The organism is Streptomyces sp. NPDC014656, assembly GCF_043084305.1.
Lineage (GTDB): Bacteria > Actinomycetota > Actinomycetes > Streptomycetales > Streptomycetaceae > Streptomyces.
The window spans coordinates 1-49,158 of record NZ_JBIBZN010000028.1; the positions used below are offsets into that span (position 1 = coordinate 1).

Sequence of the window (49,158 nt, forward strand, 5' to 3'; positions counted from 1 at the left end):
GTGGAGTGGCTGATCTTGGTGACCGCGTGGGCGTCGCCGGCGGCGGTGAGGGCGCCGAAGCCGGGGGCGAAGAGGGCGCCGAGGACGAGGGCGACCGCGGTGAGGACGGAGCGGATTCTCATGGGGGTTCTCCTGCGTGACGGTGGGATGGAGCGGTCCCTCCGTGCTCATGCCGGGCACGGAGGGCGGACAAGGGGACCGGCGTGCTCGGAAGTCCTGTGAGGACTCAGGCGCCGAGGCGACGGTGTGAGGCGTTCGTTCCCGCCTCGACGTGCACGCGCGGCACGTGCGCCGATCCGGGTGACGGTCTCGTACGCGACGGTGTCGGCGGCCTCCGCCCGGTCCCGGGCCGTCGGCTCGCCGTGCTCGCCGGAGCCGAGGAGGACGGCCTCGGTGCCGGGCGCGGGCCGGTCGGCGGGCTGGCGGCGCCCCGAGGCCGATCTCGGCGCGGGCTGGGTCGGGCGGCGGTGTCTCGGTCATCGCCGGTTCCCGGGGGCCCCGTCAGTAGGTGCAGCCTGAGTCCGGGAGGGTCCACGGAGAGGGAGGGACGAGGCCGTCGTAGAGGGCGAGCAGCATCCGCTGGGGGCAGACGGAGTCGCCCTGACGGAAGACGCCGAAGTGGAGGTGCGGACCCGTGGAGTTGCCGGTGTTCCCGGTCCGTGCGATCAACTGGCCCGGCGCCACGCGGGCTCCGTCGCCCACACTGCGGCTGTCGAGGTGGCAGTACTGGTAGCGGACGCCGTCGTCGCCGTCGATCGCGACGCCCAGACCGCAGGAGTCGGCGAGGCCGCCGTTGAGGCGTGCGGTGCCGGCGGTTATCGCGTAGGCGGGTGTCCCGGTCTCGACGGCGATGTCGCTGGCCGGGTAGTCGTGATGGGCCCACAGGAGGCTCTCGCGGCCGTCGAAGACGTCCTCGCGAGGGACGACGAAGGCGTACGTGCCCCGGGGGCCGGATCCGGGAGGTGAACCGAGCAGGTGCTGCCAGGTGGTGGCCCCCACGGTGGACCCCCCTGTCAGCTGGTGCTGCGCCTTGTAGTCGTTCACCGCCGCGGTCGTCTGCTCGCCGAAGACGCCGTCGGCGGTGACGTTGCCGTATCCGTGCTTGCGGAGCTGGAACTGCAGGGCCCGGACGGCATGGGTCTGCGTGGAGCCGGGAGCGACGCCGGTCACGAGTCTGCTCCAGGTCGCGGGTCCGACGATGCCGTCCGCGGCCAGGGCCTGGTTCTGCTGGAACGTGATCACGGCGCTGCGCGTCTGCGAGTCGAACTCCGCGTTCGCCGTGAGGCTTCCGCCGTGGTGGCGAAGGAGGAACTGCAGACTGGCGACGTCGTTCCCGGCCGCGCCCTTCTGGAGCACCGGCCAGGCCGGCAGGACCGCGTGGGCGGGCACCGCCGTGAGCAGCCCCAGGAGAAGTGCTGCGACGAGAGCCGTGATCGGCGTGCGTAGGTCGCCGGTACGCGAGCGCGTCTCATGGGTCATGACGAAGCCAGGGGGCATGGACGGTCCTCTCCGTTCCTGGGGCTGCCGGCCGTGGTGGCCTCGGTGGACCGGCGCTTTCCGAGGGGAGGGACCTCGGCGACCGTTCGCTGTGGGGCCTGACCGTCAGGCGTACGGTAGGAACAGGCGCACCGGCCCGGAATGGACGTCATGTCGATCCGTCCACCGGCTGCTTGGACCGTTTAGCCCTTTGAGGGAACGGTGTTCCGGTACTTCTGCTGGTGGGTGAGGGGTCCTCCGACCGCTCGTGCCGTCAGCGCCAGCCAGAGGTCGACCCGGTCTTCCGCCCGGTCCTGCTGTCTTCCCGTGAGCCTGGCCACCTTCTCGATGCGGTTCTGGACCGTATGACGGTGAAGGCCCAGCAGCGACGACGTCTCCGCCCAGGAGCCGTTCGTCTCGAGCCAGACGCGAAGGGTCTCGGTGAGCTCCCCTCCCGGGTCCGCGGCGTCGAGCGGGGCCAGTACGGTGTCGGCGAAGGCCGCCAGGGTCGCGGGACTGCCCAGGCTGAGCAGGAGCCTGACCGAACCGGCCTCCGAAGCGCTCACGGGCCGTCCCAGCTCGGTGCTGGAGGACAGCAGGGCGATGGCCTGCCGGAGCGAGAGCGCCGCATGCTGCGGAGCGACCGCCGGGCCTATGCCCGCCGGGAGCCCCGGTGCGAACCGCCTGAGCACCGCTGTGGTGTCCACGTTCTCCGGAACGATCATCTCGACCGTTTCGCCGGTCACGCGGGCGAGTCCTCCGGGTACCGCCAGGGCGAGATCCGCCGCGAGTTCCACCGGCTCGCCGGCCGCCCGCACGGTCAGCGCACGGACGGACGACGAGGCGACATCGGCTGATCTCAGCAGGGTTCTCGCCTGGTCTGCCGTGATGTCGGGGTGGAAGAGCCTGGCGAGCAGGGTCGCGCGCCGACGGCGCTGGGGTTCGTCGGCGAGGTGGCGGCGTTCCAGCTCGACGGAGAGGAGCGACACGAGGACGCTGACCAGCAATCGGGCTTCGGACGAGTCGGCGTCGAGCAGGACGAGGAAGCCGCGCAGGCGGGTCGTTCCGAGAGGCTGGACCACGAGGCTTCCGCACGACAGGTCCGCGCCGCCGCTTCCTCGCAGGCCGTGCAGGGCGACGGTCTCGATCACCGCGGCGGCGTGCGTCAACAACTCCTGTCCGTCGGTCCCTGCCGAGCCGAGGAGGCGGCCCGAGGAATCACACACGGCCACACCCGAGTTGACCGCTTTGAACCAGGAGGTCAACAGCCCCGCCAATCCGTCTCCGGAGGCGGCCGCCGAGGACAGCCGGCGCTGTGTGCGAAGGGTCCTTTCCAGCAGGCGCCGTTCCTCGGAGGCCCGGGCCACGAACACCGCTTTGGTGATGGAGGCGAAGGAGACGTTCGACGGAGCGGTGAGCAGGGGAATTCCGGCTTGCTCGGCATGACCGCTCAGAGTCTCCGGGACGGTCTGCAGGGGCAGGCCCGGACCCACTCCCAGGATGAGGGCGGCGGCCTTGCCGCCGCTGAGCTCCTTCACGTACGCCGCGCAGCCTGCCTCGTCGACGGAGAGCAACAGCCCGTTGGTCATGATGACTTCAGCGCCTTCGAGCCAGGCCGCGGGCCGCGTGTTCTCTGTCGCGTGCGCCGCCTCGACCACTCGACCGAGACCCGAACCGCCTGCTACGAGGCGCAGGCGAAGAGAAGGGATGGCCAGCAGATCACGAACGGTGAGAGGCATGGGACGCATGGTCCATCAAGTGACTTCGCCTGTCGACCGTTCGTCCAGGACCGCGGCCCGCGGTGGCGAAGCCGTGGCGGCGAGGGGGAGAGCTCGGCGGCCGGCCCCCGCCGGGAGCCGGCCGCCGAAGGCACGGCCGGTCAGCGAACGGGTCGGGACGGCCTGCCCTGGCGCTGGACACGGTCGACCGCGGACACCGCGTACCAGCAGGCTCCTGGCGCGTCGGGGTCGTGGTGGACGGCCTGCCGGCCGCCGGGAATCACCGCGACGAGAGAGGCGCCTCCCTCTGCGAAGTTCCGGCCGGGACGGCCGTGAAAGCGGTGGATCGCGTAACGGAACGGCACGTCATCGCTGGGGGGACCCCCGGCGGTGATGCGCAGGACGGCCGCGCCGGTGTGGGCGTCCCGCTGGACCTCGACGTGCGGTGGTCGCGGAAGCGGCCCTCCGTCGAGCCGGGCGGGCAGGGGGCCGAGGACGTTCTGCCCCCAGTGCGCGAGCCGCATGGCGGCGAAGTCCCCCACGCGGTCCGCGCGCACGTCTTTGGCGCTGAAGAAGAGGTCCCCGCCGATCTCGGGGAGCGTCGCGTTGAGGGCCAGGTGACGCGACAGCTCCTTTCCGTCCTGCCACGGAGCGGGCTGTCCCGCCGCCCCCGACTTGTAGACCGCCTGTCCGATCCACAGTTCCGTGTCCGTTCCCCGGACCGCCTCGGCCCACCACGGCGCGAGGACGCCGTAGTCGGCCACCGGCAGCCCGATGTGCCAGTACACCTGCGGTGCGATGTAGTCGAGCCACCCCCGCTCGACCCATCCCCGGGTGTCCGCGTGCAGCCCGTCGTACGACTGGAAAGCGGAGGTCCGCGAACCGCGGGGGTCCGTGCTCGCGTTGCGCCAGACTCCGAAGGGGCTGATTCCGAACAACGCGTCCGGGCGCACGGCACGTACCGCGTCCCGCATCTCCCTGACCATGAGGTCCACGTTGTTACGGCGCCAGGCGGCCTTGTCCGTGTGACCCGCTCCGTACGTCTCGAACGTCCCGTCGTCGGGGAAGTCGGAACCCGCCACCGGATAGGGGTAGAAGTAGTCGTCGAAGTGCACGCCGTCGATGTCGTACCGCCGTACGGCGTCGAGCATGGCCTCCTGGCAGAAGCGCCGTGCGGCCGGAACGCCGGGGTCGTAGTAGAGCTTGCCGCCGTAGGAGACCGTCCACTCCGGATGGACGCGTGCCGGGTGATCAGGAACCAGGGCGGCCGGGTCCGCCTGCATGGAGACCCGGTACGGGTTGAACCAGGCGTGGAACGCGAGACCACGCCGGTGTGCCGTGTCGACCATGAAGTCCAGCGGGTCGTAACCGGGGTCCTGTCCCTGCGTACCGGTGAGCCACTGGGACCAGGGTTCGAGGGGCGAGGGCCAGAAGGCGTCGGCTGTCGGCCGGATCTGGACGAACAGGGCGTTGAAGCCCCACGCGAGAGCCTCGTCCGCCAGCCGCGCGAACTCCGCGCGTTGCGCGGCCTGGTCCAGGCCCGTGCGGCTCGGCCAGTCGATGTTGACCACGGACGCGATCCACAGCCCTCGCATCTGCCGTTCGACGGGGTGTGCGGGAGGTGCCGCGGCGTGGGCCGACGGCGATGCGAGCGCCGCGGTGCAGCCGGCCGCCGCGAGTGCGGCGAGGGCCGTGCGGCGGGAAAGGTCCGGGAAGGGCGAGGAACCAGCAGTGGTGTGTCCGGGTGTCATGGCTGCCTCCGCGGGTGGGTGGTCGAAGGGGCGGGGAACGCGCTGTTGCCGTCGACAGTGGTGCGGGGGACGAATGCGACGGTCAGGGGAGGACCTGCCGATCCCCCGGGTGAGTAATGTGCGTAACTCTGGATCTCCGTTGTCGCGATATGTATCTTCTGTTTCGAAGTTGCGGTGGGGGTCGGGCCGACGCGGCGGAGGGAGGCCGTCTCTCCGGCCGGCGCGTTCGTGAGATCTCCCGTGGTCGTCCAGCGCCCGTGGCGGGCGGACGGCTTCGTGACGGCCGGGGCGTCACGGCCATGCTCGCCCTCCTCTCCCCGGGGCGGCAACGACCGGATGTCCATCGCCCCGCGCGGAGCCTGGACATTCCGTCGGTCGTCTCCTCGTCGGCCGGATCCCTACCGTGTCGCCCCAGCCAGCCTCCAAGAGCCGCCCGTCCGGGTGCCGTTCACCGGAACCCGTCGGACCGCCCTCCCGAAATGAGTACCGCGCTCCATGATTCCCATCCGACCCGCGGCCCGCGCGGCCGCCGTCGCTCTCGCCGTCGTCACGTCCCTGACCGCATGCAGCTCCACCGGGCCGGCCGCCCCGAAGAACTCGCCCGGCAAACCCGGCGGTTCCTACTCGGTGGCGCTGACGGAACCCGACCACCTCCTGCCGGGCCGCACCACCAGCAGCTACTCCCTCCAGGTCCTGCAGGGCCTGTTCGACCCGCCCGCCGCCCTCGACCCGAAGGACGGCAGCGTGAAGCCCCTGGCTGCCGTCTCCTGGTCCAGCGACGACAACATCGTGTGGACCGTCAAGTTCAGGTCCGGAACCACCTTCCACAACGGCGAGAAGGTGACGGCGGCCAGCTTCGCGGACGCGTGGAACGCCGCCGCCTACGGGCCCAACGCCTGGGACGCCAACTACTACTTCGCCCAGATCGAGGGATACGACGCCCTCAACCCCTCGGAAGAGGGCGCCGAGCCCACCACGCGAACCCTGTCCGGCCTGAAGGTGCTCGACGAGACGACCCTCCAGGTCACCTTGAAGGCGCCCTTCGGCCAGTTCCCCATGCTGCTGTCCTTCCCCGCCTTCGCCCCCCTGTCCAAGGCCGCCACGGCGAACCCGGACGCTTCCGACACCGCGCCGATCGGCAACGGCCCCTACCAGCTCGACGGCGCGTGGGAACGCAACCAGAAGATCCGGCTGAAGAAGTTCTCCGGCTACCGCGGTTCCCGCAAGCCCATGGCCGACCACGTCGAATTCAAGATCTACACGAGCCGGGAGACCGCCTTCACCGAACTCCAGGCGGGCAACGTCGACGTCCTGACGACCGTCCCCGCCGCCAACTCCCCGCAGGCCAAGCGCCTCTTCGGTGAGCGGTTCTCCATCCGCCCCAGCGGGACCATGGACTACCTCGGCCTGCCCGTGAAGGACCCGCGCTTCGCCGACCCCCGGCTCCGCAAGGCCATCTCCATGGCCATCGACCGCAAGGGCATCACCCAGGCCATCTACAACGGCGTCTACAAGCCCGCCACCTCCCTCGTCGGCGACATGATCCCCGGACACCGCCCCGACGCCTGCGGCCGGACCTGTGCCTACGACCCGGCGGCCGCCAAGCAGCTCCTCGAAGCCGCCGGCGGCTTCGACGGTTCGCTGGAGCTCTACTTCTCCAACGCCGACACCACCTACGAGCAGTGGATGACCTCGGTCGCCAACCAGCTCAAGGACAACCTCGGGATCCAGGACGTGAAGTTCCGCAAGATGGCCCCCGCCGACCTGTCCTCCCTGCTCAACGACGGCAAGAACAAGGGCCCCTTCCGGCAGAACTGGGTCATCGACTACCCCAGCATCCAGAACTACCTCGACGGCCTCTACTACCCCGGCAACCGATCCGGCTGGAGCGACAAGGAGTTCGACGCCCTGGTGGCCAAGGGCAACGCCCTGCAGGGCGCCGAAGCCATCTCGGCCTACCAGCAGGCGGAGGACATCGCCCTGCGCGAACTGCCGTACATACCGCTCTGGAACTGGCAGGACCAGTCCGCGTGGAGCGACAGGATCGGCAACGTCGTCATCGACCCCTACGCCGCCGGCCTCCACCTGGACCGCGTCACCGTCAACGACTGACACCACAACCGACCCTCCGCGGAGCACCCCTTCCGTGCTTCGCGCAGACCTACCCCTGGGGGCCGTCCGTCGTGTGGAGATTCGTCGCCCGCCGCCTGCTGCACGCCCTGCCCGTACTCCTCGGCACCACCTTCCTCATCTACACGCTCGTCTTCGTCCTGCCGGGCGACCCCATCCAGGGGCTCGCCGGCGACAAACCCGTACCGCCGGCCGTCCTCGCCGAGCTGCACGCCCGCTACCACCTCGACGACCCCCTGTGGATCCAGTACGCCCACTACCTCACCGGCCTGCTCACCGGTGACCTCGGAACCACCTTCACCGGCCGCCACGTATCGGACCTGCTGGCCGACCGGTGGGTCGTCACCCTGCAACTCGGCCTCACCGCCTGGGTGCTGGAAGTGGTCCTCGGCATGGCCCTCGGGGTCTGGGCGGGCCTGCGGAAAGGCAAGTGGGACGACAGCGCCGTGCTCTTCGGGACCACCCTGGTCATCTCCGTACCGGTCTTCGTCGTCGGATACCTGGCCCAGCTGGTCTTCGGCGTACAGCTCGGCTGGCTGCCGGTGGCCGGCACCGAAGGGGGATGGCCCCTGGCCTACCTGCTGCCCGGACTCGTCCTGGCCTCCTTCGGTCTCGCCTACGTCGCCAGGCTCACACGCAGTTCCCTCATCGAGAACCTGCGGGCCGACTACGTCCGCACCGCCCACTCCAAAGGACTGAGCCGACGCCGCGTGGTGGTCAGGCACACCCTGCGCAACTCGCTGATCCCCGTCGTCACCTTCCTCGGCCTGGAGCTGGGGGGACTCATGGCCGGTGCGATCGTCACCGAGTACATCTTCAACCTTCCGGGCGTCGGCCAGCAGCTCTTCCAGTCCATCCAGCTCCGCGAAGGCCCCGTCGTGGTGGGCACCACGACGGCTCTCGTCCTCGTCTTCCTGCTCGCGAACCTGCTCGTGGACCTGCTCTACGGGCTGCTCGACCCGAGGATCCGCCATGACTGACACCGCCAGGGCCCCGGAGGCCGCGGACGAAGCCGCCGAGCACCCCGCGCCGCCCGACACGGCGCGCCCGCCGTCCCGGGAGCGGGCGTCCCTCAGCAGGGACGCATGGCTCGAACTGCGGGCACGGCCCACCGTGTGGGCGGCTCTCGTCACCCTCCTGCTGATGACGGCGATGGCTCTGGCACCCGGTGTCCTCACCTCGCTGCTCACCGACGCGGGGGACCACTGCGACCTGGCCGACTCCAAGCTGGGCCCCTCCGCGGACCACCCCTTCGGATTCGACCTGCAGGGCTGCGACTACCTGGCCCAGGTCATCCGGGGCACCCGTCCCTCGCTGATCGCCGGCCTCGCGGTCACCGCGGCCTCCCTCCTGATCGCCGTCGTGCTCGGACTGCTGTGCGGCTTCTACGGAGGCTGGCTGGACGCCCTCGTCTCCCGGGTGACCGACGTCTTCTTCGGTCTGCCCTTCGTGCTCGGCGCCACCGTCATCCTGGTCGCCTTCCCCGACCACGGACTCGGCGCCATGATCCTGGTCCTGACGGTGCTGGGCTGGACGACCATGACGCGCATCATGCGCTCCCAGGTCATCGCCCTGGCCGACGCCGACTACGTGCGCGCCGCCCGCATGCTGGGAGCACGCCCGGCCCGCCTCATGGTGCGCCACATACTCCCCAACGCGATCACTCCCGTCATCGTGGTCGCCATGCTGAACGTCGGGGCGGTGATCTCGGGCGAAGCGACACTCGACTTCCTGGGGGTCGGACTCCAGTACCCCGAGGTCTCCTGGGGACTCCAGCTGAACGCCGCCCAGGCCTTCGTCCTCGACCACCCCCACCTGCTGTTCTTCCCCGCCCTCTTCCTGTCCGCGACCGTCCTGAGCTTCATCCTCCTCGGTGATGCCGCACGCGACGCCTTCGACCCCCGGCTGAAATGAGCGCCCATGTCCCCTGTCGAACCTCCCCTCCTGGAGGTCGAGGACCTCTGCGTCGAGTTCCGCACCCGACGCGGCACGATCCGGGCGGTGAACGGACTCTCCTACACCCTGCGCGAAGGCGAGACCCTGGCCCTGCTCGGTGAGTCCGGATCGGGCAAGTCCGTCGCGGCGCAGGCCGTCATGGGACTGCTCGACACACCACCCGCGCACATCACCCGCGGTGCCGTCCGGCTGCGCGGCGACGACCTGCTCGCCATGTCACCGGAACGCCACCGCGGGGTGCGGGGAACGCGTCTCTCCATGATCTTCCAGGACGCGCTCACCGCGCTCAACCCCGTGCTGTCGGTAGGAGACCAGCTGGCCGAGATGTACCGGGTGCACCGGGGGATGGGACGCAAGGCGGCCCTCGCGCGCGCCGTCGCGCTCATGGACCGCGTCCGCATCCCGGCCGCCGCACGCAGGGTCCACGACTACCCGCACCAGTTCTCCGGTGGCATGCGCCAGCGCGTCATGATCGCGATGGCGATCGCGCTCGACCCGGAGGTCGTCATCGCGGACGAACCCACCACGGCCCTCGACGTCACCGTCCAGGCCCAGATCATGCGCCTGCTCGGACAGCTCCAGAGCGAGACCCGCATGGGACTGCTGCTGATCACGCACGACCTCGGAGTCGTCGCCGAGGCCGCCGACCGGATCACCGTCATGTACGCCGGCCGCACCATGGAGTCCGCATCGGCGGACGACCTCTACGCCCGCCCCGGCCACCCCTACACCCGTGGCCTGCTCGACTCGGTGCCCCGCCTGGACCGCCTGGGAAAGCCCCTCGTGTCCATCGCCGGTGCTCCGCCCCTGCCGTCCTCGATCCCCTCGGGGTGTGCCTTCCACCCCCGGTGCCCCCGCGCCGAACCGCGCTGCAGCAGCGAAACACCGCCCTTCCGAAGGCTTTCGCCCCCAGGACATCACAGCGCCTGCCACTTCGCCGAGGAGGTCCACCGTGCTCCCGTCGGCTGACACCGAACCACCCCTTCTGCGGGCCGCGGCGCTCACCCGTCACTTCCCGATCACCGAAGGCGTGCTCCGGAAACACCGCACCGGGGCGGTCAGGGCGGTCGACGGCGTCGACCTGACCGTCCGTCGCGGGGAAACCCTCGGCATCGTGGGCGAATCCGGATGCGGCAAGTCCACCCTCGCCTCCCTCCTGATGGCCCTGGACCGGCCCACCTCGGGCACGGTGACGATCGAGGGCCAGGACCTCTTCTCCCTCTCCGGACGCGAACTGCGCACCCTTCGCCGGCGCGTCCAGATGGTCCTCCAGGACCCCTACACCTCACTCGACCCGAGGATGACGGCGGGCCAGATCGTCGGGGAACCCTTCGTCATCCACCCCGAGACGGCCTCCCGGGCCGACCGCGGCCGACGCGTGGCCGAGCTCTTCGAAACCGTCGGCCTGAACCCCGCCCACCGGGACCGCTACCCCCACCAGTTCTCCGGGGGACAGCGCCAGCGCCTGGGCATAGCGCGGGCCCTGGCGCTGGGGCCGCGCCTCCTCCTGTGCGACGAACCGGTATCCGCCCTGGACGTCTCCGTCCAGGCGCAGGTCCTCAACCTGCTCCAGGACCTCCGCCGCGATCTCGGCCTCGCCTGCGTTTTCATCTCGCACGACCTCGCGGTCGTTCAGCACCTCTGCGACAGGATCGCGGTGATGTACCTGGGGAAGATCGTGGAGACCGGTACGCGCGAGCAGATCTACACGACTCCCCGCCACCCCTATACGCGTGCTCTCCTCGCCGCGGCCCCCGTACCGGACCCTCGGCGGCGCACACCCGGTGACGCGCACCTTCTGGAAGGCGATCTGCCCTCCCCGGCCTCACCACCGTCCGGGTGCCGCTTCCGAACCCGCTGCCCCCGAGCCCGCGAGCAGTGCCTGACGGAACCCGAACTGCGCACACGCGACGGAGCCGACCACCCGACCGCCTGCCACTTTCCCGTCGGCACGACGACATGAAGGGCGAACGCGTGACAAGCGGCCGCATTCCGCGCAGAAAAGCAGCGATCCAGGTGGCCGTCGCGACGGCCACGTGGACCGGGGCGCTCGCCAGGGCTCCGGCCCGGGCGCAGCCACCCGCCGGATCGGAGGAACCCCCCCGGCGGGGGCGCGGACCCGTGCCGGCCTCTTCCGCGTGGCCGACGAGCGGCACCGCGTCCCCGGGTCGGTGCCGCTCGCGGTGCCGCACATCCCTCACCTCGCGCACCGGACCCCGTGACGACGCGCCCCCGGTCACCGACGCGGGCATCCGTCCCCCGCCCGGGACCTGGTCCGTCTGCAACCGTGCCGCCAGGATGAGCACAGACCAGAAATGCGTGGTGGCGGAGCGCCGAGGCGACTGGACGGCACCGTGGTGCCTCGGGCAGAAGGGCTGGTTCGAGGAGGACCTCCGGCACCCCCGTCCAGCCGCTTGCGCCGCTGCGGTACGCCCCGCGTCCCGACCGGTCCCACGGCGTCGGCCGGACGGCGATCGGCGAGCACCACCACTCCAAGACCTTCGAACTCGCCGGCCGCGCCGTGGTCCGCGGCCGGCTCAGGCACCACCAGGCGCGGTTCGGCCACCGCATCATGTCCGTCAAAGCGGACGACGCGATTCTCGCGGCGGCCTCCGAGCCGCCCCGCGTACCCGGCTGGGCGCGGGGCCGGGCCGAGACGGCCCGGGGCTCCTGGCGGGGAACTCCGGGCCGCTACCATGTGGGCCCTGTCCCGGCATCGGCGTCAGGCGGGGCCGTACCGGAGCTACAAGAGAGCGGCAGGACGACCGTGACAGGCGAGAACAGCGGGCGGAGCGACGACCCCCTCATGCCGAGGGCGGTCCTGCACCGCTGGTCGGAAGCCTCCGACTTCACCCATGCCGTCTTCAGGGGCACCGCCTGGGCCGACGGGGCCTTGCGCCTGGAGAGCACCGAGGCCGACGAGACCTTCGTGGACCACCACGGTCACGCCACCCTGGAATGGGACTACGCGACCTGTTCCACAGGCTGGCGGGACCTGCCGTTTCCCGCCGAGGAACTCATCCCCTCCTGGACGGCCCTCACCCCGGCCGGCACCCGGCTGATGGTGCGGCTGCGCGTCCGTGACGCCGCGGGAGACACCTCTCCCTGGTACGTGATGGCGCACTGGGCCGCGGACGACGCGGTGGTGCACCGCACCACCGTGCCCGGTCAGGCCGGCCCGTTCGGAACGGCGGACGTCGACGTGTTCGTGGCCGCCGCCGGCAGGCCCGTTTCGGCGTACGAACTGGAGGTCCGGCTCGCGCGTACCCGCGACGTCGTCGAGGGCCCCGCCGTCCGGACCCTTCACCTGGCCGCCTCGTCCGTACCCCCCGATCACCGCCAAACGGTCAGCGGACCCGCCGGGGCCTGGGGCAAGGTCCTCGACGTCCCCCGCCGTTCCCAGGAACTGCACACGGGGCACAGCCCCCAGTGGGACGGCGGCGGGGAAGCCTGGTCGGCCCCGGCCTGCACCGCGATGCTCGTCGAGTACTTCGGCCACGGCCCCCAGGCCGCGGAGACGGCGTGGATCGATCCCGCCGACACCGCGCCGCAGGTCGACTTCACCGCGCGCGCCGTCTACGACTACGCCTACAAAGGGTGCGGCAACTGGGCCTTCAACGCCGCCTATCCGGCCCGTTACGGCCTCGGTGGGATGGTCACCCGGCTTCGCTCGCTGAGCGAACTCGAACGCTTCATCTGCGCGGGCATACCGGTCGCCACGGCCCAGAGCTTCCGCATCGGCGAGCTCGCGGGCGCGGGCTACTCACCGGCCGGAAGCATCAAGATCGTCTGCGGTTTCACGACCGACGGCGACGTGGTGGTCAACGACCCGCTCTCGGCCACCGACGAAGAGGTGCGGCGGGTCTACCCGCGCGGCGAGTTCGAGCGCGTATGGCTGTCGGCTTCGGGCGGCGGGGGAGTGGTCTACCTCATCCACCCCCGCGAACTGCCCCTGCCGGCCAACGTGGCCGGCCTGGACCCCAACTGGTAAGCCGGGACGCAGAGCCGACCCGCCTCCAGGGACAACGACGAAACGTCGTACCCCGCCCCGCGGGACGGGACCTTTTGTTGATCGTCCGCAGCCGCGGTGCCTCACTAGCGTGTACGGCATGAGAACGGCTCCGCCGCACCCGTGCGGTCCACCGGACGGGAACGCGCACATCCGGCGACCGCAGCCGGCCCTCCCGGCCCCGCGGCCCTGAGACCCCTGCCCCACCCCCGCCCCGGCCGCCGGCGCCGGAGAAGCACTCCCCGGACACACGTACCGCGCCGCGAAGCGACCGCACCCCGCCGACCCGCAGGCGTGCCCCCCCGCCGCGGCCGAACCGGCGGTGCGGCACCGGGCTCGCTTCCCGCTCCCCACCCCGCAGCACGGCCGCACCGCGCTTCGCCCCCGGCCGTGCCCCCTCCCCTCATGACCCCACGGACGCCATTCGCATGGCCACAAGGCGGTGACCCCGATGAAACACCCCTCCTCCCCCCAGGACGCCCACCCCCCATTCAGGGCCTGGGACTCCGACATCAGCGCTGCGGCCGTCGCCCGCCAGGACGGCACGCCGGGCTGGGTCTCGCTCGTCGGCGACGAAGTGTGGTGGGACGAACCCCGCCCCCACGAGTCCGGCCGCCGCTGCGTCGTGCGCGCGAAACCGGACGGCACCGTCGAGGACGCGCTCCCCCCGGGCTTCGACGCCCGCAACAGCCTCCACGAGTACGGCGGCCGCTCCTGGCGCCCCACCGGTGCCGGCCTGGTCTTCACCCACTGGCACGACCGGCGCGTCTACCTCCACCGCCCCGACGCCCAGGACGCGCCCAGGCCCCTCACCCCCGCGCGCCCGGACGTCACCTACGGCGACCTCTACGTGCCGCCGTCGCGCGACGAGGTGTGGGCCGTTCGCGAGACGCGCCTCGGCGGGGTGCGCGACATCGAGCGCGCCCTCGTGTCCGTCTCGCTCAGCACCGGAGCCGAGCGGACGATCTCCGCGACGCACCACTTCGTGACCTGCCCCCGGCTGTCCCCGGACGGCCGGCACGTGTCCTGGATCGGATGGGACCATCCGAACATGCCGTGGGACGGCACCGAACTGTGCGTCGCTCCCCTGAAGGAGGACGGCACCGCCGGCGTCCACCGCGTGAGGGCGGGCGGCCCCCGGGAATCCGTCGTCCAGGCCGAGTGGAAGGACAACGAAAGCCTCTGGGCGGTCACCGACCCCGACGGCTGGTGGACCCTGCACGTCGTGCCCGCCCACAAGGGCCCCGCCCAGGCCGTCGCCGGCGTCGAGGAAGAGTTCGGCGGCGCCCTGTGGAAGCCCGGCGCCACCTGGTTCGCCCCCCTTCCCGACGGCCGGGCCGTGGCCGTCCACGGAACGGGTGCCGGACGACGGGTCTCCCTCGTGGACCCGGAGGCCGGTCTCGAACGGCCCGTCCTCACCGACCTCGGCCTCCCCTTCACCGATTTCGTCCAGAGCGTCGACGCCGACGCGAGCCGCCTGGCCGCCGCCGGGGCCGGACCGACCCTTCCCTACAGCGTCTTCACCACGGCCCTCCCCACCCCCGGGACCCCCCACGGCCACGACACGCGGATCCTCTCCTCCGGCGCGGCGCCGCCGGTCGACCCCGCCTGGCTGCCCCGTCCCACCGCCCGGTCCTTCCCCCGCGACGCCACGACGGCGACGGGTGACGGCCCCTCGGGCACCGGTCACCCGGTGCACGCCCACCTCTACCCGCCCGCTCATCCCCGTCACGCCGCACCCGCCCGACGGCGCCCGCCGTGGGTCGTCTTCGTGCACGGCGGTCCCACCGGCGACCACCCGATGGTGCACGACCTCGAGATCGCCTACTTCACCAGCCGCGGCATCGGCGTCGCGACGGTCGACTACGGAGGATCGGTCGGATACGGCCGCGCCTACCGGGAACGCCTGAACGGCGCCTGGGGACTCGTCGACGTCCAGGACTGCGTCACCGTCGCCCGGGCCCTGGTGTCCGAAGGACTCGCCGACCCCGGCCGGCTGGCGATCCGCGGAGGAAGCGCGGGGGGATGGACCGCCCTCGCCGCCCTCACCCACACGCACGCCTTCGCCGGCGCGGTCTCCTTCTACGGCATCACCGATCCGCTCACCTGGGCGGCCACCACCCACGACTTCGAGTCCCGCTACCTGGACGGCCTGATCGGCCCCCTGCCGCAGAGCGCCACGCTCTACGAACAGCGCTCCCCGGTCCTCGCGGCGGACCGGGCCAGCGGTCCCGCCCTGCTCCTCCACGGCCTCGACGACACCATCGTCGACCCCGCCCAGTCCTCCGCCATGGCAGAGGCCCTCCGTGCCGCGGGCATCGCCTGCGAACACATCGAGTTCCCGGGGGAACGGCACGGCTGGCGGCGGGCCGAGACGATCAGGGCGGCCCTGGAGGCCGAGATCCGCTTCTACGAGCGGATCTTCACCCCTGCCGCCGGCCCCCGGACGGACCCGGCCGGTTCCACGGACGCGGCACCGACCCCTGCGGAACGGCCATGACGGCCGACGGCGCTTCGCCCGCCGCGGGGAGGACCTCGCACCAGGACCGCGCCCACCCTCCGTTCCTGCGACGGGGCGACACCGTCGCCCTCGTCGCCCCCGCCGGACCGGTGACCGAGCGCGAGACGATCCCGGCCCGGAACCTGCTGGAGGGCTGGGGCCTGCGGGTACGCACCACTCCGCGGCTCCACGCCACCCACCAGGGCCACCTGGCCGGCTCCGACGACGAACGCCTCGACGACTTCACCGAGGCCTGGCTCGACCCCGCCGTACGGGCGGTCGTGTGCGCGCGGGGCGGATACGGGAGCCAGCGCATCGCAGACCGGCTCGACCACCGGCGCCTCGCCGCCGCGGGCCCCAAGTTCCTCCTCGGGTCCAGTGACATCACCTGCCTTCACCAGGCACTGGGGGAGAGCCTCCGCCTGGTGACCCTCCACGGCCCGATGCCCGGCTGCAGGCCCGTCCACGAAGACGACGTCACTGCCGGAAGCCTCCACGCAGCCCTCTTCGGACCGCCTCCGCGCTCGTTCGCCCTCGACGGCCCCGTCCTCGTTCCCGGACACGCCGAGGGGACCCTCACCGGCGGGAACCTCACCGTGCTGGCGTCCTCACTGGGAACCGCCACCGCGCCCGACACCGAAGGCCGCGTCCTCCTGCTCGAGGACGTCGGCGAGGACCCCTACCGCCTGGACCGCTCCCTGACCCAGCTCAGACGCGCCGACGTCCTGCGACGGACGGCCGGCGTCGTCCTCGGAGACTTCACCGACTGCGGCCCTCCGGACCGGGTGGAGGCCGTCCTGCGGGACCGCCTGTCGGACCTCGGGGTCCCGGTCGCCGCGGGCCTGCCCGCCGGCCACGGACCGCGTCAGCTCACCATCCCCCTGGGAGCACGCGCGGTCCTCCGGACGGACCCGCCCCGCCTCACCCTCCCCCCGTGCGAAAGGAACCCCGGATGACGCGGGTGCTCGTCTCCGCGGACATGGAAGGCGCCACCGGCGTCACGTGTCCCGACGACGTCGAACCGGGAACCGCCTCCTGGGAACGGATGCGTCCCCTCTTCACCGGCGACGTCAACGCCGTCATCGACGGCCTCCTGGCCGGCGGCGCGACCGAAGTACTGGTCAACGACGCCCACTACACACAGCGCAACCTGCTCCTGGAGCACCTGGATCCCCGCGCCCGCCTGCTCACCGGCCGGCACAAGCCGCTGGGCATGATGGCGGGGATCGACCGGGCCGACGCGGTGGTCTTCCTCGGCTACCACACGGGCGCCGGAGAACAGGGAGTCCTGTCCCACACCTACCTCGGAACCGGACTGACCGCGTTCCGCGTCGACGGCGAGCCGGCCGACGAAGGCCGCATGAACGCACTGATCGCCGAGGAGCACGGGGTCCCCGTCGTGCTGGTGACGGGAGACGACCTCACCTGCCGGGCAGCCCGGCTCTGGGCGCCCGGGGCCCTCGTCGTGGCGGTCAAGGAATGCGTCAGCCGGTACGCCGCCATCTGCCTTCCCCCCGGCCGAAGCGCCGAGCTGCTGCGCGCGCAGGCGGCCGAGGCCGTTCGCCCCCTCCGTGCCCGGAGCGACCACGCGGACACCCCGGAAGAACACGGCGTCCCCGGCCGACCGCACCGCTTCGAGCTCGACTTCCACGCACCCCATCTGGCGGCCGCGGTCCTCGCCGTCCCCACCGTCGAACCCAACGGTCCCCGGGGCGTCGCCTTCACCGCACCGAACGCGACCACCGCCGCCCGCACCTTCAAGGTGTGCACCTCCATCGCCGGCGCGGCGATGGAGGACCACTTCGACTGACCGCCGCCCCCTCCCGCCCCCGCCCGACCGATCCTCGTGGAGAAGTTTGTGACAGCCACCGGACGACCCGGTCTGCACGACGGCTACGCCACCGACGCCGCCGCACTGTGCTCGGACCTCCTGCGCATCGACACCACCAACCCCGGAGACGGATCGGGGCCCGGCGAGCGGCAGGCCGCGGAGTACGTGGCCGAGGCCCTGGAATCGGCCGGTGTCCGTGCCACCCTGACCGAACCGCGACACCGCCGCACCAGCGTCCTGGCCCGGATCGACGGCGAAGACCGCGACCTGCCTCCCCTCCTCGTCCACGGACACCTCGACACCGTGCACGCCGAGCCCCGCGACTGGACCCTGCACCCCCTCTCCGGAGACCTCCACCACGGCTGCCTGTGGGGGAGAGGGGCGGTCGACATGAAGGGAAGCCTCGCCATGACCCTCTCCCTGGTACGCGCCTGGGCACGCACGGGCCAGAAACCGCGACGGGACCTGGTCCTGGCCTTCCTCGCGGACGAGGAGTCGACCGGCGAGTACGGCTCACGTCACGTCACGACCGCGCACCGGGACCACTTCGCCGGTGTCGAGGAGGCGATCAGCGAGTCCGGCGGCTTCTCGATCACGACAAGGACCACCCACGCCGGACCGGACGCACGCGTGTACCCCCTCGCCGTCGGAGAGCGCGGCACCGCGTGGATGCGGCTCACCGCTCACGGCACCGCGGGACACGGCTCGGGCCCCGGGCAGGACAACGCCGTCGCGGAGCTGATCCACGCCCTCTCCCGGCTCACCGCCCACCGCTGGCCCACCCGCCTCACCCCTGCCGTCCGCACCCTGCTCGACGCCCTCGACCGGACCCTCGGGATCCGGATCGACCGCGACCGGCTGGAGGAGGAGGCGAACCGCCTCGGCGGCCTCGGCGAACTGTTCGACTGCACCGTCCGCAACACCCTCAACCCCACGGTGCTGACAGCCGGCCACAAGGTCAACGTCATCCCCTCACGCGCCCACGCCGAGGTGGACGGCAGGTTCCTGCCCGGCGAACAGAACGCCTTCGTGGAGACCGTCGACCGGCTCCTCGGCCCGAAGGTGACGCGCGAGTTCATCAACTGCGAAGAGGCCGTCGCCGCCGATCACGAAGGGCCTGCCTTCAGCGCGATGGCCGAAGCGATCCGCAGCCAGGACCCCCACGCCCACCCCGTGCCGTTCATCCAGTCAGGAGGAACCGACGCCAAGGCCTTCGCGAAGATCGGCATCAGCACCTACGGCTTCGCACCCCTCCTGCTCGACCCCCACCTGCACTACTACGGCATGTTCCACGGAGTGGACGAACGCGTCCCCCTGTCCGGCCTCGAATTCGGCGTCCGCGTCCTCCACCGGTTCCTCACCGCCTACTGAACTCCATCCCGAAGGGCGAAGACCACCATGCGCGTTCCCCCGCAACTGTGGCCGGCCACGACCACGAGCGGTACCGACGGTCTGAGGATCGGCGGCGTGCTCCTGAGCGACATCGCCGAGCGGTTCGGCACCCCGGCCTTCGTCCTCGACGAGGCCGACTTCCGCGCCCGCTGCCGGTCCTGGCGCGCGGCCTTCACCGGCCACGACGTCTTCTACGCCGCCAAGGCGTTCCTCTGCCACCAGGTCGCCACCTGGCTGAAGGAGGAAGGCGTGGGAATCGACGTGTGCTCCGCGGGCGAGCTGCGCACGGCGCGGCGCGCGGGTGTCCCGGGATCCTCCGTGATCTTCCACGGCAACAACAAGTCGGCGACCGAACTGGCGGAGGCCGTCGACCACGGCGTCTCGCTCGTCGTCGTCGACTCCCACGACGAGATATCCCGCCTGTCGGACATCGCCACCCGCCGGAACGCGCGCCAGCAGGTCCTCGTCCGCGTCACGCCCGGTGTGGAGGCGCACACCCACGCGTACATCACCACCGGCACCGACGACCAGAAGTTCGGCTTCTCGCTGTCCACCGGCAGCGCCCACCGCGCCGTGTCCCACGTCCTGAGCGCCCCCGGTCTGGAGCTCGTGGGCCTGCACAGCCACCTCGGCTCCCAGATCCTGCGTCCCGACGTCTTCGAGGAGGCCGCCGACCGGCTCGTCGGCCTGATGGCCGACACCGCGCGCACGCACGGGACGATCCTGCGGCGACTCGACCTGGGAGGGGGCCTGGGCATCGCCTACCTCCCCGACGACGAACCCCTCGACGTGCGGGACCTCGCGCCCGCCGTCATCGACCGGGTGCGGAAAGCCTGTGCCGGGGCCGGCATTCCGGTGCCGAGACTCGCGGTGGAACCCGGCCGGGCGATCGCGGGACCCACGACGGTCACCCTCTACACCGTGGGCACGATCAAGCGCCAGCCCGGACTGCGGACATGGGTGTCCGTCGACGGAGGGCTGAGCGACAACATGCGGCCCGCCCTGTACGACGCCTCCTACACGGCCGCTCTCGCGGGCCGGGCCACCGCGAGGAACACGGACGAGACGGTCACCGTCTGCGGCCGGCACTGCGAATCCGGCGACGTCGTCGTGGACTCCGCCCGCCTGCCCGCCGATCTCGCAGTCGGCGACCTCCTCGCCGTCCCCGCGTCCGGGGCCTACCACCGCTCGATGGCGAACAACTACAACTTCCAGCCCCGCCCGCCCGTCGTCGCCGTCCGCGACGGCACGGCACGGGTCCTCGTGCGGAGGGAGACGATCGACGACGTCCTGCGACTGGACGTCGAGTGACCGGTCGCCCGGCCGCAGCCGCACGCCCACCGCGCCGGCGCCCCGGATCACCCGTCGCGACCCTCCGGCCGAGTACGCCGGCAACATCCCCGGCGCCCCCCTTGAGGCGGCCGGGAGTCCCACCCCCCAGAGCGAGGAAGGAAGGAAGGCATGACGCACCAGGAGAAGGTCGTGTCCGTACTGCGGCGGGCGACCGCCGACGGCGTTCTGGGGCAGGACCACCCCGTCGCCGGCTTCATCGACGTCCAGGGCGTCCGCGACAGCGTCGCCGCGCTCCACGACGCCTTCGCCCACGTGCCGGACGTCCTGCACGCCTTCGCGGTCAAGGCGTGCCCGCTCGTCCCGGTGCTGCGGCTGCTCGCGGACGCCGGAATGGGTTGTGAGACGGCGAGTCCGGGAGAGACCCGGCTGGCGCTCGCCGCCGGGTTCGCGCCCGAACGCATCGTCCTGGACTCCCCGGCCAAGACCCGCGCCGAACTCCGGGAAGCCCTCGACCTGGGGATCGCGCTGAACGCGGACAACCTCGCCGAACTCGACCGCATCGACGTCCTGCGTCCCGCCGGCTCCCGGTCCGTCGTCGGCCTCCGCGTCAACCCCCAGGTCGGCGGCGGCACCATCGCCGCGATGAGCACGGCGACGCCCCACTCCAAGTTCGGCGTCGCCCTCGACGACCCCGGAGCCCGCGCCCGGGTGCTCGACGCCTTCCTGCAGCACCCCTGGCTCACCCGCCTGCACGCCCACGTCGGCTCGCAGGGGTGTCCGCTGCCCTTGATCGCCCAGGGCCTCGCGGCGCTGCACCGGCTCGCCGAGGAGATCAACGCACACGTGGGAAGACGTCAGGTCACCAGCCTGGACCTGGGCGGAGGGCTGCCGGTCAACTTCTCCGACGACACGACCACGCCGACGTTCCGGGACTACGTCCGAGTGCTCACCGATGCCGAACCCGCCCTGCTCGACGGCGGCTACCAGGTGGTCACGGAATTCGGCCGGTCGCTGCTCGCGAAGAACGGCTTCACCGCGGCGCTGGTCGAATACGTCAAGGAGTCGGGTGGCCGGCGGATCGCGCTCACCCACGCCGGGGCGCAGGTGGCCGTCCGTACCGTGTTCATGCCGGACGCGTGGCCGGTCAGGGTCACCGCCCACGGGCCCGACGGCCGGCCGAAGACGACCGCTCGGGTCCCGCAGGACGTCGCGGGCCCCCTCTGCTTCGCCGGGGACGTGGTGGCGCACGAACGTCTCCTGCCGGAGCTCTCGGAGGGCGACGTGGTGGTGCTGCACGACACCGGGGCCTACTACTTCTCCGCTCCCTGGGCGTACAACAGCCTGCCGAGACCCGGGGTGTACGCCCTTCTCCACGGTGAGGGAGAGGTCTTGCTCGCTCCGGTGCGGACGCCCCAGACGCTGGAGGAGGTGGTGCAGGAGAGCGGTTCGCCCCACGCGGAGGCGCTCCTGACGGGGTTCGGCCCGCCCGGGCGCGCGTGACGCGACGTCCGGCCCCCACCCGGGAGGAGCGCCGCGAGCCGCGGGCGACGCGGACCGGCACGGAGCAGGGCCCGTGCCGGCCCGGAGCGCCGGGTCCTGGACCAGCGGCTCGTCGGCGTTCGTCCGTGCCGCGCCCCCGGCGCCCACCGTGACGGCCGGAGCGCCGGAAGTCGAGAGCGGGCGGCCACGGCGGTCGGGCGCCCTGCCCACCGGGAGGCGGGCGGGCACGCCCTCGTCAGGCGCGGGCCCCCTCGACCTGCGCGCGGGCGGGATCTACACTCCGCGATCATGATCGATCTCACCGGTGCGGAATCCGACCCCCGTCTCTTCGACATCATGTCCACGATGCGCGCCATGCGCCGCATCAAGCCCGACCCGGTCTCCGAGGACCTCGTCGAGCGGCTCGTCCAGGCCGCGGTCTGGGGGCCCAGCGGCGGCAACATGCAGCGCTTCGAGTACGTCGTCGTCACCGACCGGGACGTCATGGCCCGTCTCGCCCCCTTGTGGAAGCGGTGCGTGGACGCCTATCTCGCCACCACGGGCGCGCTGGCCCCCGAGGGGATGGACGAGGCGGCCTACGGCCGGATGGTCGCGGCGATCGAGTACCAGCGTGACCACTTCGCCGACACCCCCGTACTGGTCATCCCCTGCTACCAGTTTCCCGCACCCCGCGTGACCGAGGAGGGCTACCTCGCTTCCGCGCAGGCCCTCGGCCCGGCGGCGACCCAGCGCATGATGGCCACGCAGGAACGCTTCATGGCTCTCGCGGAAGGATCGTGCGTCTATCCCGGCGTCCAGAACCTGTTGCTCGCCGCCCGGGGCCTCGGCCTCGCCGCGAACATCACCATCTGGCACCTGATGCTGGAGGAGGAGTGGAAGCAGGCCCTCGGCATCCCCGAGGACATGCGCACCTTCGCCGCGATACCCGTGGGCTGGCCGATGGGGAACTTCGGCCCGGTGCGCCGCCGCCCGGTCTCTGAGGTCGTGCACCGCGACCGCTGGTAGGGCCCGCCGCGGGCCGGTTCACCTGCGCGAGAGTCCCGGAGTGCGCTGAACGGTGCCCGAAGCCCGGGACCGCGGACCTCCCGGCGGCGGGCCCCGGCCCGCCGCCGGAAGAGTGCGGTCAGGCGAGGGCGTCGAAGGAGGGCAGGCAGCCGTACTGCTGGCCCTTGACGTTGGGGTGGTAGCTCTCGTCGACGGGGATGCGCGTGCTGTGGATCCACGCGTCGCCCGAGCAGATCTCGCGGCCGCTGAACGCGCCGCGTACGTCTGTTCCTGATGTTCGCCGAACTCGACGCCACGAACACCTTCTGGGCGGTTTTCCTGCCCAGCGTCGTCAGCCCGTTCGGCGTGTACCCCTCCCGCGTCTTCGCCGCCGCGTCCGTCCCGGACGAGGTGACGGAAGCCGCCCGCATGGACGGCGCGGGCGAGTTCCGCATCTTCCGGACCATGGCGCTGCGCCTCATGGCGCCCGCCCTGGTGACCGTCTTCCTCTTCCAGTTCGTCGTCATCTGGAACGACTTCCTCCTGCCCCTGATCACGCTCCAGGACGAGCGCCTCCACCCCGTCACCCTCGGTCTGTTCACCCGGCAGACGCAGACGAGCCGCCTGCCCGAACTCCAGACCCTGACCATCGTGGGCGCCCTGGTCTCCGTCGTGCCCATCGTGCTGACCTTCCTCCTCCTGCAGCGCCACGGGCGCGCGGGCCTCGCCGCCGGAGCCGTGAAATCGTGAACCACCCTGACGACCCCGGCCACCCCCTCACCGGCGCGGACCTCGGACCACTGGATCGTGCGCGACGACGACTTCGTCCGCGTCTTCTCCGGCAGCGATCTGCCGGCGACGCGGAACGTGGATCCCACCGTGTGACGGCCCAGGTTCACAGCCACTCGTCGAGGGCAGCGACGAGGACGGTCGCCTCGTGGCGGACGGTGAGCTCGTCGTGGCACGTACCGACGGCACGGTGCCTCTTGAGGCGGTTGATCCCGCACTCCACCGCGTGACGCTCGTGGTGGTCGCCCGGGTCGAAGCGCGGTGGCCGGCCACCGCGGGGTCCCAGCTTTCGACGGTCGCGGGTCTGGTCGGCCTGATCGGGGATGGTGCAGTGAGCCCTTTCGGAGCGGCCACTGACCGGGGACAGACCGGTGTCCCGCAACGCACGACGCTCCTGCGCCGTCGAGGGAGGTGTTCGACGTCTCAACTCATCAGCACAGGAGCCTCGTTGGTTTCTCCTCTGCCGCACTCGACCTGCCGCACCCCTTGGTCGAGTGGCCATCCATGCTCATCGTCACCCGTGAGGGCGACCGCCGCTGCAAGCTCCCGCCTCACCGACGCGCCCTCGTCGGCCTGGTCCACCTGCGCCGACACGACACGCTGACGCGGATCGCCGTAGGCTCCGGCATATCCGTCGACACCGCCCACGCCAACGCCAAGGCCATCATCCAGCACCTGTCCGGCCTGGCACCGGGCCTCCTGCGAGTTCAGCGCGAGACGGCCCCGGATCACCTCCTGCCCGACGGGACGCTCGTCGAGCGCGCCTACACCGGCGCCGGCCCCTGGGTGACCACACCGACCAGACGGCTCCCCGGCCAGGACCCCACCACGACCCAACGGACGATCAACCGTGCCCTGTCAGCACAGGGGACCGCGGACTCGGTGGGGTGACACCGGTCATCAGCCCTGCTTCCTCGTCCGGCTCGCGGGTGATCGTGCCGCCGCCCCGCTCCGGCATCACGAGCGAGGGCAGCCGCAGTCCGCGTAACAGCCCGTCGAGGGCGAAGCTGTCGGCGTGGGTGTAGCGGTCGTACGGCGCCTGGGTGAACCGCTGGAACACCTTCACGTCGACGTCGCTTCCGCCGAGCCGGTCGCCATAGGTGAGGCCGGTAGGCCCCCAGGGACTCACCGGCTCCCTCGGCGAAGGCAACGTGAGTACGCCCGACTCCGATGCCCGGGCCCCAGACCAGCTTCGAACCCGGTGCGATCTCAAATGGGCGGCTCATTACCCCTCACATGTTTTTGGGTCTGGCCGGATATGCCGTCCGCCGCTACTGCATTCCCGCAAGGCAGGGGCCAGCCGTGGCTTGGTGCGCGGAGATGACGGTCCTGGTCACCCGGGGCGGCGGGGCACGGTGCAGGCGGGGGTGCCTCCCGGCAGCCGGTGGCGGTGGGCCGCGACGAGCCGGTAGACGCCTCGGGCGGCCCACCGCACGCCGGGCAGCAGGAGCACCGCGCCCACAGGTGCCCAGACGCCACCCGCGCTCAGGAGGGCCTTCGCCACGGCCCGGGCCCCGCCGTCCACCGTTCCCGAAGGTGTCACCCACAGCACCTCGTACGCGGCGCGCTCGGGCGTGACGCCGAGGGCGTCGAGCTCCGCGAACTGCCACGGAACGATCTCGCAGCGCGGCCGCACACGCCGTTCGGCGAAGTTCGCCGCAGTCGTGCAGAAGCCGCAGTCTCCGTCGTAGACGAGCACAGGCCGATAGCGCATACCTCCATCATGCTGTGCCGCGCCACCGGGATCACGCCGGGACCTCCCTCACCCTTCCCCCGCGCCGGTCTCGAAGCGGCGTGGCGCCGACGGTCCGAGGGGCGGGCGTCTGCCAGGGTGGAGAGGTGACGGCTGATGCGCCAAAGCCCGCCCGCACCCCCGACGGACGGTATGTGATCATCAACGGCCGGCGCTGGCGGGCCACGGACCCCGACCTGCCCGAGGACGTGGCCGCCCGGCTGCGGTCCCACCTCATGGCCGCTCGCCGCGCCGTGGCCACGGCCCGCCGCGCCCAGGACACGGCTGCCGAACGCGCAGCCCGCGACCGCGTGCACACCGCCAAGGTCGCCCTCGGCGAACGCGGCACGCCCTGGTGGGACCAGCAGGAGCCCGAGCGCCGCGCCCGCTGGAGCGACGGGCTGGCCGCACTCGACGGGGACGGTGACTAGTGCTCCAGCAGCGTTTTGCCGTCTGGCCTGGTCGGGGGCGCCGTCGGGAGTGCAGGGGGCGGGTGGGGTGCCGGTGGTGGTCTTGGCCGAGTGCCCCACCGACGGGCGGAAGAGGGGAGGGGCCGGGCTGCCTCGTGGAGAGCCTTTCGTCGTGATCGACGACCACGCGGACACGGCCTGGCATCGACCACCTCTTCGCCCAGGCCCCCGACGAGCATGGGAGACGATGTCCTGCGGCGAAGGCGCCGCCGTACCCGCCCTCGCTGCCCGATGTCGGTAGCCCCGGTGAACCGACAGGTCAGCAGCTCACCCAGAAGCCTCCGCGAGCCCCGGGCGGCGTGGTTTCACGGAAGTTGTGCCAGAACCGCTTGAAGCGAACGAAGCCACCGGCGTGGCAGCCGTCGCCACGGTCGTTCACGTGGCGTCGACGCCGCTGTACGCGGCCCTGGCCTTCGCGGCGGGCTGCGCCCCCACCTCGCGAAAGAGGCCGGTCAGGGGCGTTTCGCCGCACGGCTCGGAGTGAACCTGGCGCTCGACGCGCGGGGGCCCCGGCTGTTCTTCCGCTGCCGGAGCCCGCACCCGGCTCGCCGCCACGTTCCTGCCGGGCGCCGGTCACGTCGCGCTGGTACGTCATAGCGGCCGTGTCGACTCCGCGGCGAACCCTGCCCCGGCGTCCCACGCCACGTTGCGCCCTTCGCGACGGCGCTCGACGACGCCGTCGCCAGGCGACGATCACACGGAAGGCCTCACCCGAAGGCTCAGCGTGGCGAACGGGGCGAGCGGCCACACGCTCTCCGTCGACCCCTGCCGGACCACCGGCGCGTCCGTCGGCCGCTCGTCCATACGGACCGGGGTGAGCAACGCGCCTTCGGGCGCGCGCACCCGCGCCTCGCACGCGTCCGAGGTCGGGTTGGTGAGGCGCAGGACGATCCCGTCACCGTCCTCCGCGGGCTTGAGTACCCCCAGGAGCGCACCGTCGACGCGGATCGCCCCGGCGGCGGGCGCGGCGGTGCTGCCCGGCCGCAGCTGCCAGGCGCGCAGCGGCGTACGGAACGCAGCCGAGCGGCCGGCCAGTCGGGCATCCGTCGCCACGTCCGCGCCCAGCGCGAGCGCCAGCTCGAACCGCTGCGGACCCTGGCACTGCGCCTCCGGGGTGGGCAGCATCGGCCCCGCTCCGGTGGTACGGCTGCGCAGGTCGAAGCGGGAGAGCCAGCCGACGGCCCGCAGCAGCGTGACGACGATCTCCTGGTCGGCCCCGGAGGCGGTCTCCCCGGCCCCCAGCGCCCGCATCTCCGGCAGCCCCGGCGCGAACACCGCCGTGCGGTCCGCTCCCCGTCCGACCGCGCCCAGCCCCTGCACGGGCGCCGCGCCGCAGACGGCCTCATGGCCACGCTCGGTCGGCAACGGCCCCAGGTCGGGACGGACCGGGCGTTCGATCAGGCACCACTGCCCGTCACCGGTCCAGGTCTCCGTTCCGCGCGCGGTGGGCGCGTGGAACCGCAGGCGGTGGTCGCGGACCGTGTTGTCGAGTGCGATGTGCCAGCGAAGCAGCGGATCGCCGTGCCAGTGCGTGACCTCGATCCGTACCGGGACGGTCACCGTCTTCTCGTCCCGGCCCGAACGGTCGGCTGTCAGCCCGGCCGGCAGGTCGAGGACGGCGTCCAGCTCCAGGACCGTCCGCACGGCGGAGGTGCGCGTGCGGGAATCCACCAGGCGCGGAGTGACGACCGCGTCGCGGACCGGCGGGTCGTAGTTGTACGTGTCCCCGCTGTCCCCGCCGTCGGTGAGCAGGCCGAGACCCGCCAGTTCCGAGCCGTCGGCGCGGGTCAGGGTGAGGGAGGCGTCATCCGCCGCGGTCAGGACGCCACCGCCGGGAGCGGCGATCGAGCCCCCCTTCTCCGTCAGGGCGCCGGCCTCCTCTGCCGGGGCGTCGCCGAGGGTGACGCGCAGGACGGTACGGCCGAGGCCTTCCACCGCCGGGACGGTGAAGAAAAGCCGGTGGCGCAGTGCCGGGCGGGAGTCGGGCAGCAGGTCGAGGTCGGCCTCGAAGGCGGTCTCGGGGCCCAGGACCTCAGTCTCGAAGGGAACGGGCGCGCCGTCCGCGGCGGTCAGCGCGACGGGGTGGCGGTCGGGGGCGGTGAGCAGTTCGACGGTGACGGGGCCGCCGGTGGCGCCCGCGTGGGGGTTGAGGACCGCGAGGTCGGCGTGGTCGCGGACCGGGTCGCCGTACGCGCGCACGTCGAGCCCGGAGGCGAGCAGGGCGCGGCTGACGACGTGCTCGCCGAGCTGCCGCACCCGGTCGTAGCGGACCGCGTTCTCCCGGTGCACCTCGTCGACGCTGCATCCGCACAGCGAGTCGTGCGGCGCGTTGCGCAGCAGCAGCTCCCAGGCGTGGTCGAGGTCGGCGCGCAGGGTCCGGTCGTGCGGCGCGTACAGGGCGAGGGAGGGCTCGGCCCAGCGTTCCAGGAGGTTCTGCGCGGCGGCGTTGGCCTGCTTGAGGTAGGTGCGTGCGGAGAGCGTGCCGGCCAGGATGAAGGTCAGGTAGCCGGCCGCCTCGCGCAGTTCGCCCTCGACGACCGGCAGCGGACCGCCGCCGGTCGCACGGACCTCGGCGGCGGTTCTGGCGGCGGCGAAGAACTCTTCCAGGGTGCTCTCGCGCAGCACCGCCCCGGTGGCCTTCGCCCCGGGCGCGGCGTCGCGGATGCGGTCGCCGGGTCCGGTCGGGGCGAGGTGGTCGCCGCCGTTCAGGAGCAGCCAGGGGCCCCCGGGGAGCCGCTCGTGCTCGGTGGCGAGATAATCGCCGAGCCGGGTGGCGGCCGTGGAGGCGTTGTCGGTGACCGTGCCGGCGTAGGCGGTGGAATCGTCCTTCGCGTCGGCCTCGGCGTCCGGCCACAGCACCTCCGCGCCGTGGTAGCCCTGGTTGACGGCGAAGACCTCCGAGCCGTCGGGCGACCGCCAGCGGAATCGGGCCACGCCGTCGGGGGCACCGCGCCAGATCAGCGCGGTGTCCATGCCGAAGCCGTTGAGCAGCCGCGGCAGGTCGGCGGGGTGCCCGAAGGCGTCGGGCGAGTAGCCGACGCCGGCCAGGGTGCCCGTGGCCGACGCGTGGCGGCGGGCGGTGAGCAGGTTGCGTATCAGGTTCTCGCCGGAGACCAGCTGGTTGTCGGCGAGGACGTGCCACGGGCCCAGCGTGAGCCGTCCGGCGCGGGCGTGGGCGCGCAGCCGCTCGGCGAGGTCGGGACGCAGCGCCTCGACGTCCGCGAGGACGATCGTCTGGCCGTCGAGGTGGAAGGCCTGCATCCGGCCGTCGTCCAGCTCTTCGCATACACGGCTCGCCAGCTCCACGAGCCGGGCGCGGAAGGACTCGAACGGGCGGTACCACTCGCGGTCCCAGTGGACGTGGGTGACGACGTGGCATTCGGGTGCGGTGGTCATGCGGAGTGCTCCTGTGCGGGGTGGGTGGCCGCCGAACGGACGGATTGCTCGCGGACGGTGGCCGCGAAGCGCCGGGTGATGGACGCGGGGCGGGTGATGGCCCCGCCGACGACGACGGCGTGCGCGCCGAGGCTCAGCGCCCGGGCGGCCTCGTCGGGGGTGCCGATGCGGCCCTCGGCGATCAGGGGGACGGTGAGGGCGGGGGCGAGCGAGGCGATCAGCGCGAAGTCCGGTCCCTGCTGCGCGGTGCTGTGCTCGGTGTACCCGGAGAGGGTGGTGGCGACCGCGTCCGCGCCCGCGGCCTCGGCGGCCGTGCCCTCCTCGTGAGTGGAGACGTCGGCGAGGACGCCGACACCCAGCCGGTGCAGGGCTTCGATCGTCTCGGCGAGCGTCAGACCGTCACGGCGTGGACGCGTGGTGGCGTCGAGCGCGACGAGGTCCGCGCCCGCCTCCGCGATCCGCCTGGCGTGCGCGAGCGTCGGGGTGATGTAGACGCCCGTTTCGCCGTCCTTCCACAGGCCGATCACCGGGACGGCGACGGCCTGGCGGACGGCCTCGACGTCCTCGGGCGAGTTGACGCGGACGGCACGGGCCCCGCCCTCGACCGCGGCCCGTGCCATGCGGGCCATGATCTCCGACCCGTGCAACGCCTCACCGGGCAGGGCCTGGCAGGAGACGATCAGCGATCCGGCCAGCTCGTGCAGTGCGGCGGCGGTCGGGGCGGGCCGGGGGGCTCGGGTGGGTGACACCGGGTCCCTTTCGGTGGTAGCGGTCGGGGCTGCGGGGGCTGCGGTGTCAGACACGGGCACCGCCGGCAGTGCGTGCGGCCCGGTCGAGGGCGCGCTGTGCCAGGACGACGGCGAGGTCGCCCCAACTCATCTGCCGAGTGGTCGGGTCGAGGTCATCGAGCACGCGTCCCGGCTCGCCCCCCAGACGCGCTGCCGCCTCGTGGAGCGCCTGCCGGTCCGCGGCGTCCGCCGCGTCCTGCGGTCTCACGTCGAGTTCGGCGGCGCGGCGGCCGCGCAGGGCTCCGGCCGCGGCGAGCAGCTGGACGGCGACGAATCGCGGGTCGTCCGGCGGGACGTCGAGAGTCCAGGCGATCGGCACCCCGTCGCCGGTCAACCGCGCTTGCAGGAGCGTCAGTTCACGGCGGTCGCCGACGACCTCCGACGGGGCGAGCGACCGGGCGCAGGACTGCGCGGCCAGCGCGCCGGCCGCCTCGCCGACGGCCCACTCGCCCTGGTGCACCCGGTAGGCGGACGCGGCGACCTGGGTGGCGGCGAGGTTCTTGGCCGCCGCGAGCAGGTTGCCGGGCTCCGCCGCGATCAGCGAGGAAAGCGGCACCTGGAACGGCGCGGTGGGCGCGTACGCGCTCGCGGGGTGGCCGATCCGGCTGTGCAGGTCCATGTGGTACATCGCGAGCCCGCCGGAGTCCGGCCGGTTTGCCGCCCGCGCGAGGCCCGGCACGGGTTCCAGGTCCTGCTGGCGTACCGGGGAGCCGGTCCGCAGCCGGCGCGACTCCCTCAGGTACGGCTCCTCCGCGTAGCCGTCGGCTGTGCCCGCGACCTGCGGGGCGAGCGTGAGCCCGGGGTAGCCGCGACCGCTGCCGTCGTCGCGCGGACACTCCGTGCGCAGCCAGTGCAGGAACGCGGCGGACAGCCGCTTGGCCTGCTCGTACGCCTCCTGCGGGTGGTCGACCGACGAACGGTCGGCGTAGTCGTTGCCCGCCCAGTTGATCAACGCGGCGTCCCGGCCGCCCAGCACCGCGCCTTCGCGCAGCCGGCGGTAGGTCCAGAACGGCAGGTGGCCGTCGGGGCCGTGCTCGAACATCCGGTAGCGGTGCGCGCGGTCGTCCCAGCCGGCGATCTCCAGCGTGAACGGCTGGGCGTCGCGCCAGAGCGCGTAGCCCTCGGGTGCGGGGTCCGTGACCGGACGGGCGTCCGCGGCCGGGTCGTGCTCGACGACGAAACCGACCGTACAGGACTGGACCGCGCCGGGCTGCGGACCGCCGGGCAGGGCGAGTGGCTCGCCGTGGGCGTCGCGGCCCTCCGAGCCGACGACCCAGGGGGCGCCGGCGAGCGGCAGCAGGTCGCCCGCCTCGGTGGCGTCGCAGAAGACGTCGGCCACGAGGTCCGTCCCGGTCCCGTCGGCCGACCTCAGCCGGACGAACGCCAGCCGCCCCTCCTCCCGCCGTGCCTCGACCGGGACGCGGCCCCGGAGCACCGTGAGCCGCCCCTGCGCCACGTGGGGCGCGAGCAGCTCCTCGATCGCCTCCTCCGCGGCCGACGGCTCGCAGCACAGCCGGCTCACCCAGCCGCCGCCGGGGTTCGCGACCCCGTCGTACCGCGCCCGGATCAGGTCGCGGAACGCCCGGTACGACGCGGACACCCCGCCCGTCTCGACGTGCGGGTGTTCGTCGAGCGCCGGGACCAGCTGGGTCGTCGCCTGGCCGCCGAGGCGGTCGAACCGAGCCGCGAGCACCACCCGGCGCCCGGCCCGCGCCGCCGCGAGCGCGGCGGCGACGGCCCCGAGGCCGGATCCGATGACGGCGACGTCGGCGTGGAGTGCGGGGGCGGTCGTGCTCATGCGGTGGGCTCCTCAACGGGCCGGTGGGTGGCGGTGCGGACATCGAAGTCGACCTCGAAGGTGCGGTGCCAGGGCAGATGGACGCTGCCCGGGTCGACGCGCGCCCGGAAACCGGGCAGTCGTGCCGCGTACGCGCCGAGCCCGGCGGCCAGGCGCGCGCGGGCCGGGTGGTCCTCGGGGACGTGGTCATGGCGCCCGGGAACACTGCCGAGCCCGGCGCGGACCTCCGCGCGCAGCCGCGTCATGTAGCCGTGGTCCTCCACGAACCGGTGGGCGAGCAGGTCCAGGTGGGCGCGCTCGTCGAACCGCCCGGCCCGCCGCGCGGCCACGGCGGTCACCGCGTGCGCGACGACCGTCCCGAGCGTGTTGCCGGCCGTGTTCCAGCCGGCGTACGCGGTGAGCCGGTGGGCGGTTCCCGTCCGCAGCAGCGCGGCGGCGAGGAGCGGGTCCGCCCCGTTCGGCTGCGCGCAGTCCGCCACCGCGACCGCGCGCCCTTCGCGCACGTACGCGGCGGCGCGCTCCGCCAGTGCCTGCGCGGTGCCTTCGGCTGCCGCGTGGCGCTTCGGGAGCGGGCCCGTGGCCCAGTCGCCGTCGCCGTCCGGGGTGTGCACCAGCAGGACCAGATCCGCGTCGTCGTCCTGGAGGACCGCTCCGCACGCCTCCACCTGGCCCGCCGCCGTCCTTCCGACGGGGACGTTCTCGTAGGGCGCCACCTGGTCGAGCCCGCTCGCGTCCGCCGCCTCGATCCGTACGGTCACGGGTCCGGCGTCCAGCAGACCGAGCAGCGTGCGGGCCACCAGCGTCGACGTCGCCTCGTCCGCGCCCGGTCGCACGGCGACCCGCTCGTCCGCCTCCAACCGCGTGCGCCAGAGGCCCAGCTGCCGCAGCTCTGCCGTGGCCACCGCCCACGGGGCGGTGTCGTCCGCCCCCACCACCAGGCTCTCGAACACCCCCTCCGCGGCGAGTTCGAGCGCGGTCAGGTTGAGCGCGTGGTTGCGCAGCCTGCGCCGCGCGAAGTCCGACCGGACCTCCTGCGGCACGGCCTTCCGCGCCGCTTCCAGGCCGTCCGGCTCACCCCGCTCCTCCGCACGGTGCAGCGCGGCCGACAACCGGTGCAGCGCCGGGCCGTGCGGGTCCCAGTACTCCGGTTCCTCCATCGCGTCCTGCGAGTCCGGCGTCCGCGTGACCAGCGTGACCCCGTGCACCGGCGCGGCGATTCGCCGCAGCACCTCCCACCGTGCGGCGACCTGCGCCACCGTCGTCGCCCGCGTCCTCGACGCGATCAACCCGCCGTGCCCCAGCGTCTCCAGACTGACCACCGCGGCGTCCGCGCTCCTGGCGGTTGCCTCCAGCCACTTCCCGAGCCCGTCCGCGTCGCCCGGCTCACGCAGCCGCGGCATCAGCGCCGCCGGCGGCACCAGCGTCCTCGCGCCCGCGACGGCGGCGATCTGGGCGGGGAGGCGGGCGCAGGCGGGGCGGTCGTCAAGGGGGAGGAGGGCGATGGTGTGCACGGGGGCCTCGGCTTTCGGGCGGGTGGTTACCGACTTGCGGGGGGAAGCGGGGCGGGCGGGGAATCCCGGCCCGGCCGGCGTTCGAGGCGACCGGGGGCGGTCCGGTGGCGCGCCGACGGGCGCGGCGGCGCCCGCCGAGGGACGCGTGGAAGGGGCGGGCGGGGGGAGACCCCGGGCGGGCCCCGGCGGAGGTCACCCCGTGCGCCGGGGGGCGAGGGACGCGGCGCCGAGGAGTACCGCCTCGGCGCCGAGCGCGGCCGGGACGACGGGGACGGTGCGCAGGAGGGGGAGGACCGAGGCGGTGAGGGAGGCACGGAGGGCCTCCTCGTACCAGGGCCCGGCGTGGAGCACTCCGCCGGAGACGACGATGACATCGGGGTCGAGGGTGTTGACGACGCCCGCCAGGGCCGCACCGAGCGCGGCGCCCCCGCGCCGGAGGACGTCCCGCGCCGACGCGGACCCGGCGGAGGCTTCCGCGGCGACGGCCCGTAGGTCGGGCGCCCCCGCGAGCGCGGCCATCGCCGGCCCGGACGCGACCGCCTCCACATGCCCCAGTGCCCCGCAGGGGCACCGCAGCCCCTCCGCCGCGGCGACCGGCACATGGCCGAGGTGCCCGGCCGCCCCGTTCCCGCCCCGGACGACCGCTCCGTCGACGGCGACCGCGCCACCGATCCCCGTACCGGCCATGACCGCCACCGCACCGCGCGCGCCGCGGGCCGCCCCCGCCGCGAGCTCCCCGGCCAGGAACGCCTGCACGTCACCGAGGAGCACGGCAGGCGCCCCGAGGGCGTCCTCCAGGAGCACGGCGAGCGGTGTGCCCGCCCATCCCGGCAGCGCGTCGGTCGCGGAGGCGATGGTCCGCCCGTCAGGGGCGACGACCCCGGCCGTGCCGACACCGACGCCGGTCAGTCGTCCACGGACGGAGGCCGACTCGCCGAGGACGTGCCCGGCGAGCTCGAGGACACCGGCGACGACGGCCGAGGCCCCGTCGGCGGCGGGGGTCGGCGCCGACGCCCGCGCGAGCACCGCGTCACCCTCGTCGAGGACGGCGACCGCCGTCTTCGTCCCCCCGATGTCGACGCCCAGCCGGAGGCCGGGCCCCCCGGCCGACCGGGCGCCGGAGCACGCCGCCGTGGTCGCGGCCGCCGCCCCGACGGACGGGGTGGGAGCGGCCGCGCCGTCCCGGGTGGTGCGCGTGGTCACGTCCGTCGCTCCCTGCTGATCGTCAGGCGGTAGTCGTAGCGGTCCGCCCGGTAGAGGCTGACCGCGCGCTCGACGGCCCGCCCCCGGATGTCCCGGGTCACGCGCTCGACGAGCAGCGCGGGGAACTGCGGCGGCACCCCCAGCAGCGCGGCCTCGCGCGGGCCCACGACGGTGGCGCGGATCGTCTGGTCGGCGGTCTCGGGTGCCGCGCCGGCCCGCTCCAGCCAGCCGTAGAGGCTCTCGGGCTCGCCGTGCTCGACGAGCCCGGGGACGATCGCCTCCGGCAGCCAGACGTTCTCCAGGCACATGGGCTCGTCGTCCGCCGTCCGCAGCCGCTCCAGGTGGACGACCGGCGTGCCGGGGACGAGGAACAGGTCGCGGGCGCAGTCGAGGTCCGCCCCGGTGCGCTCCAGGACCAGCAACCGGCTGTCGGGGACCATCCGCCGGTTGCGGATGTCCTCGGAGAACGAGGTGAGGTGCAGCGTCTTGCTGATCGTGGCGGGGGCGGCGACGAACGTCCCCGCGCCCTGCACCCGGTAGACGCGCCCCTCCTGGGTGAGCCGCTCGACGGCGCGCCGCACCGTCATCCGGCTCACCGAGTAGAGCTGCATCAGTTCGCGTTCGCTCGGCAGTGCCTCGTGAGGGGCGAGCCCGTCGTCGATCAGTGCGGTGAGCGCGGTGCGCAGCGCTTCGTGCTTGGGCTCGCGCTCGGCCGGCGCGCCCGCCGCCGCACCATCCTTCCGCGTGACTTCGTCGCCCGTCCCCGTACCGGTGTTCATCCCTTGACCGCCCCTTCGCCCACGCCTCGGAAGAAGAACCGCTGCAGCGTGAAGAAGAGAACAAGCAGCGGAACCACCGCAATCATGGTGCCCGCGGCCACGACCCGCTGGTCATTGGTGAACGTGCCGGAGAGGTACTGGATGCCCACCGTCAGCGTGTAGTTCGCCGGGTCGTTGAGCACGATCAGCGGCCACAGGAAGTCGTCCCAGGCGAAGACGAAGCTGAAGATCGCGACGACCGCGATCGTGCCCTTCACCGACGGCACCGCGATCCTCCAGTACCGCTGCCACTCTCCGGCGCCGTCCAGGATCGCCGCCTCCTCCAGCTCCTTCGGCAGTCCGAGGAACGCGTTGCGGAAGAGCAGGATCGACAGCCCGGTCGCGGCCATCGGCAGCATCACTCCGACCAGGGTGTCGTTGAGACCCAGCGACCGCATCATCAGGAACTCCGAGACCATGATGGACTCGAACGGGATGATCATGGTGGCGAGGAAGATTCCGAACGCGATCTTCCGCCCCCAGAACTCCATCCGGGCCAGCGCGTACCCGGCCAGCGAACCGAACAGACAGTTCGTCGTCGCGCACCCCACCGCGACGAGCAGCGAGTTGAACGCGTAGGAGAAGACCGGGACGGTGTCCGCTGCCTTCGCGTAGTGCTCGAGCGTCGGGTGGCTCGGAAGCAGCTGTGGCGGGTACCCGAACACGCTCTCGCCCGCGCCCTTCAGCGACGTCGACAACTGCCACAGGAACGGTCCGACGGTGACGACGAGCACGAGCAGCAGCAGGACGTACCGCACCCCCGTGCCGCCCGCGGCGCGCAGCCGCGGTGAGCGCGGCCGGGGGGCGCCCGGAACCGGGGGCCGGTCCGTGTTCGTCGCCGCGGGACGTACCGCGGTGGCCGGCCGGTTCGTGGTGGGCGCGCTCATGCCTGCTGCTCCCGGGAGTTGAGACGGGTGACGAACACGGACAGACCCAGCGTGCCCAGGAAGAGCGCGAGGCTCATCGCGGAGGCGTACCCCGCCTCCCCGCTCAGCCCGAGGCCGGCCTCGCGGATGGTGTAGACGATCGTGCGGGCCTCCCCGCCCGGCCCCGCGCTGCCGTCACTGAGGGTGTGGACCTCCGCGAACACCTTCGCCGACGCGATCGCCGACAACGTCCCCACCAGCACCATCGTCGGCCTCAGCAGCGGCACGGTCACGCTCATGAACCGGCGTACCGCCCCCGCGCCGTCCACTTCCGCGGCCTCGAGGAGCGACCTCGGCACGTTCGCCAGCGCGGCCAGGTACACCACCATGTAGTATCCGAGCCCCTTCCACACCGTCATCGCCATCGCGCTGAACAGCAGCAGCGTCGAATCCGTCAGGAACGGCAACGGCTCGGTCACTATCTTCAGGCCGCGCAGCATCGAGTTGACCAGGCCGTCGCTGGACAGCAGCCACGACCAGATCAGCCCCGCGACCACCATCGACGCCACCACCGGCGAGTAGAACACCGCCCGGAAGAAGCCCACGCCGGCGATCTTCTTCTGCACCAGCACCGCGACCAGCAGCGGCAGGACGACCATCAGCGGCACCACCACCACGATGTACAGCCCGGTGTTCCGCACGGAGAGCCAGAACTCGCTGTCGACCAGGAGCCGTTCGTAGTTCGCGAGCCCCGTGAACCGCCCTCCGCCCAGCGTGCTGGCATCGGTGAACGACAAGACGATGGTGTTGCTGAACGGAACGATGAAGAAGGTCACCGCGATGACGAGCGCGGGAGCGAGGAACAGCCAGGGGGCGTACCAGCGTCGGCCGGTCACGGATCCTCCAGGGGGTAGGGGTGGAACTTCGTCGCAGCCGCGAGGCGGTCACCGTCGGGCGCGACACGATCTCCGCCGAGCTCGGCACCGACGACGACCGGACCGGCGTTTCGAGCCACAGTCCGGAGGCCGGCAACCGCGGGAGAGCCGCGGACGCCCCGTTGCCGACCGGACGAGGCCTGCGCAGAGAGCCGGAGTCCCCGCCCGCGGGCGGGCGGGGACTCCCACAGGATCAGCCGGTGATCCGGTTCGCCGCCTCGACCGCCTGGTCGAGCGCGTCCTGCGGGGCGAGCTTCCCCTGCAGGGCCAACTGGACCTTGCCGACGACCGCCTTGGTGACGCGCTCGTCGTACTGCACCGGCACCAGGTTCTCGCCCTTGGTGATCTGCTCCGCCGAGATCTTCCGCGCCTTCGCCTCCGCGGACCCGTCACCCGCGTCGGTGAAGAACGGGTCCTTCAACGCCGCGGAAACGGACGGCAGCACCGTCACGATCTTCGAGAACGCCAGCTGGTTCTCCGCGTTGGCCATGTACGCCGCGAACGACACCGCCGCCGCCTGGTTCTTGCTCGACTTCGGCACGAGCAGCCCCATGACGGACATGTTGGTCGCACCCGAGGCACCGGTGATCTGCGGCCCGACGCCGGTCGCCTCGGCGATCTTCGGCGCGTTCTCCTTGATGATCGTCAGGAAGTTCGGCCCGGACGGCAGGACGCCGATCTGACCGGCCTGGTACGCCTCGGTCGCCTTGCTGTGATTCTGCGTGAGCGAGTCCTTGGGGAACACGCCCTTCTTGTACGCGTCGGCCAGCTTGCCGAGATACGCCGCAGCCTCGGGCGTGTTGAAGGTCCACTTCTTTCCCGATTCGTCGAGCAGCGGCACACCCTGCTTGGCGAGGTCCGTGATGAAACGGTTCTCCAGCGCCGGGTGCAGGCCGTACGCCCTGCCCTTGCCCGCCTTCGACAGCTTCTCGCCCGCGACGAGCAGCTCGTCGAGGGTGGCCGGCGGCCTCTCCGCGTCGAGGCCGGCCTTCTTGAACTGGTCCTTGTTGTACATGGTGACCTCGGAGGTGAGGTACCACGGGATGCCGAAGGACCCCTCCTTGCCCGGGACGGTGAACGCGTCCCAGGCCCCCGGGACGTAGTCGGCCTTGACGTCCTTCGCCGCCTCGTCCATGTCGATGAACAGGCCCTTGGCCTCGAGTGCCTGGGCGAACTGCGGGTTGAGGTTGACGACGTCGGCCATGGTGCCGGCGACCGCGTTTGCCGTCATCTTCTCCTGGGCGCCCTCGAAGGGCACGTCCACCCACTGGACGTCGACGCCCGGGTTCTTCTTCTCGTAGGAGGCGATGACGCCCTCGATGTACGTGGTGAACGTCGGCTTCAGCTGGAGCGTCTCGAAGCGGACGGTGCCCTTGAGGGCGGCGCCGGGCTTGTTCGCGGCCTGGGTGCCGGTACCGCCGTCCGTGGAACCGCCCAGGCCGCAGGCGGTGGTGAGGATGCCGAGGGCGGCGGCGACGGACGCGAGACGGGTGCCTCTGCTGGAGGGCATGACGCTCCTAGGGAAGTTCCGGACACCGGCCGGAGAGGGAGAGGGTCTGCGACCTGTGTCGCACTGCGAGAAGTGGTCCGTACCACTTGATGGGCAAGAGTCTGATGAGGGTTTGATGCCGCGTCAAGAGGCTCACCGGATCTTTCTACGCCGGCACGTTTCCGCCACGCGTGCCGTCCGCCCGAGGGCAGTCGAATGGATTCACCGGGTCTTGCCAGCGCCAGCTCATGCGTGGCTTGATGTGCGCCGTAACTCCCGCTGTACCCAATGAAGGGAACAACGCGCGATGTCTCACCTCCCCAGCCGGCGCCGCCTCCTGCTCACCGCCCCCGCCGCGCTCGCCACCGTGCTCACGGCCCGTACCACTGCGGAGGCCATGGCTGCCTCAGGTACGAACCACTTCGCCAGGCTCACCGCGGCGGCGACCGTCATCGGCGAGAGCCAGTGGACGGCGGGCACCCCCACGGCCCCCGGCCCGACCGTCACGCGGGAACTCCTCCGGCAGCTACCCGGCTCGATGGCGGGCCCGGAACTCGTCGTCTCCAACAACCCGGAGACCGTCACCGGCCCCGGCTGGCTGATGCAGCACGCCCGCACCACCTCGAACCGGGGCGGCAGCGCCCGCGCCCTGTCCGGCACCTTCCCGCTGTACCTGTACCACCAGAACAGCACCGGCGGCACCGCCTACCTGCACGTCCTGGTCTCCAACCCCGGCACCTCGGCGGTGACGGTGAGCGCTCGCGGCTCGGCGTGGACGAACGCCGACAAACCGCTCGTCCAGGACCCGGCCGCGCGCGCCGGCACCGGGCCCTGCCACGCCGTCTCCGCGGACTGGGCGGCGGGCGACCTGCGCACGTACCTCTCCTCGACCTCCGTCGACGCGAAGAAGGTCGTGCAGGCCGCGCGGATCCAGATGACCGGCTCCATCCTGGACGGACTCCTGGAGATCACCGCGAGCGGCGGCGTGTACACCTACACCGTGGTCACGCGGGACGGGAACCTGAACACGGCGATCAACTACTCGCAGAACGACGGCAACGCCGCCACCGGCAACATCATCGGCCAGACGGACACGACGTACGGCCGCGAGGCGGGCGTCTACGGTGGCTCGCGCTGGGCCACCGGCCTCACCACGATCGACGTCCCGGCCGCGGGCCGGCATCTCGGGTTCGCGCTCAACACCACCGTCCGCCAGGTCGCCGCACTCGACCAGACCGCGCCCGCCACCGCGGCGCTCGGCGACTCCTCCCAGCGCAGCTGGGGCAACTACGGCGCGCGGTACTCCGTCGAGTTCGCCCTGCGCAACACCAGCGCGCAGTCCCGCACCGCGCGCCTGGTATTCGGCTCGAACGTCACCGGCTCGACCGACGTTCCCGGCAACACCTGGAACGGAGCCATGGCCGTCTCCGTCGACGGTGCGGCCGCCCAGCTCCAGACCGTCTACGTCCGTCCCACCGTCCCCCGCGACACCATCGGCACCTACACCCTCGCCGCCGGCGCCACCAGAACCGTGAAGCTCGACTTCACCGTCCCGGGCCTCATCACAGCGGGCTCCCAGCTCCTGTTGGAGAGCGTCTGAGCCCTCGTCGTGCACCCGCCCGAGACGCCGCCACCATGCAGCACAGGCGGCACGGGTGGCGGCGCGTCCAAGACCTCGGCCTCCACATCCCGGACGAGGACTACGAGGCGCCGAAGCCGCGCTGACCTGCAAACCGCCTGGATGCGCGCGCCCACGACCCCTCTGACCACCGTTCCCGGCGCACCTGCACACCGATGAGACCCACGGTGATCTCCGTCTTCGTGTTCGAGATGACGCTCATTCGGCCTTGGCCGGCGGGTCATGTGAGTTCATGACCGGTCCTTCGCCGGGCCGGTCATGTGCCGGGGGGTCTGCCCCATCGCGAGTGGCCGCTTCTGGCGCCGCACCTGCCACCTTGGCTTTGGCGGGGGCGACGAGGGGTGGGAGGTGGGCTCTCCGGCGTTCGTGGCTCGCCGCTCCAGGCCAGGCCGGATGCGCGTGGCTGCGAGCGGCGCTACGGGTGACGGAATCGGCCAGGGGATCCGGAAGGGCTTCCGCCCGCTCGGTTATGACCGTCACGTGAGGAGTCTTTTAGGACATATCGCAGCCGTGAAGGGGGGCATTCTGAGCGCATGACGACCGACCTGCCCGCCCGGATGCTCCGCCTGCTGTCCCTGCTGCGGACCCGCCGCGAATGGTCCGGCGCCGAACTCGCCGAACGGCTCGGCGTCACCACCCGCACCGTGCGCCGCGACATCGACCGCCTGCGCGAACTGGAATACCCCGTGGAGGGCACCACCGGCCCCGCCGGCGGCTACCGCCTCGCCGCGGGCGCCGCGATGCCGCCGCTGATCCTGGACGACGACGAGGCCACTGCCACCGCCGTCGCCCTGCGCACCGCCGCAGGCCGGCTCACCGGCATGGAGGAGACCACCCTGCGCGCGCTCGCCAAACTCGAACAGGTCCTCCCCGCCCGCCTGCGCGCGCAGGTCGCCGCCCTGCAGCAGTCGACCGCGACCATCGAATGGGAGCGGCGTGGCCCGCGCACCGACCCCGCCACCCTGACCGCACTCGCAGCGGCCTGCCGCGACTACGTTCCGCCCGCAGAGTACGAGGAAGCCCTCCGGCGGAACCAGGAGCAAACCCCGCAGCCCGCCTGAGCCAAGATCACCGGCTCCCACGAAACTCGGGGCAGCACATGTGACAACAGGGCCTCCTGGAACAGCTCTTGGTTTCAACAACCACTGAGCCACCGAGAGGCCCTGCCTTCATGCGCGCATCACCGGAAGATCACCAGGTCAGGATCCCTGTTCGACCCACACGTTGCATGACCGTTGGAGACACGGCTCCTAGCTCTCCGTGCTCCTGGTGAGCACCAGGGACCACGACCCATCCGGAGTGCCGAACGCCACCTTCCCTCCGCCGCGCGCGTAGAGCTGGACACCGGAGACCTCCCCGATGCCGCGCTCATCGATGTCCAGGTAGACGAAGTCGCCGGCGGAGCTGTCGACGAACTCCCATTGGCCGTGGAAATTGGCGGGATCGGAGTGCGAGTCCGTCGACAGATCAGTGGCGGTGAACGTGCCGTCGGATTCAAGCCGGATCTCGCCGCCGGTCTCGTTGTTGCGGTACAGGCCGGGCAGGTCCTCGGCGTCGACCCGAGCCGTGCAGCCTGTGGTGAGTACCGCGGAAGCGGCCAGGGCGGCGGCGAACCAGCGTCCGCTCGTCAGCTTGCCCACTAAGGTCCCAGCGTCACGTTGAACTCGACAACCACGGTCATGGTCGACCCGGGGCCCGAGTCGCCGCTGACCCAGTCGATCAAACCGTTGATGGCCTTACCGGCGGTCTCCTTGTACCAGTCCTGGTACCCGATGACAGGCGGGCGGGTCGCGGACTCGATGCTCTGCTCGCTGTACGCCGTGTACCGCCACACCACGCTGCCGTCCGCGTTCTTCCGGATGGGAGTCATCCGGATCTGCTGTGAGCCCAGGAACGCGTACGCGGAGTTTCCGGTGTACCCGGTCAGGAACTGGTCTGCCGGGCCCGTGATCCCGGCGTCTCTGAGCCACTTCAGGCCCTGGAAGCCAGCGAGACTGTAGTCGTACATGTACGTGTGGCCCAGCTCGTAGTCCCCGGACCGCACCCGATCGGCAAAGAAGCCGAGGGCCTCACTGGTCCAGGGATGCTCGCGGTAGATCCTGGTGAACTCGTCGTCCGGGCCGAAACACTGGGACCGATCGCCGCCCCCCGTGAGCCAGCTCCACCCCAGCTCAAACGGGGTAGCGCCGTTTCCGGACGCGATGGGCTTGCCGAACGGCGTCAGACAGCTCTCGGCTCCGACCGGAAGGCGGTTCTCGCCGGAGCCGACGGGAACGGTCGCGTTGTCGATCGCGTTCTGGATCGCCTGGCGCCACGCGGCCTCGGCGACAAGACGGTAGGCCTGAGTCGCGGCCTGCGCGGCGGCGACGGCGTCCTTGCCGGCTTCGAATGCCTGCTTGCGGGCGATCGTCGCCGAGACCGCGGCGTCCGTGGCGTATCGCGCGGCGGTCTCAGCGGACCGCACGGCTCGCGTCGCGGCCTGGCGTGCCACGCTGCTCGCCTTGAGCGCCGCGGCGGCTGCGTTGCTCGCGATCAGGGCGGACTGCGCCGCTTCGGCCGCGGACCTCTCGGCGGCATCGGCGTTGTCACGTGCTTCCTGTGCGGACTTCGCCGCATCCTCGGCGTAACCCTTGGCGAGGTTGGCCCACTCGGTCGCCTTGTCAGCGGCCTGGCGTGCGATGGCGGCGGCCTCGGAGGCGCGGGCCGCGTCCTCCTGCGCATTCGCTGCGATCTTGGCCGCGCGTGCGATCGACGCGCGGACCGCGCTGATGTGCGTGGCGCGATCGTGGTCGATCCGCGCGAAGTCGTACTGAGTGGTCGCGATGAACCGGCGGAGCATGAAGGTGTCGCCCTCGAGCGCGATCTGCGCCGCCGCCTTGGTGTAAGGGCCTCCGGTGGCGAGGAGCGCGGACGCGGCCACCCGGTCATCCTCGCGTACGGCCGCCTCGCGGCCGACCCACAGAAAGGCGTGCACGGCCTCGGCGGTCCCCGCGTCCAGTGCGGCCGCTGCCTCGCTTCGCACCCTCGTGCCGCTGCTGGGGTCGGCCAGGATCCTGGCCACCTCGACCCGGTTGTCATCAGCGGCCGCCTCGACCGATCCGGTCTCCAGGAACGCCTTGATCTTGGCGGGGTCTTCGGTCTTCAGAGCCGCCGCGGCCGCCGTGGCCACGGCCTGCGTCGACATTGCGGCGAGCGCCGCGACGTTCTCGACGTTGTCCTGCTGCAGCGCGAGGACGCGGTCGGTTGAGATCCAGTTGACGACGTCCTGGTCCGAGCCGGCCAGCGCGTACTCTGCTGCCTGACGGGTCCAGGTCCCCGCGCCCTCCAAGAGGCGGACCGCCGCCTTGCGCCCGGCCGCCGCGGCCTGCTCGATGGTTCCGTTCTGCAGTGCTGATTCCGCGGAGCTGATGAGCGCCCGGAGCTCTTCAGAGAGGCGTGCTTCCTGGGTCCGCTCCCGGTTGAACCGTTCGAGCTCGTTCGACTCCGCTTGCGCCGCGCGCCGTGCCTGCTCGATCGCCTCGCTGGTCTCCTCGGCCAGGCTCTCGGCCTCGGCCTGGCGGGCCAACTGCTCGACGTCCCGCGCCTTGGCGACCGCGTCGGCGGCGGCCTTCGCCGCCTCGACAGCGGCGTTGGCAGCCAGCGTGGACCGGTTGGCGTAGTCGACCGCCTCACCGGCGTGGGCGGCCGCTTCCTTGGCCGCGGCCGCGGCCTTCTCGGCGTGATCGGCGGCACTGTTGGCCGCGTCACGCGCCACGCGGGCGGCGGCGGCCGCCTGCCCGGCCAGGTTCCGCGCCCTGCCCGCCGCCTGGGTCGCCCTGGCCGCGGCGGCGTCCGCTTCGGCGGCGGCCCGCTTCGCGGCAGCGGCCTCGGACTGGGCTGCTCCGGAGGCCACGGCCGCGTCGGCCGCCGCACCGGCGGCCTCGGCCGCGTTGATCGCCGAGCTACGGGCGGCGTCGCCCGCCCGCAGCGCCGCGTCGGCCGACGCGGCCGCGAGGTCTGCCTTGGCGGCCACCGTGCGCACGAAGCTCACCAGCTTCAGCGCGACGTCCGCCGCCGCGGCGGCCGCACCCGCCATCGCCCTGTCCTTGGAAGCGGCGATCGCGGCACGATACGCATTCGCCGCAGCGCGTCCCGCCGATGCCGCAGCCGCGGCAGCGGCGTTGGCGGCAGCCACCGAACGCTGTGCCGCGGCCTGTGCCGTCCGTGATGCCGACACCGCGGTCGACGCGGCCGCGGCCGCGCCCATGGCCGCCTGCGCGGCCTTCCCCGCCGCCTTGGCCGAGCGTGCGACATCCTGCTCGGCGGCCAAGGCCTCGGCCTTGGCCTCCAACGCCGAGGCCTTCGCCTTCTCGGCGGCACTGACTGCCTGGCTGGACAGCTCGACAGCCTCTTCGGTCTTCAGACTGGCGCGGCGTCCTTCCTTCTCCACGACGTCGACCAACTGCTGGATCGTGGCCGATTCCTCGTCGCGTGCCCGGGCGATGTACTGACCCGTCTCCAGGAACCACCGGATGGCCCTGGCCGACCCGTCGTCCATGGCCCGACCCGCGTACTCACGCACCTGTGGTGACCCTGAGGCGAGGATGGTCATGACCTGCACACGATCGTCCTCCTCCTGTGCGGCGAACCGCCCGTCACTGAGGAAGGCGCGCAACGCGAAGGGGGAACCGGCCGCCAGCGCGGCTGATGCATCACGCTTCACAGCCTTGGCACCGTGGGCCTGGACCGTACTCACGGCCACCCTGAGATCCTCGTCCACGGCAGTCTGGAAACCGCCCTGGAGGAGGGTCTCGATCGCCGCGTCCCCGCCGGACAACGCCGCACCGATGGCGTTGCGCGTCGCCATGCCCGCTGTGGCCAGGGACTCCGCGAGCGCGAACCTGTTGTCCTCGGCCCAGGCCACAGGTGCCTTCTGATCGAGGAACTCCGTTATGTCCGCGGCGGAGCCCGCCAGCGCCGCGGACGCCGCGGCGCGGACGGCCCGGCGGCCCGATCGGTACGCCCAGACCACCTTGCCGCGATCGGTATCCGGAAGCCCGGATCCCTCGGGCACCGCCGGCATGCCACCCGAACCGCTCGCCGCGTACGCAGGGCGCGTCCCGAACATACCGGTGGACAGCACGCTGCCGGCCGCTACCCCGGTGAAAATGGCCAGCGCCTGACGCCTGCTCAACCCCCGCCGTGATTGCTGTGACATCACGACTCCTTTCCACTCTCACTGTGTCTATCCGACCCGTACTCGCCCCGATGGCGCGGCACGGTGCCGCCCGCCCGACGCGTTGCCCGGACAGATACGCAAATAGCGCGCAGGTGCTGTCCGGGCGTCGAGGCAGCATGATCCCAACACCCATTCAGTTAAACGTCAATTGGATGGCAATGCGGGGTGCGGATCCATGGCTTGATCCGTGACGATTGTTCCGTTTTCTCGGGGAATCGACTCCATCATTCATGATGGATCGCAAAGCGCGACCCATCCAGCAAACTGGAAGTTTCGACTCCAAACATCTCTCGATGGAATTTCTATTCGCGTGTCCAATCCCACACATTCACGAAGGTCACGCCTCCGAACCTTCACGGTTCCCTCACGGCCGTCCCTACAACCTTCGTGCGGCCGGCCGTCTCAGCGGGCGAATTCGCCAACACTGCATGCCCGCTTCCGGTTTGCCCTGCTGGACATGTGGAGGGATTGAGCTCTTGAATGAGGCGCCGCAGAAAGCCGCTTCAGCTCGCCTGGATGAATCCGCACACCTCGCCAGGTGGGCTGAAACGGCCTGCGCGGAAATATCGGCAGCCGTCATCCCGGCTGCACCCAGGACTTGCTCGAATTTCCCTGAAGCAGCGTGGAGGCGCCCGGTCGGGACGCGTCGCCATGCATAGATGAAGGGGATGAGGCACCTGACCTATAAGAGGGAACTGCACATGAAACTCGTCACTCGCATCATTGCGACGGCATGTACCGCCGGATTGGCGGCCGTGCTGTGGACGAATTCGTCGGCGGGCCGGCCGACGGGGAACACGGACCCCGTGGCCGACGCGGCACCCGGCTATGCCGTGGAGGACTACAACTACCCGAACGCGGACAAGATCCTCGCCGAGAAGAACATCGTCCTGAAGCGGGGCGACGGGCACATCGTGCTGGCCGACTGCGCCGGCGAGACCGGACTGCTCGAGGTCTGGGCCCGCAGCAAGGAGAAGATCTGCTTCAAGGTCACCGGGAACAGCGGCTGGCTGACGCTCGAGATCCCCTCCGTGTACGCCGTCAGGGGCAGCGTCGACCAGAGCGCCCAGGTCGACATGACGGTCGGCACGGAGGAGAAGTCCTTCGACGTAGCCAAGAACACCTGGACCGCGGTCGGCGAGAGTGCCGACCCCGAGGGCCGTGACCACATGCTCGTCGAGATCCGCACGTCCAAGTAGGAACGTCAGACCGCCTGTTCACCCCTTGGATCCCGCAGCAAGGAAACAACTCATGCAGCACTCCCGAGGTCTCCGCCTGGCCGCGCTCGGCGCAGCCCTGATAGCGGCTCCGCTGGCGCTGTGCGCCCCGCTCGCCTCCGCAGTCACCGGCACGCCTGTCGCCGACTCCGACACCACCTACGCCTACACGGCCCAGATCACCGTCGGCCCGCACGACCGCGGCTGCTCCGCCGTCCTCGTGGACGCCGAGTGGCTGCTGACCGCGGCGAGTTGCTTCGCCGCCGACCCGGCCGCTTCGCTCGCCGTCCCGGCCGGGGCCCCGCAGAAGAGCACCACCGCGATCATCGGCCGCTCCGATCTGTCCGGCACCCAGGGTGCCGAGCGGCGCGTGGTCGAACTCGTCCCGCGTACCGACCGCGATGTCGTCCTGGCCCGCCTCAACAGGCCGGTCACGGGCGTCACTCCGGTGGCGCTCGCCGCGTCCGCGCCGGCAGCGGGTGAAGAGCTGAAGTTCGCCGGTTACGGCCGTGACAAGACCGAGTGGGCACCCCTCAAGCTGCACACCGCCGCCTACACCGTCGACTCGGCGGCCGCCACCTCGGCGACCGTCACCGGCAAGGACGGCGCGGCCGCCTGCATGGGCGACGCAGGCGGCCCCGTCGTACGCGCCGGCCAGCTCGTCGGCCTCAGCAGCCAGTCCTCGCAGGGGGGTTGCTACGGCATCGACCCCGCGCAGACCTCCACGGCCGGTGTCATCTCCCGTGTCGACGACCTCAAGTCCTGGATCGACGGCAAGGTCGGTGCCACCCGGATCGTGGACTTCAACGGTGACGGTCTCGAGGACATCGCGATCGCCGACCCGGCCGGTACGGTCGGCACCGACACCACCGCGGGTCTGGTGCGGATCGTGTACGGCGGGGGCAAGGGCGTCGCCGAGATCAACCAGGACCTCGACTGGGTGGCGGGGGGTGCCGAACAGGGTGACTGGTTCGGTGACTCCATGGACACCGTCGACTGGAACGAGGACGGCTACACCGACCTCGTCGTCGGCACCACCCTCGAGGACGTGGGCACCGCCGCCGACGCGGGCTTCTTCGACATCCTGTACGGCGCCCCGGGCGGTATGGGCACCGGCGCGCTGAAGAGCACCCACTTCGAGCAGGGCGCGGGTGACGGAGCGATCAAGGCCGCCACGCCCGAGGCGGGCGACCGGATGGGCGACAACGTCGTGGCCGGCACCACCGCCACGGGCGAGCCCTACATCGTGGTCTCGGCGCCCGGCGAGAAGGTGGGCACGATCACCAAGGCCGGCGCGGCCTTCTACCTGCGCGGCTCAGTCAACGTCGCGATCCACCAGGACAAGACCGACGTCCCCGGTGCGGCCGAGGCGAACGACGGCTTCAGCACGTCTCTGGCCGCCGACTCCAACCACATCGCGATCGGCGCACCCAATGAGGTCATCGGTGGCGACGCCGCCGCGGGCAACCTCGCGGTGTTCAGCCACACCCTGCACGCCGACGGTCACCCCAAGCCGCTGTTCGGCCTCGACCAGGACCTCGACACCGTCTCCGGCGGCGCCGAGGCGAACGACGACTTCGCCTGGTCGCTGTCCCTGACCGACTACCGCCCCTCGGGCTCGGCCACCGCCAACGAGTCGATCCTCGCGATCGGTTCGCCAGGTGAGGCCATGTCCACGGACGGCGGCGCCACGCAGAAGGCCGACGCGGGCCGCGTCGTGGTCGGCCGCGTGACCGCCGCGGGCACGTGGAGCGAGACGCGTCAGCTGTGGCAGGGCACCGACGACGACGACGTCTCCGGCACCGCCGAAGCCGGCGACCGCATGGGCGAGAGCCTGACCGCCGTCAACACCGCCCCCCGTGCCGTGAGCACCGGCGCCACCATGCGCCTCGCCGTCGGCACCCCCGGTGAGGCCCTCGGCACCACCGACAACGCCGGCGCCATCCACACCTTCTCCCTGGTCGCAGCGGCCGGCACCAACGACCGCTGGATCGAGGCCGGAGACGGCGACGGCATCCCCGGCACCCCGGGCGCCAACCAGTACCTGGGCCGCAACATCCACTACACCGGCACCAAGCTCTACGTCGGCATGCCCTACGGCCCCGGCCTCGGCGCCCTGTACGCCCTGCCCATGTCCAACACCATCACCGGCGGAACAGTCGCACCGGTGACCGTGTACAAGCCGGGCACCGCCGGCCTGCCCAACACCGGCACCCGCTTCGGCGCACAAGCCCGCTGATGTAGGCGTCCGCCGCTGGCCAGCCGACCGCTAGGCGTCACACCGGCTGTCCAGCGGCCCCGCGAGGACATGGGCCGGCAACGGCACCACTACCGACGGACGCAAGGTCGATCCCCCCTCGCGGCCATCAGCGCGGGCATCGCGATCAACAAGGAACCCCAGGTTGGTCACCGATCGGGTGTCGGCCGAGGACGGAGAGCAGGCGAGGCCTTCGGACAGTGGTCCGAGACGTCTAACGTCTCAACCGCTGCGACCGGAGGCCTCGTCGGTCATCCATCCTGCCGTACTCGACCTGCCGCACACGCGCGCGCGTGGAGTGGGCCACGATGCTGATCGTCACCCCCAAGGGCAACCGCCGGAGCAAACTACGACCTTCGCAGTGCGCCATCATCACCCTGGTCCACCTGCGCGAGCACACCACCTGCGCGAAGCTCGCCGCGGGCTTCCGGATCAGCGAGGGCACCGCCCACACGTATGTACAGAGCGTGATCAAACTCCTCGCCGCGAGAG

The 49,158-nt window shown here is 72.0% G+C and carries 34 protein-coding genes and 4 pseudogenes; 21 read left to right on the plus strand and 17 right to left on the minus strand.

Annotated elements, in window-relative coordinates; translation table 11 throughout:
* Window positions 1-167 precede the first annotated feature (167 nt).
* From ACF1ED_RS36225 to ACF1ED_RS36240, 4 genes and pseudogenes are all read right to left on the minus strand, one after another.
* Window positions 168-413, minus strand: a pseudogene (locus tag ACF1ED_RS36225) (alanine racemase C-terminal domain-containing protein); the annotation flags it as partial.
* Between the two features lie 88 nt (window positions 414-501).
* Window positions 502-1,497: a peptidoglycan-binding protein gene (locus ACF1ED_RS36230; RefSeq protein WP_391767618.1), complete on the minus strand. Its 996-nt coding sequence runs from the start codon at window positions 1,495-1,497 to the stop codon at window positions 502-504.
* Window positions 1,498-1,679: 182 nt separating this feature from the next.
* Entirely contained in the window at window positions 1,680-3,215 is a 1,536-nt protein-coding gene (locus ACF1ED_RS36235; RefSeq protein WP_391767619.1) for a PucR family transcriptional regulator, read from the minus strand.
* A 140-nt stretch (window positions 3,216-3,355) separates the two neighbouring features.
* Entirely contained in the window at window positions 3,356-4,945 is a 1,590-nt protein-coding gene (locus ACF1ED_RS36240; protein WP_391767620.1) for a glycoside hydrolase family 10 protein, read from the minus strand.
* Between the two features lie 495 nt (window positions 4,946-5,440).
* On the opposite strand from ACF1ED_RS36240, the gene ACF1ED_RS36245 reads away from it, so the two are divergent.
* From ACF1ED_RS36245 to ACF1ED_RS36315, 15 genes and pseudogenes are all read left to right on the plus strand, one after another.
* Entirely contained in the window at window positions 5,441-7,057 is a 1,617-nt protein-coding gene (locus tag ACF1ED_RS36245; protein WP_391767621.1) for an ABC transporter substrate-binding protein, read from the plus strand.
* A 71-nt stretch (window positions 7,058-7,128) separates the two neighbouring features.
* Window positions 7,129-8,055, plus strand: coding sequence for an ABC transporter permease (locus tag ACF1ED_RS36250; RefSeq protein WP_391767622.1), 927 nt, complete (start codon window positions 7,129-7,131; stop codon window positions 8,053-8,055).
* Entirely contained in the window at window positions 8,048-8,989 is a 942-nt protein-coding gene (locus tag ACF1ED_RS36255; protein WP_391767623.1) for an ABC transporter permease, read from the plus strand. Before ACF1ED_RS36250 ends, ACF1ED_RS36255 begins: the two co-directional genes overlap by 8 nt.
* 6 nt (window positions 8,990-8,995) lie before the next feature.
* The gene (locus ACF1ED_RS36260; protein WP_391767624.1) at window positions 8,996-10,000 is read left to right on the plus strand and encodes an ABC transporter ATP-binding protein; all 1,005 of its coding nucleotides are present in this window, start codon (window positions 8,996-8,998) and stop codon (window positions 9,998-10,000) included.
* Window positions 9,984-10,994, plus strand: a complete 1,011-nt coding sequence (locus ACF1ED_RS36265) for an ABC transporter ATP-binding protein (protein ID WP_391767625.1) — start codon at window positions 9,984-9,986, stop codon at window positions 10,992-10,994. The genes ACF1ED_RS36260 and ACF1ED_RS36265 overlap by 17 nt, the downstream gene beginning before the upstream one ends.
* A gap of 804 nt (window positions 10,995-11,798) precedes the next feature.
* The gene (locus ACF1ED_RS36270; RefSeq protein WP_391767626.1) at window positions 11,799-13,022 is read left to right on the plus strand and encodes a C39 family peptidase; all 1,224 of its coding nucleotides are present in this window, start codon (window positions 11,799-11,801) and stop codon (window positions 13,020-13,022) included.
* A gap of 469 nt (window positions 13,023-13,491) precedes the next feature.
* Entirely contained in the window at window positions 13,492-15,540 is a 2,049-nt protein-coding gene (locus tag ACF1ED_RS36275) for an alpha/beta hydrolase family protein (RefSeq protein WP_391767627.1), read from the plus strand.
* Window positions 15,537-16,496: an LD-carboxypeptidase gene (locus tag ACF1ED_RS36280; RefSeq protein WP_391767628.1), complete on the plus strand. Its 960-nt coding sequence runs from the start codon at window positions 15,537-15,539 to the stop codon at window positions 16,494-16,496. Before ACF1ED_RS36275 ends, ACF1ED_RS36280 begins: the two co-directional genes overlap by 4 nt.
* Window positions 16,493-17,350, plus strand: a complete 858-nt coding sequence (locus tag ACF1ED_RS36285; RefSeq protein ID WP_391767629.1) for a M55 family metallopeptidase — start codon at window positions 16,493-16,495, stop codon at window positions 17,348-17,350. Before ACF1ED_RS36280 ends, ACF1ED_RS36285 begins: the two co-directional genes overlap by 4 nt.
* A 48-nt stretch (window positions 17,351-17,398) precedes the next feature.
* Window positions 17,399-18,742 carry a M20/M25/M40 family metallo-hydrolase gene (locus ACF1ED_RS36290; RefSeq protein WP_391767630.1) on the plus strand — a complete coding sequence of 448 codons (1,344 nt, stop codon included), beginning with the start codon at window positions 17,399-17,401 and terminating at the stop codon, window positions 18,740-18,742.
* A 27-nt stretch (window positions 18,743-18,769) separates the two neighbouring features.
* Window positions 18,770-20,074, plus strand: coding sequence for a diaminopimelate decarboxylase (gene lysA, locus ACF1ED_RS36295; protein WP_391767631.1), 1,305 nt, complete (start codon window positions 18,770-18,772; stop codon window positions 20,072-20,074).
* Window positions 20,075-20,224: 150 nt separating this feature from the next.
* Window positions 20,225-21,556: a diaminopimelate decarboxylase gene (locus ACF1ED_RS36300; RefSeq protein WP_391767632.1), complete on the plus strand. Its 1,332-nt coding sequence runs from the start codon at window positions 20,225-20,227 to the stop codon at window positions 21,554-21,556.
* Between the two features lie 288 nt (window positions 21,557-21,844).
* Window positions 21,845-22,561 (plus strand): nitroreductase family protein, encoded by a 717-nt coding sequence (locus tag ACF1ED_RS36305; RefSeq protein ID WP_391767633.1) that lies wholly within the window; start codon window positions 21,845-21,847, stop codon window positions 22,559-22,561.
* A gap of 273 nt (window positions 22,562-22,834) precedes the next feature.
* Window positions 22,835-23,290 (plus strand): carbohydrate ABC transporter permease, encoded by a 456-nt coding sequence (locus tag ACF1ED_RS36310; protein ID WP_391767634.1) that lies wholly within the window; start codon window positions 22,835-22,837, stop codon window positions 23,288-23,290.
* 543 nt (window positions 23,291-23,833) lie between these two features.
* A pseudogene (locus ACF1ED_RS36315) lies at window positions 23,834-24,193 on the plus strand (transposase family protein); the annotation flags it as partial.
* On the opposite strand, the gene ACF1ED_RS36320 reads toward ACF1ED_RS36315, so the two are convergent.
* Together ACF1ED_RS36320 and ACF1ED_RS36325 are read right to left on the minus strand one after the other, a co-directional pair.
* A complete protein-coding gene (locus ACF1ED_RS36320) occupies window positions 24,174-24,458 on the minus strand; it encodes a DUF6086 family protein (protein WP_391767635.1) in 285 nt (94 codons plus the stop codon). The pseudogene ACF1ED_RS36315 and the gene ACF1ED_RS36320 overlap by 20 nt on opposite strands.
* 204 nt (window positions 24,459-24,662) lie before the next feature.
* Window positions 24,663-25,043: a thiol-disulfide oxidoreductase DCC family protein gene (locus tag ACF1ED_RS36325; protein WP_391767636.1), complete on the minus strand. Its 381-nt coding sequence runs from the start codon at window positions 25,041-25,043 to the stop codon at window positions 24,663-24,665.
* Window positions 25,044-25,168: 125 nt separating this feature from the next.
* On the opposite strand from ACF1ED_RS36325, the gene ACF1ED_RS36330 reads away from it, so the two are divergent.
* On the plus strand, window positions 25,169-25,492 hold the full coding sequence (locus ACF1ED_RS36330) for a hypothetical protein (RefSeq protein ID WP_391767637.1): 324 nt from the start codon (window positions 25,169-25,171) through the stop codon (window positions 25,490-25,492).
* 732 nt (window positions 25,493-26,224) lie between these two features.
* Here the strand turns inward: ACF1ED_RS36330 and ACF1ED_RS36335 are convergent.
* From ACF1ED_RS36335 to ACF1ED_RS36375, 9 genes are all read right to left on the minus strand, one after another.
* Window positions 26,225-28,927, minus strand: a complete 2,703-nt coding sequence (locus tag ACF1ED_RS36335; RefSeq protein WP_391767638.1) for a hypothetical protein — start codon at window positions 28,925-28,927, stop codon at window positions 26,225-26,227.
* Window positions 28,924-29,676: an N-acetylmannosamine-6-phosphate 2-epimerase gene (locus ACF1ED_RS36340; protein WP_391767639.1), complete on the minus strand. Its 753-nt coding sequence runs from the start codon at window positions 29,674-29,676 to the stop codon at window positions 28,924-28,926. The genes ACF1ED_RS36335 and ACF1ED_RS36340 overlap by 4 nt, the downstream gene beginning before the upstream one ends.
* A gap of 46 nt (window positions 29,677-29,722) precedes the next feature.
* Window positions 29,723-31,513, minus strand: coding sequence for an FAD-dependent oxidoreductase (locus ACF1ED_RS36345; protein WP_391767640.1), 1,791 nt, complete (start codon window positions 31,511-31,513; stop codon window positions 29,723-29,725).
* On the minus strand, window positions 31,510-33,024 hold the full coding sequence (locus ACF1ED_RS36350; RefSeq protein ID WP_391767641.1) for a DUF4127 family protein: 1,515 nt from the start codon (window positions 33,022-33,024) through the stop codon (window positions 31,510-31,512). The genes ACF1ED_RS36345 and ACF1ED_RS36350 overlap by 4 nt, the downstream gene beginning before the upstream one ends.
* Window positions 33,025-33,216: 192 nt before the next feature.
* The gene (locus ACF1ED_RS36355) at window positions 33,217-34,227 is read right to left on the minus strand and encodes an ROK family protein (RefSeq protein ID WP_391767642.1); all 1,011 of its coding nucleotides are present in this window, start codon (window positions 34,225-34,227) and stop codon (window positions 33,217-33,219) included.
* Complete coding sequence (locus ACF1ED_RS36360) at window positions 34,224-35,006, minus strand: GntR family transcriptional regulator (protein WP_391767643.1); 783 nt, start codon at window positions 35,004-35,006, stop codon at window positions 34,224-34,226. The genes ACF1ED_RS36355 and ACF1ED_RS36360 overlap by 4 nt, the downstream gene beginning before the upstream one ends.
* Window positions 35,003-35,932, minus strand: a complete 930-nt coding sequence (locus tag ACF1ED_RS36365) for a carbohydrate ABC transporter permease (RefSeq protein ID WP_391767644.1) — start codon at window positions 35,930-35,932, stop codon at window positions 35,003-35,005. The genes ACF1ED_RS36360 and ACF1ED_RS36365 overlap by 4 nt, the downstream gene beginning before the upstream one ends.
* Window positions 35,929-36,807 carry a carbohydrate ABC transporter permease gene (locus ACF1ED_RS36370; protein ID WP_391767645.1) on the minus strand — a complete coding sequence of 293 codons (879 nt, stop codon included), beginning with the start codon at window positions 36,805-36,807 and terminating at the stop codon, window positions 35,929-35,931. The genes ACF1ED_RS36365 and ACF1ED_RS36370 overlap by 4 nt, the downstream gene beginning before the upstream one ends.
* A 232-nt stretch (window positions 36,808-37,039) precedes the next feature.
* The gene (locus tag ACF1ED_RS36375) at window positions 37,040-38,356 is read right to left on the minus strand and encodes an ABC transporter substrate-binding protein (protein ID WP_391767646.1); all 1,317 of its coding nucleotides are present in this window, start codon (window positions 38,354-38,356) and stop codon (window positions 37,040-37,042) included.
* A 286-nt stretch (window positions 38,357-38,642) separates the two neighbouring features.
* Here ACF1ED_RS36375 and ACF1ED_RS36380 point away from each other — a divergent pair, with 286 nt between their 5' ends.
* Together ACF1ED_RS36380 and ACF1ED_RS36385 are read left to right on the plus strand one after the other, a co-directional pair.
* Window positions 38,643-39,935, plus strand: a complete 1,293-nt coding sequence (locus ACF1ED_RS36380; protein ID WP_391767647.1) for a DUF3370 family protein — start codon at window positions 38,643-38,645, stop codon at window positions 39,933-39,935.
* A gap of 572 nt (window positions 39,936-40,507) precedes the next feature.
* Window positions 40,508-40,966: pseudogene (locus tag ACF1ED_RS36385) on the plus strand (helix-turn-helix transcriptional regulator); the annotation flags it as partial.
* Window positions 40,967-41,224: 258 nt separating this feature from the next.
* Here ACF1ED_RS36385 and ACF1ED_RS36390 read toward each other — a convergent pair.
* Together ACF1ED_RS36390 and ACF1ED_RS36395 are read right to left on the minus strand one after the other, a co-directional pair.
* Window positions 41,225-41,614 carry a hypothetical protein gene (locus tag ACF1ED_RS36390; RefSeq protein WP_391767648.1) on the minus strand — a complete coding sequence of 130 codons (390 nt, stop codon included), beginning with the start codon at window positions 41,612-41,614 and terminating at the stop codon, window positions 41,225-41,227.
* Window positions 41,614-45,171, minus strand: coding sequence for an ALF repeat-containing protein (locus ACF1ED_RS36395; RefSeq protein ID WP_391767649.1), 3,558 nt, complete (start codon window positions 45,169-45,171; stop codon window positions 41,614-41,616). The genes ACF1ED_RS36390 and ACF1ED_RS36395 overlap by 1 nt, the downstream gene beginning before the upstream one ends.
* 722 nt (window positions 45,172-45,893) lie before the next feature.
* Between ACF1ED_RS36395 and ACF1ED_RS36400 the strand changes: the two genes are divergently transcribed.
* The 3 genes and pseudogenes from ACF1ED_RS36400 to ACF1ED_RS36410 all read left to right on the plus strand — a co-directional run.
* Window positions 45,894-46,391 carry a hypothetical protein gene (locus tag ACF1ED_RS36400; RefSeq protein ID WP_391767650.1) on the plus strand — a complete coding sequence of 166 codons (498 nt, stop codon included), beginning with the start codon at window positions 45,894-45,896 and terminating at the stop codon, window positions 46,389-46,391.
* 52 nt (window positions 46,392-46,443) lie between these two features.
* Complete coding sequence (locus ACF1ED_RS36405; protein ID WP_391767651.1) at window positions 46,444-48,648, plus strand: trypsin-like serine protease; 2,205 nt, start codon at window positions 46,444-46,446, stop codon at window positions 48,646-48,648.
* Window positions 48,649-48,895: 247 nt separating this feature from the next.
* A pseudogene (locus tag ACF1ED_RS36410) lies at window positions 48,896-49,158 on the plus strand (transposase family protein); the annotation flags it as partial.

Coding starts and splice junctions, on each gene's coding strand:
- ACF1ED_RS36260 (WP_391767624.1), top strand. CDS start 8,996: ATGTCCCCTGTCGAACCTCCCCTCCTGGAGGTCGAGGACCTCTGCGTC.
- ACF1ED_RS36380 (WP_391767647.1), top strand. CDS start 38,643: ATGTCTCACCTCCCCAGCCGGCGCCGCCTCCTGCTCACCGCCCCCGCC.
- ACF1ED_RS36235 (WP_391767619.1), bottom strand. CDS start 3,215: ATGCCTCTCACCGTTCGTGATCTGCTGGCCATCCCTTCTCTTCGCCTG.
- ACF1ED_RS36345 (WP_391767640.1), bottom strand. CDS start 31,513: ATGAGCACGACCGCCCCCGCACTCCACGCCGACGTCGCCGTCATCGGA.
- ACF1ED_RS36310 (WP_391767634.1), top strand. CDS start 22,835: ATGTTCGCCGAACTCGACGCCACGAACACCTTCTGGGCGGTTTTCCTG.
- ACF1ED_RS36405 (WP_391767651.1), top strand. CDS start 46,444: ATGCAGCACTCCCGAGGTCTCCGCCTGGCCGCGCTCGGCGCAGCCCTG.
- ACF1ED_RS36335 (WP_391767638.1), bottom strand. CDS start 28,927: ATGACCACCGCACCCGAATGCCACGTCGTCACCCACGTCCACTGGGAC.
- lysA (WP_391767631.1), top strand. CDS start 18,770: ATGCGCGTTCCCCCGCAACTGTGGCCGGCCACGACCACGAGCGGTACC.
- ACF1ED_RS36305 (WP_391767633.1), top strand. CDS start 21,845: ATGATCGATCTCACCGGTGCGGAATCCGACCCCCGTCTCTTCGACATC.
- ACF1ED_RS36275 (WP_391767627.1), top strand. CDS start 13,492: ATGAAACACCCCTCCTCCCCCCAGGACGCCCACCCCCCATTCAGGGCC.
- ACF1ED_RS36285 (WP_391767629.1), top strand. CDS start 16,493: ATGACGCGGGTGCTCGTCTCCGCGGACATGGAAGGCGCCACCGGCGTC.
- ACF1ED_RS36280 (WP_391767628.1), top strand. CDS start 15,537: ATGACGGCCGACGGCGCTTCGCCCGCCGCGGGGAGGACCTCGCACCAG.
- ACF1ED_RS36375 (WP_391767646.1), bottom strand. CDS start 38,356: ATGCCCTCCAGCAGAGGCACCCGTCTCGCGTCCGTCGCCGCCGCCCTC.
- ACF1ED_RS36360 (WP_391767643.1), bottom strand. CDS start 35,006: ATGAACACCGGTACGGGGACGGGCGACGAAGTCACGCGGAAGGATGGT.
- ACF1ED_RS36400 (WP_391767650.1), top strand. CDS start 45,894: ATGAAACTCGTCACTCGCATCATTGCGACGGCATGTACCGCCGGATTG.
- ACF1ED_RS36365 (WP_391767644.1), bottom strand. CDS start 35,932: ATGAGCGCGCCCACCACGAACCGGCCGGCCACCGCGGTACGTCCCGCG.
- ACF1ED_RS36300 (WP_391767632.1), top strand. CDS start 20,225: ATGACGCACCAGGAGAAGGTCGTGTCCGTACTGCGGCGGGCGACCGCC.
- ACF1ED_RS36395 (WP_391767649.1), bottom strand. CDS start 45,171: ATGTCACAGCAATCACGGCGGGGGTTGAGCAGGCGTCAGGCGCTGGCC.
- ACF1ED_RS36245 (WP_391767621.1), top strand. CDS start 5,441: ATGATTCCCATCCGACCCGCGGCCCGCGCGGCCGCCGTCGCTCTCGCC.
- ACF1ED_RS36230 (WP_391767618.1), bottom strand. CDS start 1,497: ATGCCCCCTGGCTTCGTCATGACCCATGAGACGCGCTCGCGTACCGGC.
- ACF1ED_RS36325 (WP_391767636.1), bottom strand. CDS start 25,043: ATGCGCTATCGGCCTGTGCTCGTCTACGACGGAGACTGCGGCTTCTGC.
- ACF1ED_RS36255 (WP_391767623.1), top strand. CDS start 8,048: ATGACTGACACCGCCAGGGCCCCGGAGGCCGCGGACGAAGCCGCCGAG.
- ACF1ED_RS36240 (WP_391767620.1), bottom strand. CDS start 4,945: ATGACACCCGGACACACCACTGCTGGTTCCTCGCCCTTCCCGGACCTT.